The following is a 45,741-nucleotide window of genomic DNA, read 5'->3' on the forward strand; positions in this document are numbered from 1 at the left end:
CGTCTGGCGCGGCCCGATGCTGCACCGGGCGCTGCAGCAGTTCCTCGCCGACGTCTACTGGGGTGACCTGGACGTCCTGCTGCTCGACCTGCCCCCGGGCACCGGCGACATCGCCATCTCGGTGGCCCAGCTCCTGCCGAACGCCGAGATCCTGGTCGTCACCACCCCGCAGGCGGCCGCCGCCGAGGTGGCCGAGCGGGCCGGCGCCATCGCGTTGCAGACCCACCAGCGGGTGGTCGGTGTGATCGAGAACATGTCCTGGCTGGAGCTGCCGGACGGCTCCCGGATGGAGGTCTTCGGGGCCGGTGGCGGCGCGGCCGTCGCCGAGTCGCTGACCCGGACCATCGGCGCGCAGGTGCCGGTGCTGGGGCAGATCCCGATGGACACCCGGGTGCGCGAGGGCGGCGACGCCGGCAACCCGATCGTGCTGGCCCAGCCGGACGCCCCGGCCGCCCGGGCGCTCGTCGAGGTCGCCGACCGCCTCGCGGTGCGCCGCGAGTCGCTGCTCGGCAAGCCCCTGGGCCTGAAGCCCGCCGGCCGCTGACCGCTCCCGCCCCTCACCGACCCTCCCCGGCCCTGCCGAGGGGGGTCGGTTCCGTTGCGCCGGGCGCCCGGGGTAGGGGTCAGGTGGCGTCGTCGTAGGAGGGGCGCGGTGCCGGTGCCGGGGCGCCGCCGGTGGCGGTGGCCGGGCGGGTGCCGCCGGTGTTGCCGGTGGTGCGCAGGTCGGCCGCCTTGGCGACGTCCTTCAGGTTGTCGTGCACGCCGGTGACGTCCGAGCGGAGGTTGTCGTACATGCTCTGCAGCGGCTTCCGGAGGGCCTGCTCGTCCTCCTCGCTGAGCAGGTGCTTCCGGATGAACGCCTTCGGGTGCAGGTCCTCCAGCTGGATGTCCGTGCCCAGCTCGCGGCTCAGGTCACCGGTGGCGTTCCGCGCCATGTTGCGCAGGTTGCGGACCATCCGGAGGCCGTCGTTGATCACCGTGGGCAGCCGGTCCCCGAAGATCAACAGTGCCAGGAGCAGCAGGGCGCCGATCTCCCACCAGTTCAGGTTCTCGAACACTCGGCCTCCTCGTGGCGCGTCAAGGCAAGACTACGCACGTCAGGTGGCCGGCCGGGAGGGGGTGAGGGGACCTCACTTGGCGTCTGCGGCGAGTGTCACCGACGCGTTCTGCCGGTTGGACCCGCGCCGGTACTCCACCGTCACCACCGAACCGGGTGCGTACTTGCGGACCAGCGCCACCAGATCGGTCGGATCGTTCATCGGGTGCCGGTCGAGCCGGAGCACCACGTCACCGGTCCGCAGCCCGGCGGCCGCCGCCGGCCCGGCCGGCTCGACGTTGTTGAGGCGTACGCCGCCACCGCTCACGCCGGTGCCGCCGACCTGGGCGCCGATCACCGTGCGCCGGGCCTTCCCGGTACCGATGATGTCCTCGGTGACCCGCTTCGCCTGGTTGATCGGGATGGCGAAGGCGAGCCCGATGTTGCCGGCCTCCTGCCCGTCGGCGACCAGGGACTTGATCGTCGAGTTCACCCCGACCACCCGGCCGGCCCCGTCGACCAGCGGGCCGCCGGAGTTGCCGTGGTTGACCGCCGCGTCGGTCTGGATCGCCGCGTAGTAGCGGGTCGGCCCGCCCGGCTCGCCGGCCATCATGGTGCGGTCCAGGGCGCTCACGATGCCGGCGGTGACCGTGTTGGCCAGGGACAGCGGCGAGCCGATGGCGAGCACCGGGTCGCCCACGGCGAGCGCGTCCGAGTCACCGAACTCCACCGGCTTCAGCCCGGTCCGCGTCACCTTGATGACGGCGATGTCCGACTCCGGGTCCTGCCCGACCACGGTGCCCGGTGCGGTGCTGCCGTCGTTGAAGACCACCGTGGCCTTGCCGGGCCCGCCCGCGACCACGTGGTCGTTGGTGATGATGTGGCCGTCGGCGCTCACCACGAAGCCCGAGCCCTCGCTGGTGCCGCCGAGGCTGGCCACTCGGACGGTGACCACGCTGGGCAGCACCTTCTCGGCGACCCCGGCCAGTGACTCCGGCTTGCGCTGGGCGAGCGCCGGGGCCTGCCCGGCCTGCGCCCCGAGCGTCGGCACGGCCCCGCCGGTGCGCAGGAACGCGTAGGTCAGGGCGCTGCCGAGCGAGCCGGCGAGCAGGGCGGTGATCAGCGAGACCAGCACCACCTGGCGCAGGCCCGGCCGCCTCGGGGCGTCCGGGTCGGTCACCGGTTCCGGCTCGCCGCTCCCGGTGACCGGGGCGGCCGGGACCACCACGGCAGCGGGCGCGTACGGGTCGCGCCAGGGGTCGGCGAGCGCGTCGGACCACCAGGGCGAGGTGCCACCCCCGGCGCCCTGCGGCGGCTGCCCCGGTGCCGGCCCTCCCGCCGGTGCCGGGCCCCCGCCGGGCTGGCGCCAGTCCCAGCCGTCGGTCACGTCGGTGCCTCCCAGTCCGTCCCCCACGCCCCACGCCGGGCGGTCGCTGGAGCCGGCCGTGCCGCGTGGGACTCCGTCCAGGATTGCACGGATGCCCCGAGTGGAGTCAGGGGTTGCCGCGCGTGATCGTCTCAGGGCGGACTCGCGGCTGCGCGTGTCGAGGCGCGCCTCTAGGCTCTCAGTGCCAACCGACCCCTCGCACCAGTCCGCCCGGAGGTGTCCCATCGCCACGGTCGCCGGCTCCGGCAACTCGACCGCCCAGGTGCTCCAGTTCGCCGAGTCGTACGTCACCGAGGATCTCGTGCTGCGGACCGCCCGCGCCCTCGCCCACGAGGTGGGTGTGGACGCGGTGACGCCGGGCGCCGGGGCCGCGCTGCGCCTGCTCGCCGCCGCCGGGAACGCCCGGGCGGTGGTGGAGATCGGCACCGGCACCGGAGTCAGCGGTGTCTGGCTGCTGCGCGGCATGCGTCCCGACGGGGTGCTCACCACCATCGACGTGGAGGTCGAGCACCAGCGCATCGCCCGGCGGCTGTTCCAGGAGGCGGGTTTCGCGTCGGGACGTACCCGGATCATCACCGGCCGCGCCCTCGACGTGCTGCCGCGGCTCGCGGACGGCGCCTACGACCTGGTCTTCGTCGACGCCGAGGCGACCGGCTTCGCGGCCTGCGTGGACGCCGCCCTGCGGCTGCTGCGCCCCGGCGGGGTGCTCGCGCTCAACGGCGCCCTGGCCGGCGGCCGGATCGGTGACCCGGCCGCCCGCGACGTGGAGACCGTGACCGTGCGGGAGACCATCAAGGCGATCCGCGAGTCGGAGCACTGGGTGCCGGCGCTGCTGCCCGTCGGGCACGGCCTGCTCGCCGCCGTGAAGGGCTGACCGCCCCGCCCGGTCAACCCAGCGTGGCCAGCCAGCGCAGCAGCCCGCGGACGCCCCAGCCGGTGGCGCCCTTGACCAGTTCGCCGTGCACGTCGTCCGACCAGGAGGGCGCGGACATGTCCACGTGCACCCAGTGGTCGCGCAGGTCGCCGGTGAACTCGCGGAGGAAGAGCGCGGCCACCACCGAGCCGGCGCCCCGGGCCGGGGAGCTGTGCAGGTCCGCGATGTCGCTGCCCAGGTACTCGACGTAGTCGTCGGCCAGCGGCATCCGCCAGGCCCGCTCGCCGGCCGCCGTGATGGCGGCCAGCAGGTCGGCGGCGAGGTCGTCGTTCTCGCTGTAGAGGGCGGCGTGCCGCTTGCCCAGCGCCACGGCGTTCGCACCGGTCAGGGTGGCCAGGTCGACCATCAGGTCGGGCTTCAGCTCCCGGACGGCGTACGCCATGGCGTCGGCGAGCACCAGCCGGCCCTCGGCGTCGGAGTTGGTGCTCTCGCTGGTCATCCCACCGTAGTGGCGGATCACGTCGCCCGGCCGGAACGCCGAGCCGCTGACACTGTTCTCGGCGAGCGGGGCCAGCGTGGTGACCCGCACCGGCAGGCCCAGCGCGGCGGCGCCCAGGGTGGCGGCGACCACCGCGGCGGCCCCGGCCATGTCCTTGCGCATCAGCTTCATAGCCGGCACCGGCTTGATCGAGATGCCGCCGGTGTCGAAGGTGATTCCCTTGCCCACCAGCACCACGTGGGTACGCGCACCGGCCGGCCGCCAGTCCAGCTCGACCAGGCGGGGGCCGCTGGCCGAGCCGCCGCCGACGGCCAGGATGCCGCCGAAGCCCTCGGCGTCCAGTTCCTCCGGCCCGCGCACCCGCAGGTGCAGGTCGGCACGGCCGGACACGGCGGAGGCCACCTGGGCGGCGAACCACTCCGGGTTCTTGGTGGACGAGGGGGTGTTGGTCAGGTCCCGGGCCAGCCGGGTCATCTCGGCGGTGGTCCGGGCGGCGGCCAGGGTCGGCGCGAGCGCCTCGGGGTCGCCGACCACGACGTCCACCTCGGCCAGCGCGGGCGAGCCGCCGGCCTCGGTCAGCCGGTAGCGGTAGGAGCCGAGCAGCAACCCCTCGGCCAGGCCGCGCAGGGCGTCCGTGGCCCCGTCCGGCACCGTGATCGTGATGTGCGTCTCATCCTTGGCGGCCCGGGCCAGCGCCGCGCCGGCGACCCGCCAGCCGTGCTCGTCGCCGTCGCCGACGCCGAGCAGCCAGAGCCGGGCCGGGGTGCCGCCGGGACGCAGGTGCTCCCGCACCTCGCCGGCGGCGCCGGTGAGCCGGGCGGCGGGCAGCAGCGCGGCCGCCTCGGCCCGGACGTCGTCGCCGGGCGGGACGGCGGTGGGAACCAGCGTGGCCGGAGCGTCCGGCCCTTCGGGACGAACGGGCAGGACAAGGTTGTCGGGCCGCGCGGGCCCGCTCACCAGACGAATGGCCAGCACGCTGGACCGTACCTCCGAAACTGCTCGAAGCGGGACACTTTGCCGCTCAATGGGCGAGGAAGGCCCTGAGCCACCGGCATCGCCGGTGGCTCAGGGTATGGCGAACCGTTCGCACGACGGACGTCGCGCGAACCGTTCGCCGCATCAGCCGGCAGCCGCCTTCAGCGCGTCACCCAGCGCGGTGGCCTCGTCGGGAGTCATCTCGACGACGAGCCGGCCACCACCCTCCAGCGGGACCCGCATGACGATGCCCCGGCCCTCCTTGGTGACCTCCAGCGGACCGTCGCCCGTCCGCGGCTTCATCGCCGCCATGTTGTCTCCCCTCAGACCTACACCAGGGTCGGTGGGTTGCCCCACAGCCACTTCGTCATGACCACCCGCAACCGTCGCGGGGGCGTCGACCAACGATTTTCCCTGATGAACACCGCCGGACCCAAACCGAAGCAGCATTGATGTAACAGCATCTAGCTTATCTTGGATAGGCCTGTCACAATGTGCGGTCATGCAGGCACGGTCGGCACTCTTCGACCTGTACGGCGACCACCTCCGGGCGAGGGGTGGCCGCGCACCGGTCGCCGCCCTGGTCAAGCTGCTGGCACCGCTCGGGATCGCCCCGCCGGCGGTCCGCACGGCGGTCTCCCGGATGGTCCGACAGGGCTGGCTCGAACCGCTCCGGCTCGCCTCCGGGCCCGGATATTCGATCACACCGAAGGCGGCCCGCAGACTCGACGAGGCGGGCGCCCGGATCTACCGCACGGGGCGGCACGCCTGGGACGGGCGGTTCGACCTCCTGGTGCTGGACGCGCCCGCGTCCCGCCGGGACCGGCAGCGGCTCGCCGCCAACCTGTCCTTCCTCGGCTACGGCACGCTGGACGACTGCACCTGGGTGGCGACCCGCCCGGGCGAGGACGTCGACGTCCTGCTCGCCGAGGCCGGGGTGCGTTTCGAACGGTTCACCGCCGCGCACACCTCCGGCACCCCCGGCGCCATGGGCGTGGTCCGGCGCGCCTGGGACCTGGCCGAGATCGGCCGCGCGTACGAGCGGTTCGTCGCCGAGCAGAAGCCGTTGCTCAGCGGCGTGACCGTGCGCAGCAGCGACGAGGAGGCCTACGCGGCCCGGTTCCGGCTCGTGCACGCGTGGCGTACCTTCCTGTTCCGGGACCCGCAGCTACCGCCCGCGCTGCTCCCCGAGCGCTGGCCCGGCAGCAGCGCCGCCAGTTTCTTCGACCGGCACGCGGCCCGGCTCCGGCCGGCCGCCGACCGGTACGTCGAGCAGTGCCTCGACGCCAGCAACCGCCTCGCCCGACAGAAGGGTCGTTAGAAACGTGACCGAGCCGCTGCTCGTCGACCGCACCGACGCCGTCGTCACCCTGACGTTGAACCGCCCGACGGCGATGAACTCGCTGGACGTGGCGCTCAAGGAGGCGCTGCGGGACACCCTGGCCGAGCTGGAGGCCGACCGGTCCTGCCGGGCGGTCGTGCTGGCCGGCGCGGGCGGCTCGTTCAGCGCCGGGCAGGACCTGCGGGAGCACGTGCAGACGCTGGAGGCCGCCGACGCCGACCCGCTCGGCACCGTGCGGGCGCACTACAACCCGATCGCCGCCCGGCTGGCCAACCTGCCCAAGCCGGTCGTCGCCGCGGTCCGGGGCATGGCCGCCGGCGCCGGCGCCTCGCTGGCGTTCCTCGCCGACTTCCGCATCGGCGGCCCGAAGACCCGGTTCCTGATGGCCTTCGCCGGCGTCGGGCTGGCCGCCGACACCGGCGCCTCCTGGACGCTGCCCCGGCTGGTCGGCCACGCCAAGGCCGTCGAGCTGCTGATGCTCGCCGAGCCGGTGGGCGCCGAGGACGCCTGCCGGCTGGGCCTGCTCACCCGGCTCGTCGACGACGACGAGAAGGTGCTCCCGGCCGCGCAGGAGCTGGCCGCCCGGCTCGCCGCCGGCCCGACCGTCGCGTACGGGGCGATCAAGCGCCAGCTCTCCATCGCCGACGCCGGCACCCTGGCCGACGCGCTGGCCGCCGAGGCACAGGCCCAGGCGATCTGCGGCGCCACCGCCGACCACCGGGCCGCCACCATGGCGTTCGTGAACAAGCAGAAGCCGGTCTTCGAGGGCCGCTGACCCGTCGCGGGTCAGTCGTCCTCCTCGGGATCCTGGTTGGCCTCGGCGCCGAGCACGAACGCCTGCATGGCCAGCTCGTCACCGGCCGGCGAGACGAAGGCCGGCAGTTCGCGCGGGCCCAGCTCCTGCACGTAGGCCCAGAACAGCCGGACGGCCTCGGCGGGTGAGGCCGCCTCGATCGGCAGGTCGAGGCTGACCAGCCAGGAGCGGCGGGCCGGCGGCGGGCCGATCCGGTCGGCCAGCTCCCGGAAACGGCCCGGGTCGAGCCCGGTGACCGGCCCGTCGAGGGCCAGGTCGGCGACCGGCACCGGCTCGTCCAGGACCCGCCGGGTGTACGTCACCGCGAGCACCCCCGGGCCGACCTCGGACTGCGGGTCGTCCGGGTCCTCCCGGGTCTCCCCGCTGGCCGCTGCGACCCGGCCGAGCGCCACCAGCCGCAGCGGTTGATCGACCAGCACCGCCACCGGGTCACCGGGCCGGGGCCCGGCGGCCTCGTCGAGCCCGGTCAGCTCCAGCGTGTCGTGGTGCACGAGCCGCTCGGCCTCGTAGCGCTCGGCGGGCAGCAGCACCGCCCAAGCGCCCGGGGCCGTGCCGCCCTCGATCGTCCCGCTCGTCCGCGGCTGGGTGTCGGTCATGTCCCAATACCATCACGCCGGACCGCGGCCGGTCCCGTCGCGTCCGTCGGCGGGTCAGGCCGCCGGTCGGTCACCGGCCACGTGGCAGCCGGCCAGGTGGTCGTCGACCATTCCGGTGGCCTGCATCAGCGCGTAGGCCGTGGTCGGGCCGACGAAGCGGAAGCCGCTCTTCTTGAGCGCCTTGGCCATCGCGGTCGACTCCGGGGTGAGCGCCGGCACCTCGGCGAACGACCGCGGCCGGGCCGCCCGGGGCGGCGGCGCGTAGGACCAGAGCAGCGTGGAGAGCCCGTCGGGCAGCGCCAGGGCTGCCCGGGCGTTGGCGATGGCCGCCTCGACCTTGGCCCGGTTGCGGACGATCCCCGCGTCGGCCAGCAGCCGGGCCACGTCGGCCTCGCCGTAGCCGGCGACCTTGTCGATGCGGAACTCGTCGAAGGCCAGGCGGAACGCGGGCCGCTTGCGCAGGATGGTCAGCCAGGACAGGCCGGACTGGAACGCCTCCAGCGTCAGCCGCTCGTAGAGCGCGTCGTCGCCGCGCAGCGGCCGGCCCCACTCCTCGTCGTGGTAGACGGCGTAGTCCGGGGTGCTCGCCCCCCAGGCGCAGCGGGGCAGCCCGTCGGCGCCGGTCACCAGGTCAGTCACGCCGTACACGGTAGGTCAGCCCACCGACAACGGGCGACGACCGGTGGTCAGGGCAGCCGGCCCTGCTCGACCAGCCGAGCGAACTTCTTCAACGCCTGCGTCAGGCTGAACTTCGAGCCGGGCCAGAGCACCGGCCAGGCCACCCGGCCGGCCGGCCCGCCCGGCAGGTGGAACCACTCGTGCCAGACCACCTGGGTCCGGTCCCGCTCCATGGGGGTGCAGCGCAGCACACCGGGCCCGCGCAGCAGCTTGCCGCAGTGCACCACGCCGACCTCGTACGGCGCGTCCACCCGCACCACCCGCATCTCGTCGCGGAGCACGGCCGGACCGAGCGCGGTGACCGCCTCGACCAGGCTTCCCTCGCCGCCGTCCCCCTCGACCACCCGCACGGTGGTGAGCGGGATCCAGTCGGACTGCCGCTCCCAGGCGGTCAGCGCGGCGAAGACGCGTTCGGCCGGCGCCTCGACGATCACCGACGCGGTGACCTCGGCGGCCCCGGGCTGCGCCGCCTCGGCGAAGCCGGCGCCACCGTCCGCGCCGGTCACGCGGACTCCGAGCGGACCACGGGCCCGCGCTCGGAGTCGGAGTCGGCGATCGGGTCGTCGTCGCGCGCCCCGGTGGGATCGCGGTCGGTCGGGTCGGTGGGCGGCCGGAGGCCCACCTCGGGCGGGGTCTCGTCGACGTGGGCCGCCACCGGGGCGACAGGGGCGGGCCCGCCGGTGGCCGGGGCGGCGGACGGCAGGGTGGCCACGTCCTCGACGGCGGCGGCGGCCGGGGCCTCGGCCACGCCGGCCTCGGCGGTCGGCGGCTCGGCGCCGGGGGCGGGCGGAGCGGTGACCGGCGGTGGGGCGGGGGCCTCGGCCTCCGAACCGGTCGCGGCGGCCTCCGCGCGGGCCCGGCGCAGCGCGTCGGCCTCCTCGGTCCGGCCCTCGCGGAGGGCGGCGTTCTCGGCCTCCAGCACACCGATCAGCTCGGTCTTGTAGCCGATGTCGTAGGCGGCCCGGCGCATCGCCGCGTCGACCTGCGCCATCCGGTAGCCGCGCAGCGCGGTGTCGAAGCGCACCTCGGCGACGTCCGACTCGTCCAGGGGGCGGCTGCCCGGCAGCGGCACGGCCCGGCCGTCCGGCTCGACCGGCGCCAGGCCCGGATCCCGCCCGGAGACCAGCACCGTCACCCCGAACACCACCGCCGCCACGGTCAGCGCGACGACCAAGAGGAGCAGAACCTCACCCATGGGGAGATCGTGGCATGCGGGCGGGGATCGGGCGAGCCCTCCGCCGCCACCGATCGGAATCGCCGCCGCTGGGTCCTCGGGGCGGGCGGGGGCCCGGCGACGCCGCGCGGCCCGGGCCGGGCGGGACCGGATAGCGTCGGGGTCGACCGGTGGAAGATCGGCGCGGAGGAGGCGGGCATGACCGGGGCGCTGCGGCTCGGCGGGCGGACCTTCTCCCCCGGCGACCTCGTCGTGATGGCGATCGTCAACCGCACGCCGGACTCGTTCTTCGACCGGGGCGCCACGTTCGCGCAGGACAGCGCGCTGCGCGCGGTCGAGCGGGCGGTGACCGAGGGCGCGGAGATCATCGACATCGGCGGGGTGAAGGCCGGGCCCGGCGACGAGGTCGACGTGGCCGAGGAGATCCGCCGGACGGTGGACACGATCGCCGCGGTCCGGGCCGCCTTCCCGGACGTGGTCATCTCGATCGACACCTGGCGGGCCGAGGTGGCGGTGGAGGCGGTGGCGGCCGGCGCCGACCTGCTCAACGACACCTGGTCGGGGGCGGATCCGGCGCTGGCCCGGGTCGCCGCGGCGACCGGCGCCGGGCTGGTCTGCTCGCACGCGGGCGGGCTCGCCCCGCGGACCCGGCCGCACCGGGCCGCCTTCGACGACGTGGTGGCCGACGTGCTCGCGACGGTCACCGGCCTCGCCGAGCGCGCGGTCGGCCTCGGCGTCCGGCAGGACGGCATCCTGATCGACCCGGCGCACGATTTCGGCAAGAACACCCGGCACTCGTTGGAGATCACCCGGCGGCTGGGCGAGTTGACCGAGACCGGCTGGCCGCTGCTGGTCGCCCTGTCGAACAAGGACTTCGTCGGCGAGACGCTGGACCTGCCGGTGCCCGAGCGGCTGGAGGGCACCCTGGCGGCCACCGCCGTGTCGGCCTGGCTGGGCGCCCGGGTGTTCCGCGCCCACCAGGTCCGCGAGACCCGCCGGGTGCTCGACATGGTGGCGTCCATCCGGGGCGACCGGCCGCCCGCGCTGACCCGGCGCGGCCTGGCCTGACGGCGACAACTCCAGTGCGGCCCCCGGCCACGATTCGGCCTCCGTGCCGTCAGGTCCTGTCTCGCGGATCACGTCCGCCAGTGCTTGCGCCTGGTTGATCACCCACGCTCCACCCGGTTGCGCCTGCGATCTCCCGGCACGGCACGGCCCGCGGAATGCGGCTGGTTTCTCTTGTGCAGATAGGTCTGTGATGCAAAGCTAACTTCATGGCACACGAGTCCGTTCCCCAGGCGAACAGCCCTCACGAGCTGCTGGCGGCCGTGCGTGACCTGACACGCCGCGTCCGTGTCGCCCAGCGCGCCACCTGGTTCCCGCTGCTGGTCTTCGCGACGATCACCCTGGTCGCGATACCCGTCTACCGGTACGCCCCCTACCTCGACGTCTTCGGCACCTGCCGATCCCGCCCGCAGCACACGGTCTGCAAGGCGCCCAACCCGGCGGAGCTCGGGTACTGGACAGTCGCGCTGCTGCTCGCCTACGCGGCGATCGCAGCCTTCTACATCAGGCAGTCCCGACGGCGCGGCGTGGGCACCACCATCCGCCCCTACGTCGTCGTCGGCGTCGCGTTGGCCGTCCTGATGACGGCCGTGTCGGTCTGGTTGACGTTCCATCCGCTCCTTCCCCAGCCCGCCGATCCCTTCACCACCGACCCGGTGCAGATCGAGGTCGGGCCAGCCGTGTGGCTCGTCAACGGGCTGGCCAGTCCCCTGGCGGCGATCGGGCTGGCGCTGCTGGTGCTCGCCTGGGTCGAACGCCACTGGGCGCTGCTCGCGTACACCCTCGGCTACCTGGCGATCGGGATGGTGCAGGGCAACCAGGTCATTCGCTCGTCGTCGCCGTGGTTCTTCCTGCCGTACCTGCTCGTCCCGGCGGCGGTGCTGCTGCTGGGCGCCGCCGCCTTCGCCCTGTTCCGGCCGACCCCCGAGGTTCGCACGCGATGACCGATCACCCCGCCAACGGCCTCGACGACGTCGTCCACCAGCGCGTCCGGCTCGGCATCATGGCCATCGCGCACCAGGCCCGCCAGGTCGAGTTCGGCTTCCTCCGTACCACCCTGCAGCTGACCGCGGGCAACCTCGGGCAGCACCTGGCCGTCCTGGAGAAGGCCGAGCTGATCCAGATCGAGAAGGGCTACGAGGGCAAGCGCCCGCGCACCTGGGTAACCCTCACCGTCGCCGGTCAGGCCGCCCTGCGGGACGAGATCGCCCACCTCAAGCAACTCATCCAGCAGGTAGAACAAGCGGAGACGCCGCCGACCGCCGACCGGTGACCGGCGGGCCGCCGGCGTGCGCGGACCGTCAGGTCCAGCGGAGGATGTTCCGGCGCCAGGCGTAGAGGATGCCGAGCGCCACCACGGCGACGAACACGCCCATCTCCACCACGGTGGTCACGCCGAATCCGGGCCGGTCGAAGACCAGCGCCCAGGGGAAGAGGAAGACCGCCTCCACGGCGAAGAGGACGTAGAGGTAGGCGTAGACGTAGTAGCGGATCCGCATCTGCGCCCAGTCGCCGCCGACCGGATCGAGACCGCACTCGTAGGTGGCCCGCTTGCCCCAGGGATCGGCCGGACGGCCGGGACGTAACACCCGATTGGCCGAGAACGCCGTAACGAAGAAGAGCACGGCGGCAAGGAGCAGGAGACCGAGCGTGGCGTACGAGCCGAGGTATCCCGTCACGGTCGGGAGCCTACCGGGCCGGCCGTCGCGACACCCGAAACACGTTACGTATTTGTTTCCTCTGGGGACTAGTGCACGAAGGCAACTGTTGTCAAATAATGAGACCTCACTGAGCGTCACGGAGGACAGATGCCCCGCCCCCGCGTACGGCCTGCTCGGCGCGCCGCGCTCCGCGGCATCCCCGCGCTGCTCGCGCCCGCGCTGCTCGCCGGGATCGCGGCGGCCGTCGCGGTGGGGCCGGCCTGGGCGGCGGCCTCGCCGACCGTGACCGCCGTGGTCCAGGCAGCCGATCCGGGTGACCCGGGCGAGCCCGGAGGCGACCCCGGCACCGACCCGACCGAGGCGACACCGACCGTGGACCCGACGACGACGGCGCCGGCGCCCACCAGCCCGCCGCCGACGGAGGAGGTGCCGACCACGCCGGCGACACCGACCACCACCCCGCCGGCGCCGACGACCACGGTCGCCGAACCGGCGCCCACCACCACGGCGCCCACCACCGCGCCGCCTCCCACGTCGGCCGGACCGCCGCCCGTGGTGTCCCCGCCCCGGCCGGGCCAGCCGGCGGGCAGCCCGCTCGGCGTGCGGGTCACCACCGACGACGTCGTGCTGACCCCCGCCTACTGGAACGCGGACAGCACGGTGACCACGCTGCGGGTGACGGTGACCAACACCGGGGGCCGGCCGGAGCTGATCCGCCTCGGCTACACCCTGCCGCCCGGCCTGAGCGACGCCGGCACTCCGGGCTGCGCCTCGGCCGGCGGGAGCAGCTACCACTGCGGCGGGTGGACCACCGCGCCGGGCGCCCAGTTCCGCGCCTCGATCCGCGTGCGGGTCGGCGGCACCGCCTGGCGGTCCATGCCGCTGAGCGGGTCGGTCCAGGTCACCGCCACCGCGCCCGGCGTGGCGAGCCCGGCCGGCGACGACGAGGGCTTCGCGGTCCTCTTCCCGCCCGGGCCGCCGGTGCCCGGCATCTCGCTCCGCGCCGACGAGGTCCTCTTCGACATCAGCGGCGCTCCGAGCACCCTGGGCGTGCGCCTCGGCAACACCGGCGAGGTCGACGCCGCCGGCCGGGTCGACGTGGTCCTCCCCGCGGGAGTGAGCGTCACCGATCCCCCGGCCGGCTGCGCCCCGGCGGGTCCCGACCGGACCCGGTGCGCGCTGGGCACCGTCCCGGCCGGCCGCACCGTCAGCCTGAGCCTGCCGGTGACCGCCTCGGCGGAGGCCCAGCGTCGGGCCCCGCTGGCCGGCGCCGTCGTCGCGCGGCTGGACCCGCGCAGCGGGCGCGACCGGCAGGTGCAGATGAGCTTCCGGATCACCGCGGCGGCCGCGCTGGCCACCCCGCCCGTCGGGGCGCCCACTCCGACCGGGTCGCAGGGCGTGGTGGCCGCCGCCGCGCCGGACACCGACGACGACGTCACCTCGGTGCACCGGACCGCGGTGACCCTGATCGCGGTCTCCGGCCTGCTGGTCGTGCTCGCGCTGGCGCTGGCCACCACCTCGCTGCGCCGCCGCATGGGAGCCGCGGCCGCGGAGCCCGTCGCCCGCCCCGCCGAGGAGTGAGTGACGGGTGTGTCCGGCCGGTTGCGGTGATCTGAATTACGGGCTGCGGTACTAAAGGCCGCAAAGCCGGGCATACAACGGCCCGATCAGGTCCCATACGTCGGACCTCCACCAAGGTGGCCCTAAGGGACCGACGTAGGCTCTGACGTGAGAGATGAAGCGGGCCGAACCCATCGACGGACGGCCGGCGGCAGCAGCGCGTCTAGGAGGGCACGTGGCCGGGCAAGGCGGAGTCACCATCACGTTCAGCCGCCCGTGCGACGGCGCTCAGCGAAGCGAGGTGCGGGCGTGACCAAGCAGATCCGTCAACTGGACCGGGTGGTCATCCGGTTCGCCGGCGACTCGGGCGACGGCATGCAGCTCACCGGTGACCGGTTCACCTCGGAGACGGCGCAGCTGGGCAACGACATCTCCACGCTGCCCAACTTCCCGGCCGAGATCCGCGCTCCCGCCGGCACCCTGCCGGGCGTGTCGAGCTTCCAGGTGCACTTCGCGGACTACGACATCCTCACCCCCGGCGACGCGCCGAACGTGCTGGTGGCGATGAACCCGGCCGCGCTCAAGGCCAACCTGACCGACCTGCCGCGCGGGGCGGACATCATCGTCAACACCGACGAGTTCACCCGGCGCAACCTGGCCAAGGTGGGTTACGCGACCAGCCCTCTCGACGACGACTCCCTCGCCGGGTACGTGGTGCACCCGGTCGCCCTGACCTCGATGACGATCGGCGCGCTGGCCGAGCACGAGGTGTCCAAGAAGGACGCCGAGCGGGCCAAGAACATGTTCGCGCTCGGCCTGCTGAGCTGGATGTACTCGCGCCCGTACGAGTCGACGCTGCGCTTCCTGGAGCGCAAGTTCGCGGCCCGCCCCGAGCTGGTCGCGGCGAACGTGGCCGCCTTCCGGGCCGGCTGGAACTTCGGCGAGACCACCGAGGACTTCTCCGTCCGCTACGAGGTCAAGCCGGCGAAGATGCTGCCGGGCACCTACCGGAACATCACCGGCAACGCGGCGCTGTCGCTGGGCCTCGTGGCCGCCGGCGTCCGCTCCGGGCTGCCGGTCTTCCTGGGGGCGTACCCGATCACCCCGGCCTCGGACATCCTGCACGAGCTGAGCAAGCACAAGAAGCTCGGCGTGGTCACCATGCAGGCCGAGGACGAGATCGCGGCGGTCGGCGCGGCGCTGGGCGCCTCGTACGGCGGCTCGATCGGTGTCACCACCACGAGCGGTCCGGGCGTCGCGCTGAAGAGCGAGACGATCTCGCTGGCCGTGGCGCTGGAGCTGCCGCTGGTCATCGTCGACGTGCAGCGCGCCGGGCCGTCCACCGGCATGCCCACCAAGACCGAGCAGGCCGACCTCAACATGGCCCTGTACGGGCGGCACGGCGAGGCCCCGGTCGCGGTGATCGCGCCGAAGTCGCCCGCGGACTGCTTCCACGCGGCCCTGGAGGCGGCCCGGATCGCGCTGACCTACCGCACCCCGGTGCTCCTGCTGTCCGACAACTACGTGGCCAACGGCTCCGAGCCGTGGCTGCTGCCGGACGTGGAGAGCCTGCCCGACCTGCGGGTCGAGTTCGCCAGCCGGCCCAACGGCGAGGACGGCACCACCTTCCTGCCGTACCTGCGGGACCCGGAGACCCTCGCCCGGCCGTGGGCCATCCCGGGCACCCCGGGGCTGGAGCACCGGATCGGCGGCCTGGAGAAGGCCGACAAGACCGGCGACATCTCGTACGACCCGGCGAACCACGACTTCATGGTGCGCACCCGGGCGGCCCGGATCGAGACCATCCCGGTGCCGGACGTCGAGGTGGAGGACCCGGACGGCGACGCCCGGGTGCTGGTGCTCGGCTGGGGCTCGACGTACGGCCCGATCGGGGCGGCCTGCCGGGGCCTGCGCCAGCGCGGGCTCTCCATCGCCCAGGCGCACCTGCGCCACCTGGCCCCGATGCCGGCCAACCTCGGCGAGGTGCTGAGCGCGTACGACCGGGTGGTCATCCCCGAGATGAACCTCGGCCAGCTCGCCCACGTGATCCGGGCGAAGTACCTGGTCGACGCGATCGGCTACAACCAGGTCCGCGGCCTGCCGTTCACGGCCGCCGAGCTGGAGACGATGCTGGAAGAGGTCCTGAAGAATGTCTGAGCCCGTCGCCCTCAAGCTCACCGCGAAGGACTTCAAGTCCGACCAGGAGGTGCGCTGGTGCCCCGGCTGCGGTGACTACGCGATCCTGGCGGCCGTGCAGGGCTTCATGCCGGAGCTGAACATCCCCCGGGAGAACGTCGTCTTCATCTCGGGCATCGGCTGCTCGTCCCGCTTCCCGTACTACATGAACACCTACGGGATGCACTCCATCCACGGCCGCGCCCCGGCGATCGCCACCGGCCTGTCGGTGAGCCGGCCGGACCTGTCGGTCTGGGTGGTCACCGGTGACGGCGACGCCCTCTCCATCGGCGGCAACCACCTGATCCACGCGCTGCGCCGCAACGTCAACCTGAAGATCCTGCTGTTCAACAACCGGATCTACGGCCTGACCAAGGGGCAGTACTCGCCGACCTCCGAGATCGGCAAGATCACCAAGTCGACTCCGGTCGGCTCGGCGGACGCCCCGTTCAACCCGCTGTCGCTGGCGCTCGGCGCGGAGGCGACCTTCGTGGCCCGGACCATCGACTCGGACCGCAAGCACCTCCAGTCGGTGCTGCGGGCCGCCGCCGAGCACGAGGGCTCCGCGTTCGTGGAGATCTACCAGAACTGCAACATCTTCAACGACGGCGCGTTCGACCCGCTCAAGGAGCCGGCCACCCGGGACGACTTCCTCATCCGGCTGGAGCACGGGCAGCCGATCACCTTCGGCAAGGACGGCCAGTTCTGCGTCGTCCACCCGCCGGGCGGCTTCGGGCTGGAGGTCCGGGAGACCGCCGGCACCCCGGCCGAGGAGATCGTGGTGCACGACGCGGGGGTCGCCGACCCGGCGTACGCCTTCGCGCTGTCCCGGCTGCCCGGCCTGGACCTGCGGAACACCCCGATCGGCGTGTTCCGCTCGGTGACCCGCTCCTCCTACGACCGGGTGGTGCAGGAGCAGGTCGCGGCGGCGAAGGCCGACGTCGACCAGACCCCGGAGCAGCAGCTCGCCGGGCTGCTGTCCGCCGGCGACACCTGGACGATCCTCTGACGCGTCCCTGACGACCGAGAAGGGCGGGCCGTTCCCCGAGGGGACGGCCCGCCCTTTCATGGTCGGGTCAGGCCACCGCGGCGGCCGGCACCCACAGCTCGTCGATGGCCCGCTCGGCCGCCGCGAGGCTCTGCTCGTGCAGCGGGATCAGCTCGGCCATGGCCGGGGTGACCGGCGCCAGGGTCAGCTCGGCCGAGATGAAGCGCGGCTCCAGGCCGGTCATCGACAGGCCGTGCGGCAGCCAGGGCTCGGCGTGGTCCCAGCCCTCGCGCGGGGTGCCCGGGCCGTAGCCGCCACCCCGGGTGCCCAGCACGATGAACTCGCGCCCGCCGAGCAGGCCGGCCCCGGTGGCCGGGTCGTACGCGATGCCCGGCGCGATGAGGTGGTCGACCCACGTCTTCACGCTGCTCGGCGCTCCGTAGTTGTAGAGCGGCAGGCCGAGCAGGATCGTGTCGGCCCGCTTCACCTCGCCCACCAGCTGCTCGCTCAGCTGCCAGGACGCGCGCTGCGCCGGGGTGTGCTGCTCCGCCGGCACCATCCGTGCCAGGCCGCTGGCCTCATCGAGATGGGGCAGCGGCTCCCGGCCGAGGTCGCGGTGGGTGACCGTGCCGCCCGGGTTTGCGGCGCGCCACGCGGCGGCGGCCCGCGCGGTGAGCCGCCGGCTGACCGAGTGCTCGCCCCGGATGCTGGAGTCGATGTACAACAGGTGTGCCATGCGATTAACCCTCCACAGATCGTTTGTGTAGCGCCAACCATTTATAGCAGGCCGATGTTCCATGCCGTGCGTAAACTGGGTCACATGCCAGCCGTGCCGGTCGAGGAGTCGGAGCACCGCTCCGGGCCGCTGCTCGACCATCTGGCCCGGCGGATGCGGCTGCGCTCCGAGTCGGTGCTGGCGCCCCTCGGCCTGCGCCCCCGGCACCTCGTCGCGCTCACCGTGCTGCGGGAGTCGGGCGGCATCGGCCAGCAGGCGCTGGCCGGCACGCTGCAGATCGACGGCACGAACGTGGTCGGGCTGCTCAACGACCTGGAGGCGGAGGGCCTGGTCGAGCGGCGGCGGTCACCCGAGGACCGCCGGCGCCACGTGGTGAGCCTCACCGCGGCGGGCACGAAGCGGCTCCGTGAGGCCGAGTGCGCCCTGGCCGGGGTCGAGGACGAGGTGCTCGGCGCGCTGCAGCCGGCCGAGCGGGACACCCTCTACGAACTGCTCCGCCGGGCGAGCAGCGGCCGCCCGCTGAGCTGCGTCGAGGCGTCCGGAGACGAGCCGGACCCGATCTGCTGACCGCCGGGCCGGCGGGCGGGTCAGGAGAGGGTCAGACCGTCGCGGCGGACTGCGGCCGGTCGTCCCGGACGTGGACCAGCATGTCGCCGGTCTCGATCACCGCGCCGGCCTTGTCGTTCAGCGCGACCACCTTGCCCCGGCGGACCAGGGCGATGACGAGCGACTCCAGCTCACGGGGCGACCGGCCCACCTCGCTGCGCTCGGCCGAGCGCATGGCCAGCGCCATGCCCTGGCCGGGGGTGAGCAGGTCCTCCACCACGTCGATCAGCGGCGGCGCGGAGGTGGACAGGCCGAGCAGGCGGCCGGCCGTCGCCGAGGAGACGATCACGTGGTGCGCCCCGCTCTGCTTGAGCAGCGGCGCGTTCTCCGCCTCCCGGACCGCCGCGATGATCCGCACCTGGCCGGCGGTGAGCTGCCGGACGGTCAGCGCCACCAGCACCGAGGCGTCGTCGCTGTCGGTCGCGATGATGACCGACTTGGCGGTGCGGACGTGCGCCTCCTCCAGCACCGACGAGCGGGTGGCCGAGCCCTCGATGGCGACCAGCCCGGCCGAGGTGGCCTGCCGCAGCGCGGCGCCGCTCCGCTCGACCACCACGATCTTGGACTTGTCCAGACCGTTCTCGAGCAGCGCGGAGACGGCGCTACGGCCCTTGGTGCCGTAGCCGCAGATGATCACGTGATCCTTCACGACTCTCCTCCACCGATTCAGGCGACGCCCGGTCCGGTACTGCTCGGTCAGGACTTCCAGGGTGGTGCCGACCAGGATGATCAGGAAGAGCACCCGGGCGGGGGTGACGAACAGGACGTTCACGAGGCGCGCCGAGGAGGCCGCCGGGGTGATGTCGCCGTAGCCCGTGGTGGAGAGCGAGACCACCGCGTAGTAGAAGCAGTCGAGGAGGGTGAGGCCGTCCTCGTTGACGTCGCGGTAGCCGTCGCGGTCGATCCAGACCGCCGCCACCACGGCGAGGACCAGGCCCAGGGCGGCGAGCAGGCGCAGACTCAGCGCGCTCAGCGGCCCCCGCCGCTGCGCGGGAAAATGGATCACCGTCGGCCCTGCTCCGCCACCGTCGCCTGCACGCCCACAACATAGCGGGTACGCCGGGATCCGGCCGGCCGGGGCGACGATCACCCGAGCGGGCGTACCACCGGTAAGGATCTCGTCACATTTATCGCCGTCATGGCGGGTGAGACTCGGGGGACGACCGTCCTGACGAGGGAGAACCCGGATGCGGACACGTACGGCACTGGCCACGGGGGGCGTGGCTCTCGGGATGCTGCTGGCCGGCGCGACACCGGCGGTGGCGAGCCGCCCGGATGATCGGCCGCGGCCCCGACCGACCGAGGCGACCCGGCCACCCCGGCCCAAGCCCACCGCCTCACCATCGCCGACCAGCACACCGCCACCGACCGCCACCCCCTCGCCGACCGGTACGCCATCGCCGACCGGTTCACCGACGCCGACCACAACGGCCACGATGCCGACGGCGGACCGGATGGCCGTCGTGCTGCCGTCGCTCGACGGCCTCGACACCTCGGCGTCAGACGTCAACGGGCCGGGGGTGGTGGTGGGATCGGCCCGCCTGGCCAGCGGCTACTGGCACGCGGTGCGCTGGGTGGACGGCCGGATCGAGGACCTGGGCACCCTGGGCGGGCTGAACAGCCAGGCCGAGGCCATCGACGAGCAGGGCCGGATCGTGGGTACCAGCCAGGACTCCGAGGGCAGGGGCCACGCCGTCGCGTGGGTGGACGGAAGGATCCAGGACCTCGGCCTGACCGGCGGCATCTTCTCCATCGCGTACGACACGGCCGGCGACCGGGTGGTCGGCGTCTACCACGTCACCGACAGCTTCTCGGGCCGCCGGGCCTTCGTCCGGACCGGGGCCACGGAGATCACCATCGACGTGCCGCCCGGGGCGAGCGCGACCGCGGTCAACGAGGCGGGCACGGTCGCGGGCACCTACGGCTGGCAGGAGTGGGACGACCCGGCGCCCGACGACTACCAGGCGTTCGTCTGGCGAGACGGGGTGACCCGGCCGCTCGGCACCCTCGGCGGAGCCACCAGCACGGCGAACGGCATCAACAACCTCGGCCACGTGGTCGGCACCAGTTGGACCGCCGACGGCGTGTTCGCCGCCTTCTTCTGGGACGGCTCGACCATGCGCCGGCTGGCCACCACCGCCGTCTCCCCCACCGCCCAGGCTGTCAACGACTCGGGCCTGGTGATCGGCACCGAGGGCCACGGCGACCGGGCGATGATCTGGCCGGACCCGTCAGCGACCTCGCAACTGCTGCCGCTGCCCAGCGGTGCGGTGGGCAGCCGGGCGATCAACGTCAACGACCAGGGTCTGATCGTCGGCCAGGCGGACTATGTCTCGCCGAGCTGGCACGGCCGGGCGGTGGTCTGGCGCTGAACCCAGGTGGTCCCGGTCGGCAGCACGGGGGCGGCCGGGCCGGTCTCCGTCGCCGGGACGGGGCATGATGGGGACATCCGGGGGACGACGACCGCGAGGAGGCCCGCATGTCGTTGCTGCGACGGGTGATCGGTGGGGTGCTTCGCCGGGTGCGCCTGCGTCAGGGCCGCACCCTGCGCGAGGTGGCGCTGGCGGCCGGCGTCTCCCTGCCCTACCTCTCCGAGGTCGAACGGGGCCGCAAGGAGGCCTCCTCCGAGGTGCTGGCGGCGATCTGCCGCGCCCTCGGCATCCACCTCTCCGACCTGCTCGAGGAGGCCCGCGACGAGCTGCGGCGGGTCGAGCGTCGGGCGCCGGTGGCCTCCGGGGTGACGCTGGCCCGGCTCGACCGGGTGCCGGCCACCCGGACCGGCCCGCAGCTGCGGGTCGGCGGGCCGCGGCTGCACGCCACCCGCCGGCCGGTCGCGCCGACCCCGCTGCTCGGCGGGGCGCTGCGGCCGGCGGGCACCGCGCCCGAGCCGGTCGGCCCGGACCTCGGGTACGCCTCCCCCACCGCGTTCGGCACCGGCACCCGCATCTGGCTGATCCCCTCCGCGCCGGCCGCCCGCCACCGTCCGCGTACCTCGGTCACGCTGGCCCGGCGACGGGCCCGGGCGGGCCGGCGGCGGCTGGCCGCCGCCTAGGCCCGGCCGGTTCTGCCCACGGCGGATCTGCCCCGGGCAGAAACGCTGGGCCGCGGGGTGCCGGCCGCCGGAGGCTGGAGACCGCCGGTTGCCGGGCGGTCCCTCGCCCACCGGCGGCACGGAGGGTGGTCAGGTCATGGGATACGGCATCTGGATGCTGGACGAGGGGCAACCGACCCTCGGCGACCGGGTCTTCGAGAAGCTGCTCAAGGAGCGGATCATCTTCCTCGGCACCGAGGTCACCGACGCCTCGGCCAACCAGATCTGCGCGCAGATCCTGCTGCTGGCCGCCGAGGACCCGGAGCGGGACATCTTCCTCTACATCAACTCCCCGGGCGGCTCGGTCAGTGCCGGGATGGCCGTCTACGACACCATGCGCTACGTCAAGAACGACGTGGCCACGCTGGCCCTCGGGATGGCCGGCTCGATGGGGCAGTTCCTGCTCTGCGCCGGCGCGGCGGGGAAGCGGTTCGCGCTGCCGCACTCGCGGGTGATGATGCACCAGCCGTCCGGCGGGATGGGCGGCACGGCGGCCGACATCACCATCCAGGCGGAGAACATGCTGCACGTGAAGCGGACCATGCAGGAGCTCATCGCCCAGCACAGTGGGCACACGCTGGACGAGATCCAGCGCGACTGGGACCGGGACCGCTGGTTCACGGCCGAGGAGGCCCGCGAGTACGGCCTGATCGACCAGGTGGTCACCCGCGCCGAGCAGCTCCCCGCCTGAGCGGGACGGCCGACGAACGGGGGCGGCCGGCGGGGTGCTCCCGCCGGCCGCCGGTCGTGCGTCAGCTCAGGGCAGGTCGACGAACTCGTCGAGGAAGTCCCGCGCGGTCGGCGCGTCCAGCCGGTATGCCACGTTGGTCGCGTAGCAGGGGCCGTCGCCGGTGATGGTGGTGGCGGCGAGCACCCGCTGACCGCCGATGGTGACGAAGTTCGGGCCGCCGGAGTCGCCGTAGCAGGCGCCGCCGTAGTCGCGGCTCTCGTTCATCGCCAGCCGTACCCAGGTCTTGTTCAACGCGTTGAAGCCGACCTCGGCCTTGTTGCGGACGCCGCCGCCGGGGTGGGTCTGCCCGCCCGGCCCGCGGGCGGCCTCCTCGGTGCCGTAGCCGGCGACCACCCAGGTCGCAGCGTCCAGCGCGCGGGAGCCCAGCGCGTCGAGCTGGCCCGCGGCGGGCAGCGTCGCCGGGGTGAACGGCCACCGCTTCGCCAGCTCGGCGGCCTGACCGTCGGAGAACTCGATGACCGCGATGTCGTGTGCGTCGGCGGAGTTGCCGGGGTAGTCCGGGCTGGTGTGCTCGGTGCCCTCGACCCCGACCTGGGCGGCGGTCTGCGCCGGGCTGAGGCCGGCGGCCCTGGCCGAGTCGAGCGCACCCTGCACGTCCTGGGCCAGTGAGACGAAGAAGCGCACGCCGGGCGACCAGTCGGTGGTGCAGTGCGCGGCGGTGAGGAAGGTGTTCCGGTCGACCATGGTGCCGGAGCAGTACCAGTCGATGGTCTCCGAGACACCGTCGCCGTCGCGGTCCCAGAGGGCCAGCATGGCGCCGACCTCGGTGCGCTCCGGCGCGGGTTGGGCGTTGTAGGTGTTGATGGCCGACGCGGGGCCGGCGCCGGCCAGGACCGCCGCCAGCGTGGCGGCGCCCAGGCAGGTGAGAAATGCGGAACGACGCAAAGAGTCCTCCGGTGCGAGCTGGTGTCCGGGACGGCGACGGCGGCCGGCGGCGGACGCGCCCCCTCAGTTCGCGTCCGACACCCCGGTCCGGGGTGGCCGCGAGCGCCGGTCCTCGATGTACGCGAGCCTATGACCGGCACACCACGCCCGCACGGGGTGCGGGCCGCAGCGTGTTCCGACGAATTCTCGTTACATCGCCCGGTCACCCCGGCCGGCCGTAGGGGAGCCGGCCGGGGGTCCGGTCGGGCGGCTCAGGGGTAGCTGACCACCGGGCTGGTGCCGTACGAGCCGACCACCGGGGTGCCGGCCTCGTTGACGGTGCGCTCGATGCCGCCGCTGCCGTCCAGGAACACGGTGATCGCGTCGTGGAACCGCACGCCGGCCCGCCGCGGCGCCTCGATGGCCCGGTCGCAGCGGATGTCCACCTGCTGGTTGAAGTACGAGTAGACGCCCAGCCCCCACGCCTCGTGCTCGCGCACGTGGTCGGCGATCTTGTAGGAGGCCCAGCCGTTGCCGGTCGGGCTGCGCCAGGCCGCCTGGCTCGGCGGGTCGTAGGGCAGCTCGCTCTGGTAGAAGACGGTCCGGCCGCGCTCGCCGTTCCAGATGGTCTGCCAGCGCTGGTAGTGCTCGACGAAGAGCCCGTAGGCGGTCACGTCGTCGCCGTTGACCACCACGCCGGTGTCGGCGGTGTTCACGGCCCACCCGATGGTGCCGGGCCTGCCGTGGTCGCCGCGCCAGGCCCAGATGTTGTCGATCAGGGTGTGCCGGCTGTTCACCACGAGGCTGGTCACCGCCCGGCCCGCGTACGGGCCGCCGATGCGGAAGAAGACGTCCTGGAGCGAGATCGGGTTTCCGGCGTGCGACCGGTGGCCGTGCCGGTTGCCGATCTCGACGAGCACGTCCGACTCGACCGGCCCGGCGTCGACGAGCACACCGGCGATCCGGACGCCGTCCACGTCCTCGACCCGCAGGGCGGCGTCGCCGGTGGTCGGGGCGAGGCTCGGCATGCCGAGGCCGAGCACGACGGTGTCCGGACGCTTGACCCGCAGCGCCCGGTCCAGCTGGTAGACGCCCGGGGTGAGCAGCAGGTGCCGCCCCCGCGAGAGTTCCTGGTTGATCCGCTTGGCCGAGTCAGTGGGCCTGGCGATGAAGAAGTCGGACAGCGGCAGCGACGGCACCGGCGGGGCGCCGGCGGCCCAGGTGGTGCCCGCGGTGTCGCGGCGCAGCCGGGGAACGGCCACCCGCCAGCGGCCCGCGCCGTCCACGAAGAGGTACGGCTTCTCCCGGGTCACCGGGCTGGTCGGCAGCGTCGTGTACGGCGGGTTCGGGAAGCCCTGCGCGGGCGCGCCGACGACGCCGGAGAAGACCTGGTTCCAGACCCCGTTGGTCCAGTCGCCGCCGAGTTCGCTGTCCCGGGTCAGCCACTGCTGCTGGGAGCCGTTGATGGTGATGCCGTCCACCTTGGAGTCGGCGATGTAGCCGCCACTGGAGAAGCCGCCGTTGCCGGGCTCCAGCCAGAGGATGCCCTTGATGTGCACCCGGCGCATCGGGGACGCCTGGGAGACCGCCCACTGGTTCGACCAGTCGGTCGGGCTGACGGCGAGGTTCTCCGCCGAGCGCCAGAAGTTGGTCAGCGCGGAGATGCCGGCCTCCGAGTTCGGGTCGGGCTGCCCGATCACCCGCACCGCACCGTGGATCTCCACGTCGTCGGGGTGCGCGCCGAGGCCCGCCACGGTCGTGTAGTAGCCGAGGCGGGCGTTCACCTCGTACCGGCCGGGCTTGAACAGCACGGCGTAGCGGTCGAAGCCCATCTCGTTGTGCTCCTGGGTGGCGAAGAGCCGGTCCAGGTTGGACTGGATCTCCTCGACCGGGGTGGCCGGGTCGTACACGAAGACGTTGGGGCCGAAGTCCGGCTCGGCGCCGTCGCCGTGGCCGGCCGGGGACGCGGCGGCGGATGCGGCCGGGAGCCCGAGGGCGGTGACGGACGCCGCCGAGGCGGCGGTGAGGGCGAGGAAGCGGCGGCGGGAGGGGTCTACTGGTCTCATCTGCCTGCCTGTTCGGTGATGGGGACGGAGAGCGCTCTCTGCGCGTTCCTACCGCATCGACATCGATCCCGCCAGACTCGGCTCCGGTTCCGGAACTAGCTCCGGGCGTCGTAGCGGGCCCGGGCGGACTCCACCTCGGTCAGGTGGGTGGTGGCCCACGCCTCCAGGCCGGCGACCAGGTCGAGCAGACTGCGGCCCAGGTCGGTGAGCGCGTAGTCGACCCGCGGCGGCACGCTGGCGTGCACGGTGCGGGTGACGATGCCGTCGCGCTCCAGGCCGCGCAGGGTCTGGGTGAGCATCTTCTGGCTGATCCCGTCGATCCGCGCGGCCAGCTCACCGTAGCGCTTGTCGCCGCCGGCGAGGGTGAGCACGACCAGCACGCTCCAGCGGTCGCCGATCCGGTCCAGGACCTTTCGGCTGCCGCAGTTCCGGTTGAACGGGTCCGCCTGCACGTGGCCACTCTCTTTCAGTGCGTACCGAACTTGAAGGTGCCTACTCTCCAACGGGAAGTAACGGGGAGTTGTTCCCGTTGGCGAGGGAAGACAGCTGACGTCGCCACACCAGGGAGCACTCATGTCCATCGTCGTCACCGGCGCCACCGGCCCGCTCGGCCGCCTGATCATCGAGTCGTTGCTCGACCGGGGCGTACCCGCCGACCGGATCGTGGCGCTCGGCCGGGACACCGACCGGCTCGCCGGCCTCGCCGAGCGGGGCGTGGCGACCCGGCGGGCCGACTACGAGAACCCCGATTCGCTGCGGGCCGCCTTCGCGGGCGCCGAGAAGCTGATGTTCGTCTCCGGCAGCGAGGTCGGCCGGCGGGTGGTGCAGCACGGCAACGTGGTCACCGCCGCCCGGGAGGCCGGCGTCGGGCTGATCGTCTACACCAGCATCGCGAAGGCGGACACGTCCACGCTGGCGCTCGCCGCCGAACACCAGGCGACCGAGCAGCTCATCCGCGACTCGGGCCTGCCGCACGTGTTCCTGCGCAACAGCTGGTACCTGGAGAACTACACCGGCCAGCTCCCCACGTACCTCCGGCACGGGGTCGCGGGCGCGGCCGGTGACGGCCGGGTCAGCGCCGCCACCCGCGCCGACTACGCCGCGGCCGCCGCGGCGGTGCTCACCGCCGCCGACCAGGCCGGAGCGGTGTACGAGCTGGGCGGCGCCCCGTTCACCATGACCGAGCTGGCCGCCGAGGTCACCCGGCAGGCCGGCGCCACGGTCTCCTACCTCGACCTGCCGGTGGACAAGTACACCGAGCTGCTGGTCGCGGCCGGCGTGCCCGAGGGGTACGCGGCCCTGCTCGCCGACGCCGACCGGGGCATCGCCCAGGGCGAGCTGGAGGTCGGCGACGACCTCGCGCGGCTGATCGGCCGCACCCCCACCACGCTCGCCGAGGCGATCCGCGCCGCCCTCTGACGCCCGCACTGGCCGCCGCCCCCTCGACCCGGGGGCGGCGGTCAGGCCGGCTCGGTCCGCAGCTTCACCAGGTCGTCGACGAGGCTCTCCACGTAGTCGGCCGTCTCCTCCCAGCGGGTGACGGCGACGCACCGGATGCCCATGGCCTTCACCGGGTAGTCGTTGCCGCCCACGTCGAGCCGGTCACCGACGAAGAGCACGTTGTCGATCTTCAGGTCCAGGCACTCCAGCAGCTTCCGCATGCCGTACGCCTTGTCCACGCCCTTGCGGGTGACGTCGATCGAGGTCGAGCCGCCACCCCGGACCTCCAGGTCGGGCAGCTTCGCGGCGACCGCGTCCCGCAGCCGCTTCTTCTTGCTGCCGTCCGGGTCCCAGCCGTACTTCTCCGCCGGCGGCGCGGACTGGCCCAGCGCCGAGAAGGTGATCTGGCTGCCCCGGTCCTCGATGATGTCGCCCCAGGTCTTCGGCTCCCAGAGGTCGAGCGCCTGCGCCGACTCGGTGAGCGCGGCGACGACCCGGATCTTGTCGGCCTCGCTCAGGTCCTCGGCGTAGACCTGCCGCCAGTCCCCGTCCCGCCACCGGTAGTAGCGGGTGCCGCAGGTCGGCATCAGGTGCAGCCGGCCGCGCTGCTCCTCGGTCAGGTCCAGGTGCGCGAGCATCTGCGCCTCGAACTGCTCGAACCGGCCACCGGAGATGACCAGCACATCCACCTCGGTGAGCAGGTGGCCGAGGAGCTCCGCCATCCGACGATCGATCTGGGACTTGGAAACCGCCAGCGTGTCGTCCAGGTCGAACGCCACCACTCGAAGATCGTTCACGAAGTACCACCATGTCGTCGCGGGCAGGCCAGGACTAGCAGGGTACCGACTGACCCACTGCCACCCCGATGGCCCGGGGCTGGCGCCCGGTCGAGGCCGCCGACCACACAGCGCAGCCCCTCGCACGCAGGTTAACAGCGCGGACCGGAGGAAATCGGCCCGTTCCGGAGGCCCGTCAGGCCCGTCCGCCGCCCGGCACGCACCCTGAAAACCCGTTGGACAGGGCCGGCATCGACGACGATCGTGGCACCGTGCGACAGGACGAGATCTGGGACGCCGAGACGGCGCAGCGCTATGACACACCGGGCACCGGGATGTTCGCGCCGGAGGTCCTCGGACCCACGGTGGACCGCCTCGCCGCGCTCGCCGGTGGCGGACGCGCCCTCGAGTTCGCCGTCGGCACCGGCCGGGTGGCCGTCCCGCTGGCGGAACGCGGCGTGCCGGTCACCGGGATCGAGCTGTCCGTACCGATGATCGAGCAGCTCCGGACGAAGGCCGACGAGGCTACGATCCCGGTGGTCGTCGGCGACATGGCGACGGCCACGGCACCCGGCGACTTCACCCTCGTCTACCTGGTCTACAACACCATCTCCAACCTGCTCGACCAGGCGGAACAGGTCGCCTGCTTCCGCAACGCGGCCCGCCACCTCGGCCCGGGCGGGCGGTTCGTCATCGAGCTGTGGGTGCCCGAGCTGCGCAAGCTGCCCCCGGGCGTGCGGGCGACGGTGTGGCACGCCGATCCCGGCTACATCGGCCTGGACACCTACGACGTGCTGCGCCAGCAGGTCGTGTCGCACCACTTCCGGTTCGGCGAGGGCCGCGAGGCGCGGGTGTCCCGCAGCCCGCACCGCTACATCTGGCCCGCCGAGCTGGACCTGATGGGCCAGCTGGCCGGCTTCGAGCTGGAGTCCCGGCACGCGGACTGGTCCGGGGCCGAGTTCACCGAGGAGTCCCGGTCCCACGTCTCCGTCTACCGCCTGACCGGCTGACCGGCGACTCCGCCCGCACGGTCAGTCGACCGCCGGGCTGCGCCGCTCCACGAGGACGACGTCCCGCCACCGGCCGTGCTGCCGGCCGACCCGCTCCCGCGTACCGACGACCCGGAAGCCCGCCCGGCGGTGCAGGGCGAGGCTTGCCGCGTTCTCGGGGAAGACACCGGACTGCACGGTCCACACACCCGCCGCCTCGGTGGCGGCGATCAACGCGTCCAGCAGCAGCCGGCCGACGCCCCGCCCCTGGGCGGCCGGGCTCACGTACACGGAGTGCTCCACCACCCCCGCGTACACGGCACGGGTCGAGGTCGGCGAGACGGCGACCCAACCGACGACGGCGCCGTCGCCGTCGACGGCGACGAACCGGTGGTCGGGCAGCCGGACGGCGTCGAACTCCGGCCAGGTGGGAGCCGTGATCTCGAAGCTGGCGTCGCCGGCGTCGAGCCCGGCCTGGTAGATCGCCAGCACCGCGTCGGCGTCCTCCGCCGTCATCGGCCGGATCATGATGTCGGCCATCGAGCGACTCCCTCCCGGCTGTCGTGTCCCGCGGCCAGCCGATCCGTGAGATCTCCGGCTACGAGTACAGCATCATGAGGAGACCCCAGGCCAGCAGAGCGCAGCCGAGCCAGCCGCTGAACGCCGCCAGGGTGCCCGTGATCACCGATCCTGCCGTCGGTTGCTACCTTCCCCGCTTGACGACGGCGACCAGGTGCTGAACGGGGATGGAGGACGACGGTGGGGGCAGAACTTCCAACCAGGCCTGTCGACATCAAGCGAATCGGACTCGACGCGGTCGATGAGGTCACCGAGCTCTTCCTCGGATACCTGGAGTTCTACAAACGCCCGAGCGGACCGGAAGCGGCAAGAGCGTTCCTGATGGAACGGCTCAAGCGAGATGAGTCGATCATCCTCGCCGCGAGGATGGAGGGCGAGCCCGCGCTGCTCGGTTTTGCTCAGGTCTACCGGTCGTTCTCCTCCGTTTCCATGGCTCCGGTGTGGATCCTCAACGATCTCTTCGTGAGCCCGCATGCGCGCCGTCTGGGGGTCGGGCGGGCTCTGGTCCGAATGGTCGTCGACCTGGCCCGATCCGCCGGCGCCGCTCGCGTCATCCTCAGCACCGACGAGAGCAACACCTCCGCACAGACCCTGTACGAGTCGGAGGGCTTCACCACCGGCCACCCGGTGCGCCACTACGTCCGGCGCACCGACGGGTGATACGGCCGGCCGCTTGGCGAGGCGCCCTCACCGGGAGTGTGGCGGGGGTGGCGCCAAGCTCCGGCAGGCGGAACAGTGATCGTTGATCAAGGGTTTGACCTGGTGCCCCCGGCAGGATTCGAACCTGCGACACACGGTTTAGGAAACCGATGCTCTATCCCCTGAGCTACGAGGGCGCGAGGGCCTAGTTTAGCGACCTGGACGTTCACCTGGGGTGGCAGGGAGTGCCCCCCGTTCGCCCACCTCGCCCTGGCCCCTGTTCACCCAGCCCAGGAGCCACCCCGAGCACCCGAATCCCGGTACGGCCGCTTGACTTGGACCATGCTCTAGTTCCTAGCGTCTCGCTGATGAGTGCTGCTGGAGAGACCGCGGGGGCCGACCACGGGCCAGCGGTTCGTGGGACGGGAGCATCCCGATGAAGGTGTTGGTGACCGGCGGGACGAGCGGACTGGGACTCGCCATGGCCGCCGCCCTGGCCGGGGCGGGGGCCACGGTCGCGTTGACCGGCCGATCCGCCGAGCGCGCGCGCTCGGTCGCCGCTGAACTTCCCCGGGCGTTCGGCATCGGCCTGGACGTGCGGGACGAGTCGTCGGTGACAACCGCGGTCGACCAGGCGTGGTCGCGGCTCGGCGGCATCGACATGCTGGTCAACAATGCCGGGATCGGCATGCGGACGGTCAACCCGCGCTTCATGACGCACCGGCAGGCGTTCTGGGAGGTTCCTGCCGATGGCTTCCGCGCGGTGATCGAGACGAACCTGACCGGTTACTTCCTGGTGGCGCGGGAGGTCACGCCGCGGATGCTGGCCGCGGGTGGCGGGCGCATCGTCAACATCTCGGTGAGTGAATCGACCATGCAGCGTGCGGGCTTCGTCCCCTACGGGCCCTCACGCGCCGGCAGTGAGTCGCTCTCCCGGATCATGGCTGCCGACCTGCGGGACACGGGGGTCACCGTCAACCTGCTGCTGCCCGGGGGCCCGACCGTGACGGGCATGTTGCCGCCCGACGCCGTACCCGAGGGACGACAGTTCCTGGAGCCGGCGGTGATGGGCCCGCCCATCGTCTGGCTGGCGTCCGGCGCCGCAGCCGGGCTGCACGACGAGCGGATCGTCGCCGTCGAATTCGAGCGCTGGCTGGACGACAGGAACAGCAGAGAGCAGGGCGGGGCCGCTACGGCCGGCCCGAGCGGGGACTGATCGTTCCGCCGGCCGTTACGGCGCGGCTGATCGGTCAGCGTTTCAGGTACGCCGGCGCGGCGTCGCGGACGACCGGTTCCGACGACGCCGTGCGCCGCGGCGTGGTCGACTGGGCGGTCCCGATCGGGTCCCGCGGTGGGAACACCACCACGATGCCGGCGGGCGGGGCCGCTGCCGTTGCACCTGACGACCGAGTCACCCTGCACCCAGGTCCACCCGCCCACGCTTTCGGTGAGCACGTCGTACGGCGCCCGCTGGACCCCGGCTGTTGATCCGAGGCCGCCGGGTTGCGGCGACGAGGGTGGCTGCGGCGCACAGCGCGGCCGCCCAGACGAGCGTGGCGTCGGCCGAGGTGTGATCGGCGATGGTTCCGGCCGCCCACGGGCCGACGGTCTGGCCGGCGGCGAAGACCGTGGTGAAAGCGGCGAGGGTGGGAGCCCAGTCTTCAGGGCGGGTCGCGCCACGGATCGTCGCGGTGACGGCGGCCGGAACAGTCATGAACGTGCCGCCGTAGAACACGACCGAGACGACGAGGACAACGTATGACGAGCTGGCAAGGGGCAGCGCGCTCGCGCCGGCGAGGAGGGCCAGCACGGTGGTGAGGACACGCGCCGGCGGCCATGCGCCGATGAGTGGGCTCCACATGGGCGGCGCGACCACGGCACTGATCCCCAGGAGGGCCCACAGTGTGCTGACCTGCCAGGTGGGCACGGCTTCCTGGGTCAGGGCGGCTGACAGGAAGGTGACGTAGGCGATGTATCCGGCTGCGAAGAGCAGGTAGGCGACGGCGGTGCGCCACAGGTGCCGGATCTCGCGTCGACCTGTCGTGAGCTGCGGCTCGGGTTCGTCGACGCGGGCGGCGGCCCAGCTGACGGCGGTGGCCGCGAGGGCACAGACGGCCAGTCCGGTCCAGGCCAGCGGCCATGCGTGCGGGGCGTACGTCGCCAGGCTCGGAAGCCAGGCCGCGCTGACGGCGATGCCCAGCCCGGCCCCGGCGAAGTAGATCGTGATGGGTGCGGCTGAACGCGCGGCGGCGGCGCTGCGCGAGGCGATCACGCCTCCGGCGACGAAGACCAGGGCGCCGCCGGCACCCGCCGCCGCGCGTGCGGTGAGCAGCGCCAGGTATGCGCTGCTCACCGCGGTGGCGGCCAGGGCAAGGGCCGTGACCAGCATGCCCAACCGGAAGGTCGCGGTGGAACCCCAGCGCCGCGCGGCGACGCCGGCAAACGCGGCGCCCAGCAGGTATCCCACGCTGTTGGCGGTGGTCAGGGCACCGGCTCGGGCAAGGCTCCACCCGAGATCGGTCCGCATGGCCGGCAGGAGCAGACCGTAGGCGAATCGGGAGATCCCCAGGGCCGACGCGGTTCCCAGGGCGAGTCGCGCGGCGGTCCAGTACACCCTCGGGGCCCGGCGGGAGCGCGAGCGCGGGGCCCCGGCAGCGGCGCGGATCCGGTTCACCGGATGGCGTCCTTCAGGTGCCGGTCGAGGAAGGCGATCACCGTACGGGCGAGGGCGACTCGATGGTCGGACAGGGCGTGGTCGGTGGGGAAGACGTGGTGCTCGAGTCCGGTGACGGGGTGGGCGAGGTAGGCGTCCACCAGCGGCCCGTGGTGGACACCGGCGGGGGTGACGACGTCGCGGTCGGTGCCGATCAGCAGCACCGGGCGGGTGGCCAGCCGTGGCGCGAGGCGCGCCAGGCTCCACGCGTCCCCTGCCTCCTCCATCTCCGCGACCAGCGCCTGCGCGCTCGTGCCGCGCAGGGGCAGTAGTTCACCCGCCCAGTCGGCGAGGTAGGCGGCTCGCGCGGCCGGGTCGCTCCGGCAGGCGGCGGCGGCCGTACCGAGGTCGAACCCGGCCACCGAACCGACTGCGGCCACACCGGGATCGGCGGCCGCGGTCATCAGCGCGGCGAAGCCGCCCAGGCTGTGGCCGATGACGGCCAGCCGGCCCGGGTCGAGAGCGTGGGCCGTGGCAACCTCGGGCTCACGCAGGCGGGCGACCACGCGGGCGGAGTCCTCCAGCACATGGGTCCACGACCAGGTGCCGTCCATCCCCCATGAGCCGCGGTAGTGGAACACCAGCGCCGCGTATCCGGCTCGCCGCAACGCCTGCGCGAGGTCGAAGTTCCGCTCATGTCCCGGGAAGCCGTGCAGCAGGACCACGCCGGGGTGCGGACCCGCCCCGGCCGGCAGATGCAGGACGCCCAGCAGCGTGGCGCCCGCGCTCGGGAAGGTGACGGGCACGGTGCGCGCGGCGGGTCCCTGGGCGTCGACGGTTTCGGTGACGAGGGGATCTGACACGGCTGCTCCCTAGATGGTTCCGGTCGGTTCGATGAGACGCTAGCAGCACATCGGGCCGACTGGTACCATCTCTCCCGTGCCCGTTCCCAAAGGCAGCAGCCTCGACCCTGGCCGCACCCGGGCCGCGATCCTCCGCTCGGCGGAGGGCATGCTCTACGAGCACGGGCTCGACGGCGTGGGCATCGCGGAGCTGTGCGCCGAGGCGGGCATCTCCAAGGAGACGCTGTACCGCCACTTCGGGTCCAAGGATGGGCTCATCCGCTCCGTCCTCGAAGCCCGCAGTGACCGCGTCACGCGCTGGCTGGCGCAGGCTGCCACCGACGCGGGCACCGAGCCGGCGGCCCAGCTCGCCGCGGTCTTCGACGCTCTCGGCGTCTGGTTCAGGGAGCCGGGCTTCCGCGGCTGCGCCATTGTCAACGCCGCCACCCAGCACCATGCGGCTCCGGCCAGCACCGTCGCCGCCAACCATCTCGGCCGCTACCTGGACCTCTTCACCACGATCGCCGACCGGGCCGGAGCCGCGCGTCCCGCCGTGCTGGGACGGCAGCTTCTCCTGCTCCTGGAAGGCGCCACCGTGGTCGCCGACCATCTCGAAGGCCCCGGCGCCGCGAACGACGCCCGCGACGCGGCGCTCGCCCTCCTGAGCAGCGCGGCCAGGCGGCCCGCCGACAGCTAGGCGTTCCGGAGGACACATGTCGAAAACCCTGTCGAATGCCGAACTGGCGCGCTCACTCAAGGGCGGGTTCGTCAGCAGCCACGCCGAGGTCAACGGCGTCCGCCTGCACTACGTGGCGGGCGGCCGAGGCGAGCCGCTGATCCTGCTGCCGGGCTGGCCGCAGACGTGGTGGGAGTTCCACAAGATCATGCCCGCCCTCGCCGAAGGCCGTCGGGTCATCGCCGTCGACCTGCGGGGCATGGGCGGCTCGGACAAGCCCGCGGACGGATACGACAAGAGGACGATGGCCGCCGACATCCTCGCGCTCACGCGCCACCTCGGCCACGACACGGTCGATATCGCCGGACACGACATCGGCGGCATGGTCGCCTTCGCCTTCGCGGCCAACCACCCGGCAAGCACACGACGGATAGCGCTCCTGGACATCGCCCACCCCGACGACCGGTTCTACAACTACTCACTCCTGCCCGCGCCCGGGCGCCAGCAGGTGGGCGGCGACATCCACGCCGGACCGGGACGGTTCCTGTGGTGGTTCGCGTTCAACCAGGTCCCCGGCCTGCCTGAACGCCTGCTCGCCGGCCGCTCCCGCCTGCTGGTCGACTGGATGATCGACTACCTGGTCGAGGACCCGAGCGCCATCAGCGACCGCGACCGGGACATCTACGCGCACGCCTACTCCACCGAGGAGGCGATCCGCGCCGGCAACGCCTGGTACCGGGCGTTCGGCCAGGACATCGCCGATGGGAAGATCTACGGACCCGTACGCGCACCGTTGCTGGGCCTCGGCGGCGGCGAAGGCGGTTACCAACTCCTCAAGGCGTTGCTGCCGGACAAGGGCACCGACGTCGAGGTCGCCGCCGTGGTCGACAGCGGCCACTACCTCGCCGAAGAACAACCCGAGGCCGTCGTCCGGCACCTCACCCGCTTCTTCGCCTGACGTGCCGCAAGCCGCCCGGCACCTGCCACACCGGCGCTGACTGCCGATCACCGCGCCGATCTGGCATCGAGCGGACCGAATTCAATGCTGACGCCCCAGTAGGATCAGTGGGTTGCCCCGATCGGTGGCCCTCGCGTTGCCGAACCGTGTCCGGGACGGGAAAGGCTTGTCGGATGCTTCGGGGGATGGCGGGTATGGGTCTGCCGGCGCTGCGGCGCACGGTGACGCACCCGGCCGTCTGGTCGTTGCCGGCGATGGCGCTGCTGGTGCTCGCGGCCATGCCGCTCAACGACGGCTTCTACGATTTCTGGGTCAACTACGACGCGCAGGGCGACGCGCAGCAGTACGAGCGGATCTACACCACGCGGATCTTCCGGCACACCTCGGGATTCCTTTGCGGACAGTTGTTGGCGCTGCTGGTGGGCGCCGCCCTCGTCCGCCGGAATTCCCAGGCCAGGGCCCTCGCGGTGGCGGTTCCGCTCGCGGTGCTCCTGGCAGGTGTGAGCTTCGCCGTCGCGTACCCGCTCGCCCGGGCCCGCACCGGCTCCTTCCTGACGACACCGCCGCTCGACGACCCGGTCCTGGTCCGGGTCCTCCTGTGTGAGCTGGCCGCCTACCCGCTCTACGCCGCCGCCGGCGTCGGCCTCGGCGCGCTGCTCGGACGCCTGCGGCGACGCGCAACGCGCTGGCCGCTCGTGGTCCTGCTCCTGCTGGGCTGGTTCGTCGCCACCATGACCGGGCTGCTCCAGGACGACCGGTTCAACGCGCCACCCGGGCTGCTGTGGGCCGTCCCGCCGATCGCGGCCGGCACGGCGATCGCACTGGCCGGCCTCTCGCTGGATGTCTGGGTCGGGCCGGCCGTGCTGGTGGGCGACTGGGGGCGCGGTGCCAGTGTCGCCCTGCTGGTGGGCGCCGCGGCGTACGCCCTGGGGTTGAACTTGCTCGCCGCCTGGACCGACGTCGCCCCCGGTCCGATTCCGAACGGTCGCCCGGCGGGCCGGCACGCACGGGTCGAGGGCCCGCCTGACGAGGTCGGTGCAGGGTGCCCGCCGCCGCCGGCGGCTCAGGCTGCCCGGGTGGTCCTGCCGGTACGCCGCACGGCGGCCTCGCGGCCTTCCCCGTACTCTGGCGGCCGTCACCGGGCGGCGAACCATCAGTCTTCCGACGAAGCCGTGCGTGAGAGGGGGGACCAAGCATGACGGCGGTACCGGGCCAGCGGTCGACGGCGGCGAGTTCGGCGGTTGCCGGGCAGGCGGCGGAGGAGGATCTGCGTGCGCTGTTCGGGCAGTCCATTGCCGTTTTCGCGTCGCTCGCGGGGTCGACGCATGTGGTGGAGTCGGCGAACCCGGCGTTCTTCGCCGCCATCGGGGGCGAACGGGCGCGCACCGGGGTCGCGATCGCCGAGTTGATGCCCGAACTGGCGGATCAGGGCTTCATCGCTCTGCTGGATGAGGTCTACCGCACGGGTGAGCCCTACACCGGCCGTGACGCCCGGGTCGTGCTGGGCGCCGGCCCGCACGCGCGGGAGGCGTTCTTCGACTTCACCTACGAGCCGCGCCGCGACGCCAGTGGCACGGTGACCGGGATCATCGTGATCGGCGTGGAGACCACCCAGGTCAAGCACGCCCAACGGCTGATGGTCGAACACCGCGCCATGCTGGAACAGATCGCCCGTCAGGCGCCCCTGACCGAGGTGCTCGGCGGTATGGCGCGCTGCATCGAGAACCTGGCACCGCAGCAGATGCTCGTCTCCGTGCTGCTCGCCGATCCCGACGGCCGGCACCTGCGCCACGGCGCCGCACCGAGCCTGCCCGACTTCTACAACGAGGCCATCGACGGGATCGCCACCGGTGAGGGTGTCGGCTCGTGCGGCACCGCCGCGCACCGGCGGGAACCGGTCATCGTCACCGACATCGCCACCGACCCGTTCTGGGACGACTTCCGGGACCTGGCCGAGCAGGCCGGGCTCGCCGCGTGCTGGTCGACACCGATCCTGGCCCGCGACGGCGGCCTGTTGGGCACCTTCGCCATGTATCACCGCACCCCCCGCGTCCCGCAGGACACCGACCTCGCTCTGGCCCGGGTCTTCGCCGGCACCGCGGCCCTGGCCATCGAACGCCACCACGTCGAACAGGCGAAGGCGGCCGCGGAGGCACGCGCCCGGACAGCGCATGAGGAGCTGGCCAAGGCGGTACGCGCGGAGCGGCAACTGCGCGCCGAGGCCGAGCACCGCGCCGCCGCCGCCGCGGATCTCGCGGACCGGATGCGCGTCGCCGCGGCCGCTCAGGCCGCCCGGCCGCATCCCGAGCACTGCCAGCTCGGCGGCGCGCAGGGGTGCACCGCATCAGCCAGGATCAAGGTCGCCGATTCGTGGGGCGACGCGGCGTGGGGTTGTGAGGCCCACGTCGAGGAAGCCATCCTCAACGTGCGGTCGGTGTTCATCGCCAGCGAGGAGCTCGGCGGCCTGGCCGCGTACCTCAACCGCTGAGTCGCCGGTCCACCGGCTGACGGGGTGCCCGCGGCGGCCGGCGGTGACCCGCGTTGGGCTTCGGACGCGGCGCCTCCTGTTCCTCCGGTCTGTGCAGGCCCGGCTCCCCACCTACACGGAGGCGAACACCCCGGCGAAGCGGGACCTGTACGCCCGCCACGGCTACGTCGCGCACCAGCCCTTCACGCTCCCCGACGGCACCATCACCTACCCGATGTGGCGGAGTCCGCCCAGCTCCTGCCCGCGGCGGGCACCGCGTCCGCCCGCCGGGACCAGTCCCCGCTCCCGAGGAGTCCGCCGTGATCCAGTTCTCCGACGTCGACCTGTCCGCGGTGCGGGTGCTGCTGTGCGACGCCGACGGCAACCTCTTCCCGTCCGAGGAGCCCGCCTTCGCCGCCTCGGTCGAGGTGGCCAACGCGTTCCTGGCCGCGTACGGGGTGCCCGGCACCCTCACCGCCGAGCAGTTGCGCCTCGGCTCCGCGGGCAGGAACTTCCGCACCACGGCCGTGGACCTCTGCGTCGCCTCCGGCGTACCCGTCGAGGCGGCCGTCGCCGGAGGGCGCCCGGAGGCGGTCGTCGCGCCGGGACCGACCCTGGCCGGCCGCCCGGTGCTGACCGCCGCCGCGCTGGAGCGCTGGGTGGCCGAGGAGAAGACCCGGGTCACCGCCCACCTCGGGGACGTGCTGCGGCCGGACCCGGAGGTGCGGGACGTGCTCGGCACGCTCGCCCCGCACGTCACGCTCGCCGCGGTGAGCAGCAGCGCGGGCAGCCGGTTGGCGGCCTGCTTCCGCGCCACCGGGCTGGCCGGGCTCATCCCGGTGGAGCGGCGCTACAGCGCCGAGGACTCGCTGCCCGTACCCACCGGCAAGCCGGACCCGGCGATCTACCGGCACGCCGGGCGGGAGCTGGGCTGCGGCGGCGCCGAGGGTCTGGCCGTGGAGGACTCGGCGCCCGGCGTGCGGTCCGCCGTGGCCGCCGGCTTCCCCACCATCGGCAACGTCGTGTTCGTGCCGGAGGCGGAACGCGCCGGACGGATCGAGGCGCTGCGCCGGGCCGGCGTCATCGCCGTGGTCACCTCGTGGCGCGAGCTCGCCGACCTGCTGCTGCCGGCGGTCGGCACGCCCTGACCGGCCCGGCCCGGCGGCTCCGCGGGGAGGTGGTGACGCGGGTCAGGCCCTGGGCTTGCGGGCGGCGCTCGCCACCAGCGCCTCGGCGACGTCGCGGACCTTGCGGTTGCTGTCCTGGGACAGCCGCGACAGCAGCGCGAACGCCTCGTCCGGTGAGCAGCGCCGCTCGGCCATGATGATGCCCTTGGCCTGCTCGATGACCGCCCGGCTCCGCATCGCCGCGCGCATCTGCTCGGACAGGGCGGCGGCGCTGTCGTACAGGTGCGCGTTGGCCAGCGCCACCGCGGCGTACGCGGCGAAGCCCTCCGCCGTCGCGATGGCGTCCTGGTCGAAGGCGTGCGCCTCGCCGCCGTAGACGTTGAGGGCTCCGACGACCGCCTCCTGGATCGGCAGCCCGATGGACAGTGAGCTGCCGACGCCGGCGGAGCGGGCCCGGTCCGCCCATTCGGGCCACCGCGGCTCGGCCGACATGTCCGGGACGGAGATCGAGGAGGCGCCGACGGAGGCGTCCACGCAGGGGCCACGGCCGTGGTCGTACTGCCACTGGTCGAGGTCGCGGGCGATCTCGTCGGTGGCCATGAGGGACCGGCCGTCGGCGCCGCGAAACAGGCTCACCGTCAGCCTCCTGGCTCCCGGGATGCTCCGGGTGGCAAGCTCCGCGATCCGGCCCAGCATGTCGTCGAGGCTCGTCTCGTCCAGCCTGATCCGGCCCAGTTCGGCGAAGGCGTCCTTGGGGTCCTCACTCGGCTGTGTCATGGGAGATCCTTGTCGGCCGGCGTACGCCGGCGGGTCGGGAGCGTCGGTTGGCGGATGCCGCCCTGGGCGTGCGACTGACGTCCCCCGGCGGGAGGGCCGGAAAACCCTTCGCGCGAGACGGTTCATCGACGCGCGGGGCGGCCCCGACGGGTCCGGCGGCAGGTGTAGCGGCGGCTTCCGAGGGTAGGGACCTCTGCGGGTCAAGAAACGGACGTCCAGCTACGTCACCGGTGAGGTGCTCGGCGTCAGCGGCGGCAAGCCGCTGGCCTGACGTCCGACCCCGAGCCTCGGTCGGGCCGCCCCACGCCCCGGAGCGTGGGCGACCCGAAAGGCAGCCGGTCAGGCGGGACCGCCACCCCGCCGTCGCAGTCTCCGGGCCACCCGGGACCCGACGGCGCGGGCGCCGGACACGGTCCGGACGAGATGACGCCTGTTCTCGTGGACGTACGCCGAGATCAACGCGACGAGGAAGCTCAACCCCGTGAGCCAGGCCAGCCACTCCCCGACCGAGGCCAGCAGCGGCAGGGTCACGAACAGGCAGACGAACCCGGACAGCGGGAAGACCAGTTGCAGGCCGAACTCGTACAGCAGGGAGCGGCCGTCCCGCTGCTGCGCGTAGAAGTCGTCCCACCGGAAGACCCGGTCGTCCCCGGAGCACTCGACGGCGATGGGCCGGAGCACGTCCCGGGTGTACCGGTTCGCCGCCTCGCGGTCGCGCCGGCGCCGCAGGATGGTGATCCCCGAGGTCGCCGCCAGCACCGGAACCGCGAGCAGCAGGCGCGGATCCGCCCGGTTCGCCACCACGAACCCGAGGATCACGGCCACCACGGTCAGGTACGCGCCGACCAGGGCGTGCGACGCGGCGGATTTCTGGGCCATGACGGCTCGGATCGCGGTGTACTCCGCGACGACCAGGTGGGTGCGGTTGTCGACGCGAGCAGCGGTCGCTTCGTCGCCCGGTGGAGCACCTCTCGGACGGGCCAGGTCATTCCACGTCACGCGTCGATGATGGCAACCCTCCACAAGGGTCCGGCCGGCCGGCCGCCGGTCACCGGTCGCGGGCGGGTCGGCGTCCGGCGAGCCGTTCGCGGGAGCCGACGTCATCCAGGTGGCGCAGCGCCTCCGCCCAGGAGCGACCCAGGGTGGTCTCGTGGTAGTCGAGGCCGTGCTCGGCGCAGAACCGCCGGATCAACGGCTGGGCATGACGCAGGTTGGGACACGGCATGCTGGGGAACAGGTGGTGCTCAATCTGGTAGTTCAGCCCGCCGAGCGCGACGTCGACGAACCTCCCGCCCCGCACGTTGCGGGAGGTGAGCACCTGCCGCCGCAGGTAGCCGAGGTCGTCGTCGGCACCGAGGATCGGCATGCCCTTGTGGTTGGGAGCGAACGAGCAACCGAGGTAGAGGCCGAGCACACCCTGGTTGACCAGGATGAACGCGACGGCCTGCGCCGGGCTCAGGACCAGGAACACGGCGGTGAGGTAGCCGCCCAGGTGCAGGGCCAGCAGCCCGGCCTCGACGGGCCGGCGTGCGAGCGGACGCCGCCGGAGGACCGCCCGCACGCTGTTGCCATGCAGGTGCAGGCCCTCCAGGAGGAGCAGCGGGAAGAACAGGTACGCCTGGTGACGCACGAAAAGTGCGCCAAGGCCGCGCCGACGCCGGGCCTGGTCGGCCGTGAAGGACAGGGGTGCCACCCCGATGTCAGGGTCCCTGCCCTCGGTGTTCGGGTGGGCGTGGTGCCGGTTGTGCTTGTCCACCCACCAGCCGTAGCTGATTCCGGTCAACAGGGTGCCGTGCAGGAGGCCGATCAGGTCGTTGGCCCGTCGCGAACGCGCGATCTGCCGGTGACCGGCGTCGTGGCCGATGAACGCGGACTGCGCGAAGACCACTGCGAGGGCCACCGCGAGCACGAGCTGCCACCACGACTCCCCCGACCTCACGAACAGGGCCCACAGTCCGGCGGAGCAGCCGACGACGAGGCCGATCCGTAGCGCGTAGTGGCCGCGCCGCCGTTCGAGGAGGCCCGCCGCGCGGATCTGCCGGGACAGGTCGGCGTAGTCGCTTCCCCGTTGGGGGTCTCGCGGTCGTGCCGCGGCAGGCGCCGGCCCGGCCACCGGTCCGGGCGAGGAGATCGTCACGGGCGCGGGGTGTCGGCCAGGTCGGCCGGGTCGAGCCGCAGGAGGGCGAACAATCCGGTGTGCTCGTCGGAGTCCACCCGCTCCGGTAGCTCACGCTCGACCCAGTCGGCCCTGACCTGCTGGCCGCGTTGACGAAGAAGGCTGACGATCCTGTGCCGGGCGATCCGCATCGGGTGCTCCCTGGTAGCGCCGCCCGGAAGAGTCATGCTCATCAACGGCGGTGGCGGCACTGGCAGCCACCGGAGACCCGGGCGACAGATTCACCGTACGCCTCTGGGGAGGGCATCCGCACCTGGTCGAGGGCGGCTGCCCGGCGGCTCTCGCGGAGCGGTACCGCCGGGAGAGGCGTACGCTGAGGGTATCGCTCGGGACTCCGGTGACTGACGGTCCGCTGACGGCGGACGCCCCCACCGATCGGGGCCACCGCGTCACCCCACCGCCGCCCATTCAGCAGCCCGGCCGCCGACTCCACGTCGCGTCCCCGGCCGGCAGCTTCCCGCACCGGCACGCCCGGGCAGCGACAGTCCGTCGCACGCCCGCCCTCACCCGACCGCCCGCGCCGGCCCACCCCGGCGGCGGGTACGTCGGGCACCCATCGGAAGGCGGCGGTTCGTGATGACCGCACCCCGGAACAGGCCCGTCCCACTCTCCACCCTCAACGGCCACGACGGCCCGGCGGCTGCTCGTCCGACCTTCCGTCGTTCCTCAGTGAAGCGATCACGGATCGGGGAGCTGTGGGTCGTCGCCGTGGTGTTCGCGATCGTGCTCCTGCTGCTCATGATCTTCGTGCTGCAGAACGGGCAGCGCGCCGAGGTGACGTTCCTCGGCGCACACGCCGCCCTGCCGGTCGGTGTGGCGCTGCTGTTGGCCGCGATCATCGGGGTCCTGCTCGTCGCCCTTCCCGGCACCGCCCGGATCGTGCAGTTGAGGATGCGTCAACGCCGGCGCGCCACGGTGGCCCCCGGGTCGCCCGCGCCCGGACCGACCGCTTCGCCGACGCCCGGCGCCGCCACCCACCGGGAGGGCTGACCCATGTCCGTCACCCGGCAACGGGGCACCGTGAGCCCCCCGTCCGCGCCCACCGCGCCCCGGCTCGTCCTCGCCACCAACCGGGCGCGGTCGGTCCTCGACGGCGCGTGGTGGCCCCGGTCCTGGGACCCGGTCGCCGAACTGCCTGGTCTTGTTCTCGCCCTGGCGGAACGCCACGGTCGGATCCGGCACATCATGCTCAACATCGACGCCTGGGACAGCCGGTTCCGCCGGTTGGCCGTCGGACCGGATCTGGTCCGGCTCGGCTGGTTCGACACCCTCGACCCCGCCGTGCTGGTTGCCACCACCGGCGGGGACATCCAGGTCGACCTGCTCATCGTGCCGCCCGCCACCGCGGCGGCCGCAGCCGAGCAGGCGATGGCGGCCGCCGCCGACCCGACAAACGTCAGGCGCGCGCCGGAAATCCTGGCCGCCCTGCGGGTGCCACCGGCCCCGAGGGCCGGCACCGGCGCCGATCCGCGCGCGGTGTGGGACAACGAGGGCGGTGGCGGCGGGGTCGCCGCGAGGGGCGGCGGGTCACGGGGCGGCCCGGGACACGACTGACCGGTGCGGGCCGGGGGTGCACGGCCCGCGTTCCTGCCCGCTGAGGCCGACGCTCGCCTAGTGTCGAGCGGGGCACCCGGCCGCGTCCAACGCGCCCGGTTCCGGCCGGTCGCGCAGCGCTGCCGGGTCCCGCACGACGCCGGAGTCAGCAGACGGGCCCCTGATGACGATCGACCGAGCGGTGGGGTTGACCCGCGCAGGCGGTGGACCCCAGCGGGCGACCCTGCTGGAGCTGTTCCTCGATCTGGTGTTCGTCGCCGCGCTCGCCCTGACGTCCCGATCGTTGGCCCAGCGTCTCGACGCGGTCGGGGTCTTCCAGACCGTCCTGCTGCTCATGGCGATCTGGTGGGTCTGGTCCGTCACCGCGCTGACCACCGACCTCTACCACAGGCAGCGGCCGCCCATCTTCGCCGTGACGCTCTGGGTCATGCTCGGGACCATCCTGATGGCCGGCACGCTGCCCGAGGCCTTCTCCGACCACGCCCTGACCTTCGCGGGCGCCTACGTGGCGATTCACCTGGGCCGCGGCATCTTCCTGGTCGCCGCTCTGCACGGCCGGACGGCACGGTTGCACGCCAGCCGGTTCATCTTCTGGTTCGTCCTGTCCGCCGTACCGTGGCTCGCCGGCGGTCTCGTTCCCGGCTGGGCGCGAGGCGACCGCCCGGGCGCTGCTCGACGCCGGGCGGCCCACCGGGTGGCGGGACCGGCTGGCCGCCCTGTTCCGGTTCCACCCGCTGGCCCGGGCCCGCGCCGACGAGCTGGACCGGCCCCGGCGGCTGGTGTCCGCCCGGCCGGTCGAGGCGCTCGGCGCGGGGCTGGCGGCCGGCATCGCCGCGCCCCCACTGGTGGACCTGCTGTCCCGCCTGCCGCGCCCGCTGGGGGCGGCTCGCAGGCCGCGGGGTTGCTGCTCGGCGCCCCGCTGGCGCTGGTGCTGACCGGGACGCTCTGGCGGTCGGCCTGGTGGGCCCGGCGGCAGGGTGACCGGCCAGTCCGGGGTGCGGTGTTCGGGGCCGCGCTGGTGGTCGGGCTGCTGGCCGGTCGGCGGCTGGCCGGGTCGGCCGGGTACGCCGACGACCGTCCGGCGTGGTGGGTGGAGCTGGCTCTGTCGCTGTGCGCCGTGGCCGGCGGCGCCCTGCTGGGGCGCTGGGGGGCGCTGGGCGCCGGCGCCTGGCTGCGCCGGCTTCCCCGGCACGCCGAGGGCCGCGCGGTGCGGCGCGTCTGGGCGGCGGCCGCGCTGGCGACGACCGTGCTGACCGCCGGCTTCCTCGGCGCGCTGTTCGTGCTGGACGCCTGGTCCGCCGACGGTGACCTGAGCATGCTGCGGCTGCTCGCCGCCCGGGAGGGCCACCCGGACCGGGTCACCGTCGTGACGCTTGTCGACACCGTCGCCCTGCACGTACGGGTCCTCGCCGACCAGGCGCCCTACCTGCTGGCCGCCCCGCTCGCTGCCGCCCTCTTCCCGCTCGCCGCGACCGGCGCCACCGCACGGCGGGCGCTCCGGGTCGGCGCGGTCGCGGGGATCGTGGCCGCCGTCGCGCTGCCGGTCGTGGTGGCCGGCGCGGCGGTGGGGCCCGCGACCCGGGCCTCGGGCCGGCGACGCTGCGCGGTCTGGTCGACGGGCACACCCTGCTGCCCGTGACGCTGGTCGAGGCCACCGCCGCGGTGGCGGTCGTGGCCGGCCGGCGCCTGTCCGTCTGGCACGGCAGGCTCGCGGCGCTCACCGCCGGGGTGCTGCTGGCGCCGGCAGTGCTGGCGGCCGGCGTGCTGCTCTCCTGCGACCCGGGCCCGCCGGGCGCCGGCTGCGCCGGACCCGACCGGGCCGCGGTGGCCCGCACGCTGGGACACGCCCTACTCGTCGCCCCGGTGTTCGCCACGCTCGCCGCGGCGCTCGGCGCCGCCGCGACGGCCGTGCTGGGCCGGCTGGGCTCCGGGCGCTGGCCGGCCCCGGCGACGGCCGCGGCCGTGCTGCTCGGCCTGGCCGCCGCGGTCGTCACGGCGGACGGACCGGGCAGCCGCACCGTGCCGGTGGACCGGGACCGCTGCCTGGTCGGGGTGTGGCGGCTCGCCGCGGGCCGCTACCACGCGCCGGTCGCCGCGGACTCGATCCTGGGACGGCTGGCCGGGCTGACCGCGGCCACGACCGTCGACCTCACCAGCGGCGCGACCACCGGGTTCGCCACCGCGTACCGGGCCGACGGCACGGCGACCGACCTCTACGACCTCGCGGTGGCCGAGGGGACGGTGAACGGGCACACCGTCCAGCGGGTGCGCCGGGGGACCCAGACCTACCGGTGGACGGCCCGCGCCGGCCGGTACACCCAGCGGAACGTGGTGACCACCGGTGACCTCACGCTGCTGCGGGTGGACGGGCGGGAGGCCGACGTCACCACGGTGGTGGACGACTCGGCCAGCACCTACCGGTGTGGTCCGGCCGAGCTGGTGATCCGCTTCGACGGGGACGACGGGTCGTGGGGCGAGGAGACCTTCGTCCGCAGCCCGGCGTGACGGGAACACCGGAGCCGGTGGTCCCGTCCGCCCGTCAGGCGGGCACCACGTCGAACCGCGGGCCCGCGGGCCGCCCGGCGCCGGCCAGTGCCAGCAGCGTCTGCCCGGTGGCGTCGTCGACGACGGCGACCCGTACCGCGTCGGGCCCGCCGTCGGCCAGCGGGACGGCGAAGACCGCGGTGGCCGGCCGGCCCTGGTAGCGCGCGGCGTGGCCGACGAAGCGCCACTCGCCGTCGTCCCAGTGCTCGCGGACGTCGGAGCGGAGCAGCGGCGCGATCCGCCGGTAGGGGTCGCTGAGCTGGACCTGCTGCACGGTGGCGAGCAGCGGCAGCCCGGTACCGCCGCGCAGCGGGTTGGTCAGCCGCGCACGCAGCCGGCGCAGCGGCAGCAGCCAGCCGGCTTCCAGTTCGGGGGACAGCGCCACCACGGCCGCCGCCTCGGCCAGCAGCACCACGCCGCCGGCCAGGGGACGGTCGGTGAGCGCGGCCGGCCAGGCGCCGGGCGCCACGGTGGCCAGTCCGGCCGCCGCCACGAGCAGCGCGGCCCGGCCGAGGCTGCGACCGGAGACCGGGGTCGTGGGGGGGGGGGGGGGGGGGGGGGGGGGGGGGGGGGGGGGGGGGGGGCGGGGGGGGGGGGGGGGGGGCG

General features: G+C 73.6%; 50 protein-coding genes and 1 tRNA gene (1 of these 51 only partly in view). 27 read left to right on the forward strand and 24 right to left on the reverse strand.

The features are described from left to right. Positions 1-544 carry the 3' end of an Mrp/NBP35 family ATP-binding protein gene (locus NFX44_RS30130; RefSeq protein ID WP_262286982.1) on the forward strand. Its footprint begins 605 nt before the window's first position, so the window shows 544 of its 1,149 coding nt (coding positions 606-1,149); its start codon lies off the left edge, out of view; it ends in the stop codon at positions 542-544. A 79-nt stretch (positions 545-623) separates the two neighbouring features. On the opposite strand, the gene NFX44_RS30135 is transcribed toward NFX44_RS30130, so the two are convergent. Further along, a complete protein-coding gene (locus NFX44_RS30135) occupies positions 624-1,058 on the reverse strand; it encodes a preprotein translocase subunit TatB (RefSeq protein ID WP_262286983.1) in 435 nt (144 codons plus the stop codon). 72 nt (positions 1,059-1,130) lie between these two features. Continuing rightward, on the reverse strand, positions 1,131-2,438 hold the full coding sequence (locus tag NFX44_RS30140; protein WP_262287031.1) for a S1C family serine protease: 1,308 nt from the start codon (positions 2,436-2,438) through the stop codon (positions 1,131-1,133). Positions 2,439-2,685: 247 nt separating this feature from the next. On the opposite strand from NFX44_RS30140, the gene NFX44_RS30145 reads away from it, so the two are divergent. Beyond that, positions 2,686-3,297 (forward strand): O-methyltransferase, encoded by a 612-nt coding sequence (locus NFX44_RS30145; RefSeq protein ID WP_262287032.1) that lies wholly within the window; start codon positions 2,686-2,688, stop codon positions 3,295-3,297. A 13-nt stretch (positions 3,298-3,310) separates the two neighbouring features. Here NFX44_RS30145 and NFX44_RS30150 read toward each other — a convergent pair whose 3' ends face one another. Both NFX44_RS30150 and NFX44_RS30155 read right to left on the reverse strand, forming a co-directional pair. Further along, the gene (locus NFX44_RS30150) at positions 3,311-4,771 is read right to left on the reverse strand and encodes a M17 family metallopeptidase (protein ID WP_262286984.1); all 1,461 of its coding nucleotides are present in this window, start codon (positions 4,769-4,771) and stop codon (positions 3,311-3,313) included. Between the two features lie 144 nt (positions 4,772-4,915). Then, entirely contained in the window at positions 4,916-5,083 is a 168-nt protein-coding gene (locus tag NFX44_RS30155; RefSeq protein WP_013283866.1) for a DUF3117 domain-containing protein, read from the reverse strand. Positions 5,084-5,273: 190 nt separating this feature from the next. Here NFX44_RS30155 and NFX44_RS30160 point away from each other — a divergent pair, with 190 nt between their 5' ends. Beyond that, on the forward strand, positions 5,274-6,092 hold the full coding sequence (locus tag NFX44_RS30160; protein WP_262286985.1) for a PaaX family transcriptional regulator C-terminal domain-containing protein: 819 nt from the start codon (positions 5,274-5,276) through the stop codon (positions 6,090-6,092). 4 nt (positions 6,093-6,096) lie between these two features. After that, positions 6,097-6,888: an enoyl-CoA hydratase/isomerase family protein gene (locus NFX44_RS30165; RefSeq protein ID WP_262286986.1), complete on the forward strand. Its 792-nt coding sequence runs from the start codon at positions 6,097-6,099 to the stop codon at positions 6,886-6,888. A gap of 11 nt (positions 6,889-6,899) precedes the next feature. On the opposite strand, the gene NFX44_RS30170 is transcribed toward NFX44_RS30165, so the two are convergent. Genes NFX44_RS30170 through NFX44_RS30185 form a run of 4 tightly spaced genes read right to left on the reverse strand, consistent with a single transcriptional unit; the run spans position 6,900 to position 9,396 of the window. Next, entirely contained in the window at positions 6,900-7,523 is a 624-nt protein-coding gene (locus tag NFX44_RS30170; RefSeq protein WP_262286987.1) for a hypothetical protein, read from the reverse strand. Positions 7,524-7,577: 54 nt separating this feature from the next. Then, on the reverse strand, positions 7,578-8,162 hold the full coding sequence (locus tag NFX44_RS30175; RefSeq protein WP_262286988.1) for a DNA-3-methyladenine glycosylase I: 585 nt from the start codon (positions 8,160-8,162) through the stop codon (positions 7,578-7,580). A gap of 47 nt (positions 8,163-8,209) precedes the next feature. After that, complete coding sequence (locus tag NFX44_RS30180) at positions 8,210-8,707, reverse strand: SRPBCC family protein (protein WP_262286989.1); 498 nt, start codon at positions 8,705-8,707, stop codon at positions 8,210-8,212. Beyond that, a complete protein-coding gene (locus NFX44_RS30185) occupies positions 8,704-9,396 on the reverse strand; it encodes a DivIVA domain-containing protein (RefSeq protein WP_262286990.1) in 693 nt (230 codons plus the stop codon). The genes NFX44_RS30180 and NFX44_RS30185 overlap by 4 nt, the downstream gene beginning before the upstream one ends. Before the next feature lie 177 nt (positions 9,397-9,573). On the opposite strand from NFX44_RS30185, the gene folP reads away from it, so the two are divergent. The 3 genes from folP (at position 9,574) to NFX44_RS30200 (ending at position 11,713) form a co-directional block, all read left to right on the forward strand. Further along, on the forward strand, positions 9,574-10,443 hold the full coding sequence (gene folP, locus NFX44_RS30190; protein WP_262286991.1) for a dihydropteroate synthase: 870 nt from the start codon (positions 9,574-9,576) through the stop codon (positions 10,441-10,443). Positions 10,444-10,649: 206 nt separating this feature from the next. Further along, positions 10,650-11,384: a hypothetical protein gene (locus NFX44_RS30195; RefSeq protein WP_262286992.1), complete on the forward strand. Its 735-nt coding sequence runs from the start codon at positions 10,650-10,652 to the stop codon at positions 11,382-11,384. Continuing rightward, a complete protein-coding gene (locus NFX44_RS30200) occupies positions 11,381-11,713 on the forward strand; it encodes a transcriptional regulator (protein ID WP_262286993.1) in 333 nt (110 codons plus the stop codon). The genes NFX44_RS30195 and NFX44_RS30200 overlap by 4 nt, the downstream gene beginning before the upstream one ends. 28 nt (positions 11,714-11,741) lie before the next feature. Here the strand turns inward: NFX44_RS30200 and ndhC are convergent, their stop codons facing one another. Continuing rightward, a complete protein-coding gene (gene ndhC, locus NFX44_RS30205) occupies positions 11,742-12,119 on the reverse strand; it encodes an NADH-quinone oxidoreductase subunit A (protein ID WP_262286994.1) in 378 nt (125 codons plus the stop codon). 129 nt (positions 12,120-12,248) lie between these two features. Here ndhC and NFX44_RS30210 point away from each other — a divergent pair, with 129 nt between their 5' ends. The 3 genes from NFX44_RS30210 to NFX44_RS30220 all read left to right on the forward strand — a co-directional run bounded on the left by NFX44_RS30210 (position 12,249) and on the right by NFX44_RS30220 (position 16,845). Further along, a complete protein-coding gene (locus NFX44_RS30210; protein WP_262286995.1) occupies positions 12,249-13,682 on the forward strand; it encodes a hypothetical protein in 1,434 nt (477 codons plus the stop codon). A 288-nt stretch (positions 13,683-13,970) separates the two neighbouring features. Further along, positions 13,971-15,818, forward strand: coding sequence for a 2-oxoacid:acceptor oxidoreductase subunit alpha (locus NFX44_RS30215; protein ID WP_262286996.1), 1,848 nt, complete (start codon positions 13,971-13,973; stop codon positions 15,816-15,818). Further along, a complete protein-coding gene (locus tag NFX44_RS30220) occupies positions 15,811-16,845 on the forward strand; it encodes a 2-oxoacid:ferredoxin oxidoreductase subunit beta (RefSeq protein WP_262286997.1) in 1,035 nt (344 codons plus the stop codon). Before NFX44_RS30215 ends, NFX44_RS30220 begins: the two co-directional genes overlap by 8 nt. A 67-nt stretch (positions 16,846-16,912) precedes the next feature. Here the strand turns inward: NFX44_RS30220 and NFX44_RS30225 are convergent, their stop codons facing one another. After that, on the reverse strand, positions 16,913-17,560 hold the full coding sequence (locus tag NFX44_RS30225; RefSeq protein WP_262286998.1) for an FMN-dependent NADH-azoreductase: 648 nt from the start codon (positions 17,558-17,560) through the stop codon (positions 16,913-16,915). 84 nt (positions 17,561-17,644) lie between these two features. Between NFX44_RS30225 and NFX44_RS30230 the strand changes: the two genes are divergently transcribed. Further along, a complete protein-coding gene (locus NFX44_RS30230) occupies positions 17,645-18,127 on the forward strand; it encodes a MarR family winged helix-turn-helix transcriptional regulator (RefSeq protein ID WP_262286999.1) in 483 nt (160 codons plus the stop codon). A 31-nt stretch (positions 18,128-18,158) separates the two neighbouring features. Here NFX44_RS30230 and NFX44_RS30235 read toward each other — a convergent pair whose 3' ends face one another. Beyond that, positions 18,159-19,172: a TrkA family potassium uptake protein gene (locus NFX44_RS30235; RefSeq protein ID WP_262287000.1), complete on the reverse strand. Its 1,014-nt coding sequence runs from the start codon at positions 19,170-19,172 to the stop codon at positions 18,159-18,161. A 430-nt stretch (positions 19,173-19,602) separates the two neighbouring features. On the opposite strand from NFX44_RS30235, the gene NFX44_RS30240 reads away from it, so the two are divergent. The 3 genes from NFX44_RS30240 (at position 19,603) to NFX44_RS30250 (ending at position 21,948) form a co-directional block, all read left to right on the forward strand. Then, positions 19,603-20,538, forward strand: coding sequence for a hypothetical protein (locus tag NFX44_RS30240; RefSeq protein ID WP_262287001.1), 936 nt, complete (start codon positions 19,603-19,605; stop codon positions 20,536-20,538). A gap of 107 nt (positions 20,539-20,645) precedes the next feature. Continuing rightward, positions 20,646-21,218, forward strand: a complete 573-nt coding sequence (locus NFX44_RS30245; protein ID WP_262287002.1) for a helix-turn-helix domain-containing protein — start codon at positions 20,646-20,648, stop codon at positions 21,216-21,218. Positions 21,219-21,354: 136 nt separating this feature from the next. Continuing rightward, positions 21,355-21,948: a ClpP family protease gene (locus NFX44_RS30250; protein WP_262287003.1), complete on the forward strand. Its 594-nt coding sequence runs from the start codon at positions 21,355-21,357 to the stop codon at positions 21,946-21,948. A gap of 66 nt (positions 21,949-22,014) precedes the next feature. Here the strand turns inward: NFX44_RS30250 and NFX44_RS30255 are convergent, their stop codons facing one another. From NFX44_RS30255 to NFX44_RS30265, 3 genes are all read right to left on the reverse strand, one after another. Further along, positions 22,015-22,893 (reverse strand): trypsin-like serine protease, encoded by an 879-nt coding sequence (locus tag NFX44_RS30255; RefSeq protein WP_262287004.1) that lies wholly within the window; start codon positions 22,891-22,893, stop codon positions 22,015-22,017. Positions 22,894-23,144: 251 nt separating this feature from the next. Then, complete coding sequence (locus NFX44_RS30260) at positions 23,145-24,938, reverse strand: adenylyl cyclase (RefSeq protein ID WP_262287005.1); 1,794 nt, start codon at positions 24,936-24,938, stop codon at positions 23,145-23,147. A 95-nt stretch (positions 24,939-25,033) separates the two neighbouring features. Then, positions 25,034-25,390: a helix-turn-helix domain-containing protein gene (locus NFX44_RS30265; RefSeq protein WP_262287006.1), complete on the reverse strand. Its 357-nt coding sequence runs from the start codon at positions 25,388-25,390 to the stop codon at positions 25,034-25,036. A gap of 121 nt (positions 25,391-25,511) precedes the next feature. Here NFX44_RS30265 and NFX44_RS30270 point away from each other — a divergent pair, with 121 nt between their 5' ends. After that, positions 25,512-26,357: an SDR family oxidoreductase gene (locus NFX44_RS30270; RefSeq protein WP_262287007.1), complete on the forward strand. Its 846-nt coding sequence runs from the start codon at positions 25,512-25,514 to the stop codon at positions 26,355-26,357. Positions 26,358-26,398: 41 nt separating this feature from the next. Here NFX44_RS30270 and NFX44_RS30275 read toward each other — a convergent pair whose 3' ends face one another. Then, on the reverse strand, positions 26,399-27,175 hold the full coding sequence (locus NFX44_RS30275; RefSeq protein ID WP_262287008.1) for an HAD-IIB family hydrolase: 777 nt from the start codon (positions 27,173-27,175) through the stop codon (positions 26,399-26,401). Positions 27,176-27,426: 251 nt separating this feature from the next. On the opposite strand from NFX44_RS30275, the gene NFX44_RS30280 reads away from it, so the two are divergent. Then, positions 27,427-28,164, forward strand: a complete 738-nt coding sequence (locus tag NFX44_RS30280) for a bifunctional 2-polyprenyl-6-hydroxyphenol methylase/3-demethylubiquinol 3-O-methyltransferase UbiG (protein ID WP_262287009.1) — start codon at positions 27,427-27,429, stop codon at positions 28,162-28,164. Between the two features lie 21 nt (positions 28,165-28,185). Here the strand turns inward: NFX44_RS30280 and NFX44_RS30285 are convergent, their stop codons facing one another. Next, positions 28,186-28,683, reverse strand: a complete 498-nt coding sequence (locus NFX44_RS30285) for a GNAT family N-acetyltransferase (protein WP_262287010.1) — start codon at positions 28,681-28,683, stop codon at positions 28,186-28,188. A 219-nt stretch (positions 28,684-28,902) separates the two neighbouring features. Between NFX44_RS30285 and NFX44_RS30290 the strand changes: the two genes are divergently transcribed. Further along, positions 28,903-29,382 (forward strand): N-acetyltransferase, encoded by a 480-nt coding sequence (locus tag NFX44_RS30290; RefSeq protein WP_262287011.1) that lies wholly within the window; start codon positions 28,903-28,905, stop codon positions 29,380-29,382. Between the two features lie 100 nt (positions 29,383-29,482). Here NFX44_RS30290 and NFX44_RS30295 read toward each other — a convergent pair. Beyond that, positions 29,483-29,558, reverse strand: a tRNA-Arg gene (locus NFX44_RS30295). Between the two features lie 239 nt (positions 29,559-29,797). On the opposite strand from NFX44_RS30295, the gene NFX44_RS30300 reads away from it, so the two are divergent. Then, the gene (locus NFX44_RS30300) at positions 29,798-30,577 is read left to right on the forward strand and encodes an SDR family NAD(P)-dependent oxidoreductase (RefSeq protein WP_262287012.1); all 780 of its coding nucleotides are present in this window, start codon (positions 29,798-29,800) and stop codon (positions 30,575-30,577) included. Between the two features lie 195 nt (positions 30,578-30,772). Here NFX44_RS30300 and NFX44_RS30305 read toward each other — a convergent pair whose 3' ends face one another. Continuing rightward, positions 30,773-31,975: a YbfB/YjiJ family MFS transporter gene (locus NFX44_RS30305; RefSeq protein ID WP_262287013.1), complete on the reverse strand. Its 1,203-nt coding sequence runs from the start codon at positions 31,973-31,975 to the stop codon at positions 30,773-30,775. A gap of 56 nt (positions 31,976-32,031) precedes the next feature. Continuing rightward, complete coding sequence (locus NFX44_RS30310) at positions 32,032-32,877, reverse strand: S9 family peptidase (RefSeq protein ID WP_262287014.1); 846 nt, start codon at positions 32,875-32,877, stop codon at positions 32,032-32,034. 76 nt (positions 32,878-32,953) lie between these two features. On the opposite strand from NFX44_RS30310, the gene NFX44_RS30315 reads away from it, so the two are divergent. The 5 genes from NFX44_RS30315 to NFX44_RS30335 all read left to right on the forward strand — a co-directional run bounded on the left by NFX44_RS30315 (position 32,954) and on the right by NFX44_RS30335 (position 38,105). Beyond that, a complete protein-coding gene (locus NFX44_RS30315; RefSeq protein ID WP_262287015.1) occupies positions 32,954-33,553 on the forward strand; it encodes a TetR/AcrR family transcriptional regulator in 600 nt (199 codons plus the stop codon). Between the two features lie 16 nt (positions 33,554-33,569). Continuing rightward, positions 33,570-34,490: an alpha/beta hydrolase gene (locus tag NFX44_RS30320; protein ID WP_262287016.1), complete on the forward strand. Its 921-nt coding sequence runs from the start codon at positions 33,570-33,572 to the stop codon at positions 34,488-34,490. Positions 34,491-34,684: 194 nt separating this feature from the next. Then, positions 34,685-35,689, forward strand: coding sequence for a hypothetical protein (locus tag NFX44_RS30325; RefSeq protein ID WP_262287017.1), 1,005 nt, complete (start codon positions 34,685-34,687; stop codon positions 35,687-35,689). Beyond that, positions 35,686-36,978 carry a GAF domain-containing protein gene (locus NFX44_RS30330; protein ID WP_262287018.1) on the forward strand — a complete coding sequence of 431 codons (1,293 nt, stop codon included), beginning with the start codon at positions 35,686-35,688 and terminating at the stop codon, positions 36,976-36,978. Before NFX44_RS30325 ends, NFX44_RS30330 begins: the two co-directional genes overlap by 4 nt. Before the next feature lie 299 nt (positions 36,979-37,277). Continuing rightward, the gene (locus NFX44_RS30335) at positions 37,278-38,105 is read left to right on the forward strand and encodes an HAD family phosphatase (protein WP_262287019.1); all 828 of its coding nucleotides are present in this window, start codon (positions 37,278-37,280) and stop codon (positions 38,103-38,105) included. Positions 38,106-38,147: 42 nt separating this feature from the next. Here the strand turns inward: NFX44_RS30335 and NFX44_RS30340 are convergent, their stop codons facing one another. From NFX44_RS30340 to NFX44_RS30355, 4 genes are all read right to left on the reverse strand, one after another. After that, complete coding sequence (locus NFX44_RS30340; RefSeq protein WP_262287020.1) at positions 38,148-38,861, reverse strand: GAF and ANTAR domain-containing protein; 714 nt, start codon at positions 38,859-38,861, stop codon at positions 38,148-38,150. Positions 38,862-39,200: 339 nt separating this feature from the next. Continuing rightward, a complete protein-coding gene (locus NFX44_RS30345) occupies positions 39,201-39,860 on the reverse strand; it encodes a hypothetical protein (protein WP_262287021.1) in 660 nt (219 codons plus the stop codon). A gap of 49 nt (positions 39,861-39,909) precedes the next feature. Beyond that, complete coding sequence (locus NFX44_RS30350; protein ID WP_262287033.1) at positions 39,910-40,992, reverse strand: acyl-CoA desaturase; 1,083 nt, start codon at positions 40,990-40,992, stop codon at positions 39,910-39,912. A 2-nt stretch (positions 40,993-40,994) separates the two neighbouring features. Then, a complete protein-coding gene (locus NFX44_RS30355; RefSeq protein ID WP_262287022.1) occupies positions 40,995-41,168 on the reverse strand; it encodes a hypothetical protein in 174 nt (57 codons plus the stop codon). Between the two features lie 538 nt (positions 41,169-41,706). Here NFX44_RS30355 and NFX44_RS30360 point away from each other — a divergent pair. From NFX44_RS30360 to NFX44_RS30375, 4 genes are all read left to right on the forward strand, one after another. Then, positions 41,707-42,027 (forward strand): LapA family protein, encoded by a 321-nt coding sequence (locus NFX44_RS30360; protein WP_262287023.1) that lies wholly within the window; start codon positions 41,707-41,709, stop codon positions 42,025-42,027. A gap of 30 nt (positions 42,028-42,057) precedes the next feature. Continuing rightward, positions 42,058-42,591 (forward strand): DUF5994 family protein, encoded by a 534-nt coding sequence (locus NFX44_RS30365; protein ID WP_262287024.1) that lies wholly within the window; start codon positions 42,058-42,060, stop codon positions 42,589-42,591. Positions 42,592-42,754: 163 nt separating this feature from the next. Further along, positions 42,755-44,230 (forward strand): low temperature requirement protein A, encoded by a 1,476-nt coding sequence (locus NFX44_RS30370; RefSeq protein WP_262287025.1) that lies wholly within the window; start codon positions 42,755-42,757, stop codon positions 44,228-44,230. Further along, positions 44,227-45,096, forward strand: a complete 870-nt coding sequence (locus NFX44_RS30375; RefSeq protein ID WP_262287026.1) for a hypothetical protein — start codon at positions 44,227-44,229, stop codon at positions 45,094-45,096. Before NFX44_RS30370 ends, NFX44_RS30375 begins: the two co-directional genes overlap by 4 nt. Positions 45,097-45,130: 34 nt before the next feature. Here the strand turns inward: NFX44_RS30375 and NFX44_RS30380 are convergent, their stop codons facing one another. After that, positions 45,131-45,628: a hypothetical protein gene (locus tag NFX44_RS30380; protein ID WP_262287027.1), complete on the reverse strand. Its 498-nt coding sequence runs from the start codon at positions 45,626-45,628 to the stop codon at positions 45,131-45,133. Between the last annotated feature and the right edge of the window lie 113 nt (positions 45,629-45,741).

It is taken from the genome of Micromonospora sp. MA102, from assembly GCF_025460765.1.
Lineage (GTDB): Bacteria > Actinomycetota > Actinomycetes > Mycobacteriales > Micromonosporaceae > Micromonospora > Micromonospora halotolerans.

Excerpts from the sequence above, each read along its gene's own strand:
- NFX44_RS30185 (WP_262286990.1), bottom strand. The coding sequence starts at position 9,396 with ATGGGTGAGGTTCTGCTCCTCTTGGTCGTCGCGCTGACCGTGGCGGCG.
- NFX44_RS30300 (WP_262287012.1), top strand. The coding sequence starts at position 29,798 with ATGAAGGTGTTGGTGACCGGCGGGACGAGCGGACTGGGACTCGCCATG.
- NFX44_RS30340 (WP_262287020.1), bottom strand. The coding sequence starts at position 38,861 with ATGACACAGCCGAGTGAGGACCCCAAGGACGCCTTCGCCGAACTGGGC.
- NFX44_RS30325 (WP_262287017.1), top strand. The coding sequence starts at position 34,685 with ATGGGTCTGCCGGCGCTGCGGCGCACGGTGACGCACCCGGCCGTCTGG.
- NFX44_RS30195 (WP_262286992.1), top strand. The coding sequence starts at position 10,650 with ATGGCACACGAGTCCGTTCCCCAGGCGAACAGCCCTCACGAGCTGCTG.
- folP (WP_262286991.1), top strand. The coding sequence starts at position 9,574 with ATGACCGGGGCGCTGCGGCTCGGCGGGCGGACCTTCTCCCCCGGCGAC.
- NFX44_RS30330 (WP_262287018.1), top strand. The coding sequence starts at position 35,686 with ATGACGGCGGTACCGGGCCAGCGGTCGACGGCGGCGAGTTCGGCGGTT.
- NFX44_RS30260 (WP_262287005.1), bottom strand. The coding sequence starts at position 24,938 with ATGAGACCAGTAGACCCCTCCCGCCGCCGCTTCCTCGCCCTCACCGCC.
- NFX44_RS30285 (WP_262287010.1), bottom strand. The coding sequence starts at position 28,683 with ATGGCCGACATCATGATCCGGCCGATGACGGCGGAGGACGCCGACGCG.
- NFX44_RS30240 (WP_262287001.1), top strand. The coding sequence starts at position 19,603 with ATGCCGACGGCGGACCGGATGGCCGTCGTGCTGCCGTCGCTCGACGGC.
- NFX44_RS30355 (WP_262287022.1), bottom strand. The coding sequence starts at position 41,168 with ATGCGGATCGCCCGGCACAGGATCGTCAGCCTTCTTCGTCAACGCGGC.
- NFX44_RS30320 (WP_262287016.1), top strand. The coding sequence starts at position 33,570 with ATGTCGAAAACCCTGTCGAATGCCGAACTGGCGCGCTCACTCAAGGGC.
- NFX44_RS30155 (WP_013283866.1), bottom strand. The coding sequence starts at position 5,083 with ATGGCGGCGATGAAGCCGCGGACGGGCGACGGTCCGCTGGAGGTCACC.
- NFX44_RS30270 (WP_262287007.1), top strand. The coding sequence starts at position 25,512 with ATGTCCATCGTCGTCACCGGCGCCACCGGCCCGCTCGGCCGCCTGATC.
- NFX44_RS30245 (WP_262287002.1), top strand. The coding sequence starts at position 20,646 with ATGTCGTTGCTGCGACGGGTGATCGGTGGGGTGCTTCGCCGGGTGCGC.
- NFX44_RS30210 (WP_262286995.1), top strand. The coding sequence starts at position 12,249 with ATGCCCCGCCCCCGCGTACGGCCTGCTCGGCGCGCCGCGCTCCGCGGC.
- NFX44_RS30200 (WP_262286993.1), top strand. The coding sequence starts at position 11,381 with ATGACCGATCACCCCGCCAACGGCCTCGACGACGTCGTCCACCAGCGC.
- NFX44_RS30230 (WP_262286999.1), top strand. The coding sequence starts at position 17,645 with ATGCCAGCCGTGCCGGTCGAGGAGTCGGAGCACCGCTCCGGGCCGCTG.
- NFX44_RS30170 (WP_262286987.1), bottom strand. The coding sequence starts at position 7,523 with ATGACCGACACCCAGCCGCGGACGAGCGGGACGATCGAGGGCGGCACG.
- NFX44_RS30220 (WP_262286997.1), top strand. The coding sequence starts at position 15,811 with ATGTCTGAGCCCGTCGCCCTCAAGCTCACCGCGAAGGACTTCAAGTCC.
- NFX44_RS30225 (WP_262286998.1), bottom strand. The coding sequence starts at position 17,560 with ATGGCACACCTGTTGTACATCGACTCCAGCATCCGGGGCGAGCACTCG.
- NFX44_RS30250 (WP_262287003.1), top strand. The coding sequence starts at position 21,355 with ATGGGATACGGCATCTGGATGCTGGACGAGGGGCAACCGACCCTCGGC.
- NFX44_RS30370 (WP_262287025.1), top strand. The coding sequence starts at position 42,755 with ATGACGATCGACCGAGCGGTGGGGTTGACCCGCGCAGGCGGTGGACCC.
- NFX44_RS30160 (WP_262286985.1), top strand. The coding sequence starts at position 5,274 with ATGCAGGCACGGTCGGCACTCTTCGACCTGTACGGCGACCACCTCCGG.